The following is a 57,671-nucleotide window of genomic DNA, read 5'->3' as shown; positions in this document are numbered from 1 at the left end:
CAGCGCGCCGAACCTGTCCGTCCGGTCGCCCATCGGCAGTGATCCCGACGCGTGCTGGGATGTGCGGACCACCGGGTCCACGCGCACCGATCCGGGTTCGATGATGCCCCGGAAGTCCCCTGAATTCAGCATGTCCTGGACCTGGTCGAGTTCGGGGGCCAGGCGCGCGGGTAGGTCCGGTGCCGAACCCAGGTCGACGGTCAGGGTGGCACCGTCCCAGACCAGGGTGCCGGGAGTGCCCGGCGACATGGCGGCCACCCCGATGGCCGGTCCGAGTGGTGGGACACCGTCGATGTAGTCGGCAAAATCTCCTCCGTAACAGCGGATCTCACAACCAGATGCGGTGTGTGCCACCGTTGGGAGCAACGGTGTGGGACGCCCCGGCGAGTGCCGTAAACGGTAGTGCACCAGCATCTCCCGATGTTCGACAACGCGCAGCGGCCCGGTAGCCAGACCCGAGGCGAAAAGGATCGCCGCAGTTCCGAGTGTCCCCGCGCAGAGGACGACTTCGTCGCACCGGATCGACTCAGTGTCGCAACGCACGCCCAGCACCCGGTCGCCCTTCGACTCCAGCGCGGTCACCGTGGTCGACGTCCGGACGGTGAGGTTCGGCCGCCCGAGCGCAGGACGCAGGAATGCCTCGGCGGTGGTCACCCGGCGTCCGCCCGCCGCGTCGCGAATGCTGTTGGAGTGGATCCGATTGACCCCGACGGCCGGCCACCGCTCACCGACCGGTCGGGTGGGCAGCAGCGCGCCCCACCATTGTTCGAAAGCCCTTGCCGCGTCGGGGAGTTCGTCGTCGGCGAAAGGGCTTGCCGACATCACCGACTCGACCTCGGCGTAGGCAGCTTCGATGTCGGCGATCGGGTGCTCCCAGGACACGAAATCGTCGCGGTGCCAACGCAGAAAATACGCACCGTTCACCGCGGCCGACCCTCCGATCCCGTGACCACGCACCACCGCCAGGTCCGGCGGTGACACCGGATAGCTGACCGTTCGCCCGACCGTGGCAGCATCGGCGCCGACAGGCAGGTGGTACAGATCGGTCACCTCGGCGTAGGGCCATCCCGGCCCACGTTCGAGCAGCAGCACCGAACGGTCGGGGTCACGCGAGAGTCTTTCGGCCAGCACACATCCGGCACTGCCCGCGCCGACGACGACGACGTCGTGCATCACTTGCTCAGGACCGGCCGCAGCGCCCCCGGATCGCGGTGGGCGATCACCCCTTGCCACAGCCCGAGACCGTAGGCGAGGTCGTCGAGGCGGCGCATGATCACATAACCCACGGGACCGAGCGCGGGCCGTACGCCTGGCTCACTGATGAACCGGCGGGTCCAGTCGATGAGGCCCTCGGCGATCGCCACCTCCACGACCAGTGTCCGGTATCTGCGGGAAAACAGTGTGGGCACAAGGGCTATCGGCCAGTAGTGCCGGCAGATCGCCGCCCCGGCCTGCAGAAGTCCGAAGCCGGCGGCGCGACCGGTCATCCGGGCGGCGACCAGCGGGGCCTGCGGCAGGCCGTCGAGCCGACGGCGCAGGCGCACCGCCATCTGCCCGAGCAGCAGCATCGCAACCGCCGTACCCGTGGCGGTACGGGTGAGCAGCGCGACGACGGCGGCGGCCATGGTGACCGACATGACGATCGGCGCGGCAAGAGTCTGATGCCTGTCGGCCAGATAGGCCGCACCGGTGCCGTAGAAGCGGCGACGTCCGAGCACCTCGCGCATTCCGGTGCGGTGGTCGTGGGCCACGCGCGCCACCGGGTCGTACCGCAGCCGCCAGCCGGCCTCGTGCAGACGCCAGCACAGGTCCACATCCTCGGCCACGCGCAGCGACTCGTCGAAACCGGGAAAACTGCTGCGGCGCACCAGCATCGCGGCACTCGGCACGTACGGCATCGGGGTGGACGGCACCACCGGAGCCTCCGTCGGCCCCATATCGAGCGAGGAGTATCCGTTCTCGTAGCGGGCGGCGAGAGCGAACAGGCCTGGGCGCGTGTTCAATCCGACGATGCGGGGTGCGGCCACCGCCACCGCAGGGTCGGAGAAATGCGGCAGCAGCATCGTCAGCCAGTCGGGTTCGGGCACACAGTCCGAATCGACGAAAGCGACGAAATCTGTTGTCGCGGCTGCCGCTCCGGCGTTGCGAGCGGCGGCGGGGCCGCGATTGCGGTCTAGACGCAGCACACTCACCCCGTCGCCGTGCACGGTGATCGGAACGTCCGAACCGTCGTCGACGACGATCATCCGGGCCTCACCCCGGGTCGCGATCAACCGGTCGATGCCCTCCTGGTTGTCACGCACCGGGACCACGACGGTCACCTGATCGGCAGACGGCCCGAACATCGGCCGCGGGTGGGCGATCCCGGCATCGAGCAGGCGACGGCAGAGGGTTCGGGTTGCCTTGTCACACACAGCAATACGACCATCGGAAGACATCATTCCGAGGGCGGCGTCGGACAGCCGCAGCATCCGGGTCGGGGAACCGCCGACGAGGTAACGCAGGTCGCCCCGCTGGGCGCAGCGCAGGTCCACCTGCACCTGGAAACCATCGGGCAGGTCGGTCGGCACGGCCGCTACCTCGCCGCCGGTACTCCCGTCGCGGCTGTCGACGACGCTCACGCGGCGGCACCGCCCCGCAGCAGACCGCGGTCGTCGACATCCCACCGGGCGACCGCCGACACCAGTGCCGAGGTGAACGCGCCGACGAGGTCGGCGCCGCGCGCCGCGGTGGCGGTGGTGGGATCGCCCAGCACCCCGTTGGCACTCACCGCGGCCACCCCGCCGGCCCGCATCGGCGCCAGTAGTTCCGCGATCGGCGCGCGATTGCCGGGCGCCGCGTCTGTCAGGCGCACATCGCCGGGCGTCAGATGCAGCAGCACCGATGTCTCGGTATCTCCGGCGTGGGCATCGCCGGCCGGATGTCCGCAGGCGAACCAGGCCACGTCGCGGCCCTCGTAGCGCAGCAGCCGCACCGCTTCGACCAGAGTCCGGCCGTTGCCGCCGTGCCCGTTGACGAACACGATCCGCCGTGCCCACCGGCATGCGCTGCGCCCGTACTCGATGAGCACCAGCCGCAACGCCTCGTGACCCAGCGAGATCGTCCCGGGAAAGCCCTCGTGCTCGCCGCTGGCCCCGTACGGCAGGCCCGGTGCCACCAGGAAGGTCTGATCGGACGGATTACCGGCTAGCTGCGGCTGGGCGCGGCGGGCCACCGCATCGGCGATGCGGATGTCGGTGTCGAGGGGAAGGTGCGGTCCGTGCTGTTCGACGGCGCCCAGCGGAACGAGCAATGTCACCGCGGAGCCGTCGAGCTCAGGCCATGAGAGAGCACCGAGCCCCGAGCCACGCGTCATTCGGTCAACTCTAGCGATAGGACGGCACCGGGGTAAGGGTGACCGCAGGCAGGTTCATATATGGTTCCGGGCCCCCTTCCCGAACGTTCGCTCGGGTGTGCCAAGCTGTGGTGACCGACGACACAATCACACGATCGCGCGGCCACGAGTACCACCGGAGGCAGGCGGGGTCCCCATACCCGAGGAGATTCGGAATCCATGACATCCACACCGAACGTCACCAGTGGAAAAAGCGGTCCGCTGCACGCCATCCGGGTCATCGAATTTGCCGGAATCGGTCCCGGACCGCACGCCGCGATGCTGCTGTCGGACCTCGGTGCCGATGTGGTCCGCGTGCAGCGGCCGGGCCAGCTGCCGAAACCCGGAAAGGTCGGTGACGCCCTGCTGCGCGGCCGGAAGGTCATCGAGGCCGATCTCAAGAATCCCGCCGACCGCGAGACGGTGCTCGGGCTCATCGCCAAGGCTGACGTACTCATCGAGGGTTTCCGCCCGGGAGTGATGGAACGTCTCGGTTTCGGGCCCGACGACCTCGCCGAGGTCAATCCCGGACTGGTGTACGGGCGCATGACCGGCTGGGGCCAGGACGGCCCGCGCGCCGACCGCGCCGGACACGACATCAATTATATCTCCCTCACCGGTCTGCTGCACGCCGTCGGCCGCGCCGGTGAGCGTCCGGTGCCGCCACTCAACCTGTTCGGCGACTTCGGCGGCGGATCGATGTTCCTGGTCGTCGGTGTACTCTCGGCGCTCCTGGAACGTCAGGTGTCCGGGCGCGGGCAGGTCGTCGACGCCGCGATGGTCGACGGCGCCTCGCTGCTGGGGCAGATGATGTGGGCCTTCCGGGCCACCGGCATGTGGTCGGATGTGCGCGGAGTGAACTTCCTCGACTCCGGCGCCCCCTACTACGACGTCTACGAGACCTCCGACGGCAAGTACATGGCCGTCGGCGCCATCGAGCCGCAGTTCTACGCCGAACTCCTCAAAGGCCTCGAACTCGACGACGCCGACCTGCCCGGACAGGGCGACATCACCCGCTGGACGGAGCTGAAGAAGATCTTCACCGACACGTTCGCCTCCCGTACCCGGGAGGAGTGGACCGCGGTGTTCGACGGTACCGATGCCTGCGTCTCGCCCGTCCTCACCTTCGGCGAGGCACCCGACGAGCCGCACATGGCCGCGCGCGCCAATCTCGTCGAGATCGACGGTGTCCGGCAGGCGCAGGTAGCGCCCCGGTTCTCACGCACCTCGCCCGACACGCCGGCCGGACCGACAACGCAGGCAACCGATCCCGCAACCCTCTGGGTGTAGTCCGACGACACAGCGAGGGCCCTTCCGACCGGGAGGGCCGTCGCCGTCTGCGTGGTGGGTCAGACCTTGGAGTGACCCATATCGATCGGAAGCTGTACGCCGGTAAGAGATTTGGCGGAATCTGAACACAGGTACAGGACGGCGTCGGAGATCTCGTCGGGTTCGGCTATCGGGTTGTAGTCCATCAGTGACGGGAAGAACCGGGTGAACTTCGGATTCCCGAACACCTCGATGGCGGAGGCATCGCCGACCCCCATCGGCGTGTTGACCGCATACGGATGCAGCGAGTTGACCCGGATCCGGTAGGGCGCAACCTCTTTGGCGACCGTCTGGGCCAAGCCGGTCAGGCCGTACTTGGATGCGCTGTAGGAGGCCTGCACCGGCATCGCCTTGAGCCCGGCCACCGACGACACGATGACGATCGAGCCACCGTTGCGCGCCTCGATCATGGTGGGCAAGGTGGCGCGCAGGGTCTTCCAGGCGCCGACGAGGTTGACGTCGATGACATCGGTGAACTGTTCCTCCGACATCTCCCAGCTCAGACCCCAGGTGAGTACGCCCGCATTGACCACGACGTAGTCCAGGCCGCCGAACTGCGTGACGCCGTCGGCCACCAGTTGCTGCTGGAATGCCAGGTCGCGCACGTCGCCCTGCCGGGCCAGGATCTTGCCGCCGACCTCCTCGACGAGCCGGACCGTCTCGGTCAGATCGTCCGGCGTGGCGGGCGGATAGGTGGTGTGCTCGGCGATCGGTCCCGCGATGTCCAGACCGATGATCGACGCCCCTTCACGCGCGAAGCGGAGTGCGTGATTGCGGCCCTGACCACGGGCGATGCCGGTGATGTAGACGACCTTGCCGTCAAACTGTCCCATTCCAGAACTGTAACACGTTCTAGTTTGGGTCAGCTGTCACAAACCCCACCGCTGAGGGCCGGCATCGTAATAATCTCCTCGCCGGGGCTCAGCGGTGGGGTTTGTGACGGCTACCCCCCGTAAGACCGTTCGAAGCCTTCCGGAATGATCAGGTCCGCCCGGCTCAGCTCGTGGACCGACTTGTGACCGGTGCCCATGAGCACGCCGTCCAGACCCATGCGCAGCAGGTCGAGGACGTTCTCGACGCCCGTCTGGCCGTTGGCGGCCAGACCCCACAGGTAGGCGCGGCCGATCATGACGGCCTTGGCGCCGAGCGCCACGGCCTTGGCGACGTCGCTGCCCCGGCGGATTCCGCCGTCGAGCAGCACATCGATGTCCTTGCCGACGGCGTCGGCGATGGGGCCGAGCACGCGGATCGTGGCGGGGGTGCCGTCGAGGTTGTTGCCGCCGTGGTTGGAGACGGAGATGGCGGTGGCGCCGATGTCGACGGCGCGCTTGGCGTCATCGATGCGGGTGATGCCCTTGACCATGAACGGCCCGCCCCACTTCTCCCGCAGCCATTGCAGGTCTTCCCAGGTGGGCGAAGGGGTGTTCATCCACTCGCCGTAGGCGCCGAAGAAGGTGGGACCGGGCAGGCCCTTGCCGTGCGAGACGTTGGGGGCGGTCAGATCCGGGATGACCAGGTTGCCCTTGTTGAACCAGTCCCAGGCGTACTTCGGTTTGACCGCGACCTCGGGCGCCAGCCGGATCAGCGCCTTGAGGTCCATCTTCTCCGGGATCTCCGGGCTGCCCCAGTCGCGGCCGATGTTGAACACCCAGTCGGTCGTGACGATCAGGCCCTTGGCGCCCGCCTCACGCGCCCGCTCAGCCCGGGCCAGGATCTCTTCCTTGGTGCCGAGCCAGTAGATCTGGAAGAAGATCTTGTCGTTGACCGCGGTGACCTCCTCGATGGGATGGCTCGCGAAACTCGACAGGCCCATGGCGGTACCGCGTGCGGCGGCCGCCCGGGCCACCGCCACCTCACCGTCGATGTCGACAGCCTGCACACCGGTCGGCGAGATCATCACCGGGAACGGCAGATCCACGCCCATCACCGACGTCGACAGGTCACGGTCGTCCTGGGCGCCGATGACGTGCGGGGCGAATCCGAGTTCGGAGAACGCGTCGACGTTGTCGTTGACGGTGATGCCGCCCTGGGTGCCCGCCACCAGGGAGGAGTACACCGACTTGGGCAGGCGCCGCTTGGCGCGCCGCTGAGCCTCGGCAACGGTCTCGAACCACGGGTTACGCGCCCACGGGTTGGTCAGCTTGAAGTTCGCCATTGAATTTCGCCTCGGGATCTTTCGCTTGTTGCTGTCGGAGGGAATGCGCGTCAGCCGACGGGGCTGAAACCGGCCAGGGGGTTCTCGTCGCAACTCTTCGACGGCCGGCCGAGCGGGGTGAAGCTGCCGTCGGAGCCACGGGTCATCAGCGTCAGCGGGGTGCCGCGCGAATGGTCCTTGTTGGCGGTCGGTTTGCTGCGTTCGCCCGCCAGCAACGATTCTCCGTAGCCCTGAACACATTCGGGGTCAGGACCGTCGAGGGGCAGGCCGGTGAAGAACTTGGCGGCCATGCAGCCACCTCGGCACGAGTCGAAGTGGGTGCACTTGGCGCAGGCCCCGGCCGACTGTGGTTCGCGCAGTTCGGTGAACAGGTCCGAGCGCTGCCAGATCTCCTGGAAACCGCCGTCGGACAGGATGTTTCCGGCGAGGAAGTTCTCGTGGATCGCGAACGGGCAGGCGTACACGTCGCCCACCGGGTCGATCAGGCACACCACGCGGCCGGCTCCGCACAGGTTGAGCCCGGGCAGGCCTCCCCCGCTGCCGCCGAAGGCCGACAGGTGGAAGAACGAGTCACCGGTCAACACCCGATCACCGTGTGCGACAAGCCAGTTGTACAGGTCGAGCTGCTGCTCGGGGAGCGGGTGCAGGTCGTCCCACACGTCGGCGCCGCGCCCGGAGGGACGCATGCGGGTGATGCGCAGCGTGGCGTTGTACTTGTCGGCGAGAGCCTTGAAGTCGTCGAGCTGTGAGACGTTCTGGCGGGTCATCACCACGGAGATCTTGGCGTCCTTGAAACCGGCCTCGTGCAGGTTCTCCAGCGCCCGCACCGCCATGTCGAACGAGCCCTTGCCGCGCACGGCGTCGTTGACCTCGGCGGTGGCCCCATCGAGCGAGATCTGCACGTCGACGTAGTCCGACGCGGCCAGGCGGGCGGCGACCTTCTTGTCGATGCGCAGTCCGTTGGTGGAGAACTTGACGCCCACCTTGTGGCTTGTGGCGTAGTCGACGAGTTCCCAGAAGTCCGAACGCACCGTGGGCTCGCCGCCGCCGATGTTCACATAGAACACCTGCATACGTTCGAGCTCATCGATGATGGCCTTGCACTGCTCGGTGGACAGCTCACGCGGGTCGCGCTTGCCCGACGACGACAGGCAGTGCACGCAGGCGAGGTTGCAGGCGTAGGTCAGCTCCCAGGTGAGGCAGATGGGGGCGTCGAGGCCCTTCTCGAACTGGTCGACGAGGCGGCCGACCTTGGGCGGTGCCTGTAGGTCGAGCCTGGGCGTCGCCCGTACCCGGGCTGCCAGATCTGCTGCGCTGGGCGGCATCTCAAGTGTTGTCATCGGATCTCCCGGTGGTGGTGGGGTACGGGCAGGGGCCTGCTTGTGGGGTGAGTACGAACACGGCGCCGACGTCAGCGCCGGGTGATCATTCCCGAGTCGGCGAGCGCACCGAGCGCCTGCAGGTAGAGGGGCCGCTCGATGTCGGTGATGCCGTGTTCGGCCAGCGCGGCCTCCCCCGAGGGCTGCTCGGCGAGGGACTGCACGATACCGACGACGGTCAGGTTCTTGAGAAACGAGAGCTTGCGGGTACCGAAGTGGTACAGCAGCGCGCCGAACGGCTCGGGGCGCAGCGCGACCTTCGGGTTGAGCTCCCAGGCAGCGGCCAGATCGAAACCGCGTGCGTGAGTTTCCGCCGGCGTCCCGGCGGCCGCGTCACCGCGGCCGCCGGAATCCGGCACGGTTGCCGGGGCCGACATCAGTAGACCCCGCACATCCCATCGATCGACACCTCTTCAACGAGCGATTCGCCGACGAGTTCCGGGCTGGTCACTTCGGTCACATTGGCGCTCTGGTCTGCCATGATCCATCCTCCTGTATCAGTAGTGATGCGGATCACGACATACTATAATGGCACCCGGTGCATCAATCTAGTCATTGGGCCGAAACTAGCCGAAAAGACAGCCCGGCCCGCGCCTGTTCCACTATGCGCGGCACAGGAATACGATGATGTTCCAAGCGCGAGGGGTGCGCCGGGCAAGCGCGCCGGGCAGGGGGCATCTAGCACTGGGCATCTCAGGCAGGGCCGGGACACGGGGAGGTGATCATGGCCGTTCGGGAGACCACTCGTGCGCCGGACCCGGTCGACACGGCCCCGCAACCCGGGCGCCGACCGGTCACCTCGCACTCCCAGATCAGCACCATCGCCATCGATCTGTTCACCGCCAAAGGCTTCGACGAGACCAGCGTCGACGACATCGCCGAGGCCGCGGGCATCGCCCGGCGCACCCTGTTCCGCTACTTCCCCAGCAAGAACGCGATCGCCTGGGGGGATTTCGACGCCCATCTCGACGCGATGCGCACACGGCTCGCACTGATCCCCGACGACCTACCCATCGCGCAGGCCCTGCGGCAGGCCCTCGTGACATTCAACGAGGTGCCCGACGGCGAGCTCGGCAATCACCACCGGCGCTTGCGGCTGCTTCTGGAAGTACCTGCGCTACAAGCATATTCAATGCTGATGTATGCGGACTGGCGGCAGGTGATCGCCGGCTTCTGCGCCGCCCGGCTCGGTGTCGACGCCGACGAACATCTCCCGCAGACCATCGGCTGGCTGTGCCTGGGTACGGCGCTGGCCGCATACGAGCAGTGGCTCGCCGATCCCGACACCGACCTGATCGATCTGATCGAGGCCGGCAGCGACCTGCTCGCCGTGGGCGTCGCAGCCCTCCACTGAACACTCCACCGGGTTCACCGATAGATGCCGTCGCTCCCTGCCACACCGGCGAGTTCGGCGATGGTCTGCTCGGCGATCGACAGGACGGCGTCTACGGTCGCCACCGAGCGGGCCGCAACCCGAACCCGGTCGCCGCGCCCGGCCCATTCGGCACCGGAGTCGGCCGTGGACAGGAACACCACAGGCAGGTCCGGGTGACTCATCGTCACCGAGTCCGCGATGAGGATGTAGTCGGGCACACCGTCGATGACGTCGAGGAACCGCGCTGCCGTCCAACCGGTGTAGGCCGGATTGTCGATGAGCGTGACGTCGGGTTGGTCGCCGTCGGCGGTCGGGCTGGTGACGACACCGACGACGGCCTCCCACGAGGCGGTATCGGAGAAGTCGGTCCGCACGAGCAGCGGCGCAAATGTACCGACATACCGCTCGATGGTGTTCCCGGCGCCACGCGCCTGGCGGTAGCGGTCCTCCTCGCGCAGACCGCGTTCGGCGTCGCGGCGCACCTGCGCGATGTCGACGTAACGTCCGTGAAATCCGAAGACGGCCGGCGAGAAATGATCGGCGACCACCAGGTCCGCCAGTTCGATCGCGCCGAATCCGCCGGCGTCGCGTCCGATGACCACACCGGTTTCGTCGTCGAAAGTCCACGCGACCAGGAGTCCGCTCGCGGTCTGCACGCACGGCACCGTCCACCCGGTGCGTCCCCGGACCGTCGCCGCCTCGATCGGCCCGGCCGGCCGGTATGGGGGTTCGGGAGCGTCGGGTGTGCTGAAGGTGGCCGAGCGACCCTCGATGATCTGCAGTTCCGCGGTGCGCTGCACACGGGCGGGCCACTCGCGGTGCAGCGTCAGCAATTGTTCGGGACCACCGGAATACGAGGCGGCGGGACGGGCGAAACGGTCCGAGCGCACCATCACCTCGCCGGATCTGTCGAAGCACCAGCGCGTTCCGGCGATCCGCTCCGGATTGCCGGCGGCGTCCTCGATCCGCCACAGGTCCGGCGGCGCGTGCCAGAGGCGACGTTCACGGGTGCCGGCCGGCCCGGCGGTGTGGATGGTCGCGCTGATGGCGTCGGCTGCGGTCGCACGGTTGCGGCGAAGGAGTTCTGCCCACGTCGGGGTGACCATTCGTAGAAGATAACAGCGGAAGGACCGAGAGCACGTGGCCGGCATGTGCCGCAGGCAAGGGGACTGGCGACCAAAACTAGAACATGTTCTACTTTGTGGTGTACAGCACCCCGAAGCGGAGACATCGATGACCGACCTGACCCCCCACAGCTCCCGCAGTGCGATCCTGACTGTAGCCGATGTGGTCGACGAGACCGCCGACGCACGGTCGATCGTCTTCGACGTCCCCGCCGCGATGGCCGACAAGTTCACCGCGTACAAGCCGGGCCAGTTCCTCACCCTGCGCATCCCGAGCGAGGAGACCGGTTCGGTCGCCCGCTGCTACTCGCTGGCGTCCTCGCCCGTGTCCGGAGAGCTGCCCAAGGTCACGGTCAAACGCACCGTCGACGGCTACGGCTCCAACTGGGTGTGCGACAACCTCACCATCGGATCACAGATCGAGGCGCTACCGCCGAGCGGGGTCTTCACCCCCGCCGACCTCGACGCGCCGCTGCTCCTGATCGCCGCCGGCAGCGGCGTCACGCCGGTGATGTCGATCCTGAAAACCGCTCTGGCCGCCGGCAACGGGCCGATCGTGTTCTTCTACGCCAACCGCGGCGAGAACGACGTCATCTTCGCCGCCGAACTGCGCGAGCTGACCCACGCCCACGACGACCGGCTCACCGTCATCCACTGGCTCGAAAGCCTCTCCGGGCTGCCCACGGTGCCGACGCTGGCGCGGATCTTCTCCCCCTTCGCCGGTCACCACGCCTATCTGTGCGGCCCCGGACCCTTCATGGACGCGGTCCACAAGGGTTTGGCCACAGCGGGATTCGCGCATCACGACGTCCATTCGGAGGTGTACTCGTCATTGTCGGGCGACCCGTTCGCCGACATCGCGCACGAGGCGCCGACCGCTGAGGAAGAGGCCGACGCCGCGACCGTCGACATCGAACTCGACGGCGAAACCCACACACTGAGCTGGCCACGCGGGCGCAACCTCGTCGACGTTATGCTCGCCGCCGGACTCGACGCCCCGTACTCCTGCCTGGAAGGCGAATGCGGTTCGTGCGCTTGCACTCTCACCGAGGGTACCGTCGAGATGGGCAATCCGGGCGCGCTCGATGAAGACGACATCGCCGACGGCTACATCCTGGGCTGCCAGTCGACACCGACGTCGGACAGGCTGCGCGTCGAATTCTGATCGGCGACTGTGGTACCCACGCACCGATGAGTACGTGGGTACCACAGTTTCTCAGATCAGTTCGCTGATAGGGGTTTCGGTCATCAGCCTCGGCCGGGTCTTCATCACCGCCGCCACCTTACCGGCACCCACGACGGCAGTCAGGATCCCGTCTCGGCTGTAGTAGGCGAGGAACTTCTTGCCGTCGTCATCGACGATGTGTACGTCGTCGTCGGCGCGCGGTTCGCCGAGTACCTGGATCTTGACGTCGTACTGATCGCTCCAGAAGTAGGGCACCGCCCCCCGCACCGACTCGCCGCCGGTGATGGTCGCGGCGACGACCGAGGCCTGCTCAACGACATGGTTCCAGTGCTCCACTCGCTTCGGATTCCCCTCTCCGTCAAGCCAATTAGCTACATCACCGACGGCGTACACGTCGTCGGCGCTGGTCTTGCCCACCGCGTCGCAGGCGATGCCACCGCCGACCGAGCGGTCCGCGAGTTCGATGCCCGAGCCGTCGAGGAAGCCGGTCACCGGGATCGATCCGATACCGACCACGACGATGTCGGCGGGCAGTTCGGTACCGTCATCGAGCTTCACCGCAGTCACCCGGTCGCCGGAGCCGTAACCCCCGGATTTCTCACCCCCACTGACGATTTCGGCGACACCGACGCCGGCGCGGACGTCCACCTCGTTGTTGATGTGCAGCCGGGTCACCAGCTCACCGATCTGCTCGCCGAGCGCTGCGGCCAGCGGTGTGGGTGCCGGTTCCACCAGTGTCACCGGCACGCCGTACCCGCGCAGAGTCGCGGCCACCTCGCAGCCGATGAAGCCCGCGCCGATCACCACAGCCGAACGCGCACCGTCGATCTCGGTGCGCAGGCCAAGGGCGTCGTCGATGGTCCGCAGGGTGTGCAGACCCGCGAGGCTCTCGTCGGCGCCCGGGAAGGCGCGCGGTGTCAGGCCCGTGGCCAGCACCAGCGTGTCGTAGGCGACCGTCTCGGTGTTCCCCGGATCGTCGGTGTGGGCAACGGTCAGCGAATGTGCCTGCGGATCAACCGAAACCACGGTCCGTCCGGTACGCAGATCGATCGACGAGTCGGCGAAGAACTCCGCCGGCTTGAGGTCCGGGCGTTCCTGCTTGCCGGCGAGCACGTTCTTCGACAGCGGCGGCCGATCGTACGGTGGATGCGGCTCCGCGCCGATCAGCGTGACAGATCCCTCGTACCCGGCACTGCGTACCGACTCGGCCACCCGGATCCCGCCGAGTCCCGCTCCGACGATGACCACTCCGGCATTGTTCCCCATGTGTGGTTGTTCTCCTTGTCTGCCCGGTCGGGCCGAATGTCGTGTCCGGCTGCTTCCGGACCAGCGGTCAGCCGGATATCGCACGTCGCGAAGCTAACCCGCCGCACTGCCGACCCCCGCCACACTGCCGACGGTGGTGAGATCGGACAGAAGCCAATGTCCCCCGACATTACGCATAAAAGCCCACCGGGCGATAGAGCTTGTCTCGCCGCCCGCCACGGTCCGCCCCGGAATCGAGACCCGCTGGTCGATGAACACCAACATGCGCAGCTCGCCGCGATCGTCATGACCGGCCGCACTCACCCCTACCCCGACGACCTTCGCCGTCATCGCCACCTTCAACTGCCGTGCCCCTGCCAGCACCACGTCCGGTCCGCGGGAGCGGTATTCGGCCACCAGCCGGCCCGTGAGCCGGGCGGCGACGCGCTCCCGGTCGCGGTTCTGTGTCGTCGGGGCGAATGTCATCAGGTCCTCCACGGCGTCGCGTGTGGCGGTCTGCAGCACATCGCGGCGCTCATCGCTCATCCCGGTGCCCGACCGTGACCCGGCCATGAACGCCACCACCGCCACGGTCAGCGCTAGCACCACGATCGCCGCGCTCGCGGTCAGCCACCGCCGTTGCCGCCGCCCGGGGCCGCGTTCGCGCACGGGTGGGGTGAACGGCCGGGCGCGATAGCCGGCCGGGCGCGAGGACCGGCGCCGATCCGCTGATTCCATCACGATCCCGCCTTCACCGGTGAGGCGCCGGTGATCCGCCACCCGTCGGCGGTCCGCAGCAGACTCACCGACAGCATGATGCGGTCGCCCTGGGCCGTGCTGCCGACGAGTTCGGGGTTGGAGGCCTCGGCCACCACCAGCACGTCGGCCGTCGAACCGGCGGCGTCTCCGTCGGTCGGGTCGGTGCGCAGACCCGCGGCGACCACATGGCCCGAGCTGGCGGCGGTGAGCTTTCCCGCTTCGGTGATCAGCGTGTCGCGAGCGGCGATCAGTTGTTCGCGCCGGTCACCTGCCGACACACCGATGACGCGGTCGGCAAAACCGGCGGCGTCGGCGGGATCGGCGGTGAGCATCGTCGTGACACCGTCGGTGGCCGCGGACAGCACCTGCGAGCGACCCGCGTCGTCGTCGCCCGGAGTGCGCGTGAACAGCGCGATCGCGGTGACGCCGAGTACGAGCGCGAGCACGACCAGGGCGGCGACTGCGGACTTGAGCAGCCCGGTGCGTGACACCGCGCGAGCCCACAGGTCGTCGGCGGCGGCGATCCGGGCCAGCCGGGCCTCGCGTTCGGCGGCCCGCACCCGATCTTCGGCCGCGCCGAGGTTGCCGGCCACGGTGGTGTCGCTCATGCTGTCTCCTCGACCCGGGCCAGTTTCCAGGCATCCCCGGACCTGACCAGTCGCACCCACAGCGTGCGGGAACCTGTCACCGCCTGCCCCGACTCGGGTGTCGTGGTCACGTCGAAGACGGTCAGCATCTCGCCCCAGCCGGGTCCGTCGTCGATCACGGCCGACGCCGTGGGGCGCCACACCACGCTGCGTACCCCGGACTGCGGAGTGCCCTGCAGCAGCGCCCCGTAGGTGGCCGCGAAATCACCGGTCACCAACGAGGTGACATCCTTGCGAGCGTCCGCCTGCCCGGGTGCGTCGACGGAGAACACCGCCGCGACGATTCGTCCGGACTCGGCGCGCAGCCCGTCCCGGTCGGGTGCACTGTCGCGGCCGGTGGCCGCGACCAGCACCAGCACGGCCAGGATCGCGGCCACCAGCGCCACGATGATCAGACAGAGGGCTCCGGCGCGGACACCGACGATCGGGCGCCGTAACACCGGCGGTAGTCGGGACCAGGTATCCCCTGAAGTCGCGTTCATGGTAGGTATTGCACCGCCGCGAGTTTGGGACCACCGTCGGAGTCGGCCAGGAGCACCCGCAGCCGGAAGCTCTGGGACCGCTCGTCTTGTGCGCCGGTGAAGCGGACCGTGGCCGCCACCAGAACGGTCGCGCGTCCGGGGGTCCGCCCGCTGATCGCCGCACCGTCGACCGTGCCCTCGGCGACCGTTCCGCGGGACTTGACGAACTTGGTATAGGCATCGGCGGACTGCGCGAACTCGTCGTAGAACTCGCCGGTCGCGCCGGCCAGGATGCGCTGGGCGCGGCCGGGCTGCCGGTAGTCCGGGCTCAGCAGCATCGTCACCCGGTCCGTCGCCGCCTGCTCGTAGTCAGCGTCGGTGGTGTGGCCGGAAGCGTCGTACCAGCGCGCGATACCCCAGCCGGCCAGGGCAACCGACAGCACAACGGCCAGCGCCGCGGCCCATCGCCACCATCGGGGCGTTCCCGGGACGGCACCGGCCGCGACCCGCGCATCCCGCAGATCGTCGACGGCCTCCCGCAACGCGGTACGCGCGGCACGCTCACGTGCGAGCACCTCGCTCCGCCCCATCGCTGCCTCCCCTGGTCGTTCCCGTCCCTATTACAGTAGCCACCCCGGCATCGGTGCCCACCGCGTGCTCGTCCCAAACCCCACCGCTGACGGGCGGCACGACAATTATTGCGATGCCGCCCGTGAGCGGTGGGGTTTGGGACGGCCTACCCCCGCACCAACCGCTGTAACTCGGCCTGGGCCGCCTCCCGCTCCTGTTCGGCGGCAGCCCCGGTTGCGGCGATCTCGTCGTCGAGCGCCGTCTCCCGATCCTGCAGGGCGACCAGCGCGGTGACGGTCCGCTCCCGTACCCGGCCTTCCTCACCCGCGTCGCCGAGCACCTTGAGCTGCTCGGCCACCCGGGTCTGGCCGGCGTATACGGTTTCGCGTTCGTCCTCGAGCTCGGTGACCTTCTCGTCGCAGCGCCGGGCCAGCTCCCAGTGCTCGAGCACCGAGGACAGTTCGTCGAAGGTGGTGCGGTCGAGCAGTCGCTGCGACAGCCATTCGCCGAGGGCGTGCGACGTGAGATCCAGATAGGCGGTGTACCGCAACAGCACCCGGGATTCAGCGACCTTCACCTCGGTCTTTCCCCGGCCCGTCACCGATACCCGGAACCGGTGATGATCGGCGGTCTCCTCGAACGGCACGAGATACTCGGCCCCCGGCGTCAACACGGTGTCGTAGCCCTTGGGCAGTTCGACGATGACGTCGACCGCAGTCTCGTCGTCGTGTTCCACCCGGATGGTGTGCACCTCGTCGCGGCGCATCTCGGTGATCAGCTCACCCGGATCCAATCGCAACGCGGTATTGACGGTCTGCACCGTCGACGTGCGGCTGCAACGCACCGCGAGGTCGCGGGCGAAGCCGAGCCGCACATGGGTGCCGCGCGTGGTGTACGGCATCATCGACTCACCCGCGTAGCTGTCGTCGTCATAGACGACCGCCGGGCCTTCTTCCAGGACCACGCCGCTGGTGTTGTCGAAGCTGAGCACGATGTCGGGGTTGGGGCCCGATCCGTCCCGCCAGATACGTTCGGTGACAACGTCATCGAGCTCGGCCACCACGAGCGGGACCATTGCCGCGGTACCGCGCTTGAGCGACACCGGAGTTCCGACGCGGTACTCGAAATACTCACCGGCAGCACCGGTTTCGGCCAGCTCTTCGCGTGCGAAGGACCGGGCCATGGCTTTGGCCGCTCCCGCGGGGGCCGGCACGCCGAGCAGGACCTCCGGCAGCGCACCCGTCGGCGGCCCGGCGTCCAGGCTGTCGTATGCCTGCCCGTAGCTGGTGGGTACCGTTCCGCCACGCTCGGACTCCTCGATCACCGTCCGCTCGGCCCAGCGCGCCTGGTACAGGTCGATGTCGAACGACACCGGCTGCCCGGTGGTGAGCGTCAGTTCGATGTCGGTGAGGTCCTCGTCGACCGGATTGTGCACGATCCCCATCGCGATGAGAGTCACCGAATCACCCGACTGCACAAGGCGATACGAGATCCGCCAGACCGGGGCGGCCAGCACGTACGACACGTCGAGACGGTCGGCCCGACCGTTGACCGCCACGCGCACGGTCCGGTTCTCCCCCGCGGTCGCCGCTCGTGAGCGGTCGATGAGATAGGCCAGATCATCGCGGGAGGAGTCGTCGGCGAAGCCGAGGGAACGCACCTGCGCCAGATCGACCAGCCCGATGGCCGCGGAATCGGTGCGGATCGCGAGCAGTCGCTGCACTCCGGTGGTGCCGGTCTCGTTCTCGTCGACCCCGATCACCTCGCCGCGGTGGGTCACCCCGTCAGCGGTCCGCACTTCCACGACCCGGCCGCGCACCGCTGTGAGCAGACCGGGTAGCGCCTCGCCCGGTTCGAGGTACAGGTTGCGGCGGGCCAGTTCGTCGTCGGGATCTGTCGGTGCCTCGTACGCCAGCGCCCCCACCGTCGCATCACCGGAGACAACTCCGACGGACAGCGACTTGAGCACATCGTTCATGTCACCCTTACGGAACGACAGCTCAAAGGGCCCGTCGGCCGGACCACTGCGTTCGAGATAGGCGATCCCATGCTTGAACAACACCAGTCGCGTCACATCAGGTCGGGAGCTCATGTCGTCGATCGTATGCCCCACCCCCGACAATCCTGCCCGCCTCGGCTCCCGCTGGGTGCGCACCGCGCGAGCGCAGGTACAGCGAAGTTGCCACCGCCAGTCGATTTACCACCGTCCCGCCCTTGCAGGATCAGGTGTCCGACACGCGATCTTGCGTGTCATTGGGGAGGAGCGCCGCCCGGACGTTAGTCTTCGGGGATCACCAGTCGACAAGGAAGTGTGGATGGCCCCGCGACTCGCCCAAATTGCGCTCAGGTTGCGGGCAACCCAACCACTGCCCCGACACAACATCGCAGACCTTGGCCCATTCTTCCAAGGCGCGCTCATGGAGTTGCTCGCCCCGGAGTACGCCGAACATCTGCACGCCCTGGCCGTCAATCCCTACAGTCAGCATGTGATCGCCGATGCAACCTCAGAGCAGGCCGCTCCGCTGGTGCGGTGGGTGATCAAGACGCTCGATGACGAGGCCGCCGCGCATATCACTGCGCCATTCACCGGCGGCGCAGTCCAACGCGTGGCGTTGTCCAACCCCGGGATCGTCTTCGGAGTCGAAGATGTCTCGGCGGGTCCTTCACTGACAACAGCCGACCTCAACTCGATCTTCTACTCCGGCTCAGCGTCGAGCCGCTTCCGGGTTGTGTTCCAGACCCCCACATCTTTCCGCACCCAAGGCTCGTACACGTTCTGGCCTGAGCCACGCCTCGTGTTCCAGAGCTTGGCTCTCAAACACGCGGCCGCATTCGACGGTGATCAGCCGGACCAGGAACTGGTCGATGAACTCGGGCGGTCCATCCTCCTGACGTCGTATCGACTTGCGTCCCGACCGTTCAAGGTCGGCGCAACCCGAATCCCCGGTTTCACAGGCTCAGCAGTCTTTTCGGTCCGGGGCGCTCCCACCTTCCGGAACTATGTCGAGATGCTGCTGCGCTTCGGCGAATTCTCCGGCTGCGGCATCAAGAGCTCCATGGGCATGGGCGCGATCGCCGTCGAGGCAATTTTGCGGAAGGATCAGGCCGCGTGAGCACAGCCCTCCCCGCCGGCCTCATCGAAACCGTGCTCGGTTGCCTGCTCCACGACATCGGCAAGCCGGTCCAGCGCGCGCAGCTCGGCTACCGTGGGAAGCACAGCGCGATCGGCCGCGCGTTCTTGAAGAAGGTGTGGCTGGCCGACGCCCGGAACCCGACTGAGTTCGATGATGTAGTCGACGAGCCAGATATTGACGCCCGAGATCGGGCGATCCTGGACGCGGTCAGTTATCACCACGGCGCGGCGCTCAGCGCCGCTGCCGAGCATGGGAGGCTGGCGCCCGACGCCGTCGCCTACATCACCTATATCGCTGACAACATCGCAGCCGGCACCGATCGACGCAAGGCGGCCAGCGACAGCGACGCCGAGGGTACGAGCCAGTGGGAACGTGACACCCCCCTCTACTCAGTCTTCAACCGTTTCGGCGAAGGCACCCAGGCACTTCGGTTCCGACCCGAGTTGCTCGACGACCGTGAGCCGATCAATGTGGCGGTCGACAAGGACTTCGACTTCGACAAGTACCGCTACACCGAGATCACGGAGAAGTTGCGCGAGCAGTTGTCCGGCCTGGAGCGCAGCGAGTCCTATGTCACGAGCCTGCTCAACGTCCTGGAGGCGACGCTCTCCTTCGTGCCCTCCTCCACCGACGCCGCCGAAGTGGTCGACATCTCGCTCTTCGACCACCTGAAGCTCACGGCAGCGTTCGGGAGTTGCATCTGGCATGTGCTCCAGGAGGAGCGGGTCAGCGATTACCGTTCCGCTCTGCTGGACGGGCAGGAGAAGTTCTACGCCACCGATTCCTTCCTGCTGACGACCTTCGATCTCTCCGGCATTCAGGACTTCATCTACACGATTCACTCCGACGGCGCGGCGAAGATGCTGCGGGCACGCTCCTTCTACCTCGAGATTCTCACCGAACATCTCGTCGACGAGTTGCTCTCGCGGGTCGGGCTGACCCGAGCGAACCTCAACTACTCCGGTGGCGGCCACGCCTACCTGCTGCTGCCGAACACAGATGCGGCGCGCAACGCGTTGGCACGCTTCGAGGACGAGGCCAACGACTGGCTGCTGAGCACTTTCGGCCCGCGGCTCTTCCTCGCAACCGGCTCGGCGCCGCTGAGCGCCCAGGATCTCATGCGTCGCAAAGGCGAGTCGCGCGACGCTGCGGCCGGACGCGCAGCACGCTACGCCGACCTCTACCGCAACATGAGTGAGCAGGTGTCGGCGCGCAAGTTGGCGCGGTACGACGCGGGGCAGATCCGTCGCCTTAACGCCGCACACGGCGCGCCTGAGTCCGGCCGTCGCGAATGTAAGGTCTGTCACTCCGTCACCGCCGACATCAACAACCAAGACCTGTGCGGCCTCTGCGACGCCCTCACTTGGGCATCGCCCAAGATTCAGGATGAGCCGTTCCTCGTCATTCGCGACGGCGGGTCCGGTCTCCCGCTCCCCTTCGGCCACGTCCTCGCCTTGAAGGACGCAGCGGGAGCAGCCGCCGCTCTCCAGGACGGCTCCGCCATTCGCGTCTATGCGAAGAACAAGTTCCACACCGGCGAAGCCCAAGGGACTCGGTTATGGATCGGTGACTACTTCAAAGAGCGCGAGTTCTCGCGGTACGCCACCAACGCCGGCGGTATCGATCGCCTCGGCGTGCTGCGCCTCGACGTCGACAACCTCGGCCAGGCGTTCACGCAGGGCTTCGGCAAGCAGGGTGGCGGCGCCTACAACACGATCAGTCGCACCGCGGCCTTCTCTCGGATGCTGTCGATGTTCTTCCGCCAGCACATCAACCACCTCCTTGAACATCCGAAGCAACGCCCCATCACCGGGGGCCGCGAGCGGCCCCGCAACATCACGATCATCTACTCAGGCGGTGACGACCTCTTCGTGGTCGGCTCGTGGGACGACGTTGTCGAGTTCGCCGTCGAACTCCGCGACAGGTTCGCGGAGTATACGCAAGGCAAGCTCACCGTCTCGGCTGGGATTGGAATGTTCCCCGACAAGTACCCGATCTCGGCCATGGCCGCCGAAACGGGTGCGCTGGAGGCTGCCGCCAAGTCCTGGCGGGCGGAGAAGGACGCGGTCGCGCTCTTCGACACCGACCTGACCTTCGGCTGGGAGGAACTTCGCGATGATGTCATCGGCGTCAAGTACGCTCACGTCGCCGACTATTTCAAGGACAACCCTGAGCGCGGCAAGGCGTTCATCTACCGCATGCTCACCTTGATCGATGAGCGTGAGGACCGGATCAGCCACGCCCGATGGGTCTACCTGCTGACCCGAATGCGTGACCTGACCGATGACTCGGCGCGCTTCCAGGGCTTCGCCAATCAACTCCACCAATGGTTCCAGAGCACGAGCGACGCCAAGCAGTTGCGCCTCGCGCTCTACCTCTATGTCTATGCCACCCGCGAGAAGGAGAACGGCTGATGGCCGTCATCGAGAAGGACTATGTCAAACAGGCCGAGCAGGTCATCAGCGCCCTGCCCAAGAACCGACGCGGGGATTTCGAGCTCACCACGACCCAACTTCGGGGGCTGCTGAGTCTGACCGCGCAACTCTTCGACGAGGCGGAGCTGAGCCTCGACTCGGTCCTTCCTCAGCCCTTGCAGGACAAGGTGCAGTACCTCCGCGTCAGGTTCGTCTACCAAGCTGGGCGCGACAAGGCGGTCAAGGACTTCGTGACACGGGCGAAGCTCCTCGACGCACTTCAGGAGATCGGCGACTCCAGGGAGGACCTGTTGCGTTTCTGCCGCTACATGGAGGCCTTGGTCGCCTATAAGAAGTACCTCGACCCGAAGGACAACTGACGATGACGGACAACCAGCGGGCGACCCAGTTCGCCAAACTCGAGATCACCGGGACCTTGGAAGTGCTCACTGGTCTGCACATCGGCACCGGCGGCGGCTTCTCCGCCATCGGCGCGACAGACAAGCCGGTCGTGCGCGACCCCCTCACGAAACTGCCACTGATTCCCGGCACCAGCCTGAAGGGCAAAGTGCGCACCCTGCTTTCGCGGCAGTACGCCGCCGATGAAGGTTCCTTCGCCGACAAGCCCGCCGCTGACCACCCGACGATCAGGCGACTCTTCGGTGACACCGAGGAGTTCATGACAGGGCGGCTGATCTTCCGTGACACCCGCCTCGCCAACAAGGACGAGTTGGTCGCCAAGGGGGCCAAGACGTTGACCGAGATCAAGTTCGAGAACACCATCAACAGGATCACCGCGATCGCGAATCCCCGGCAGATGGAGCGGGTCATCCCAGGCAGTCGCTTCGACTTCTCACTCATCTACGAGGTCTCATTCGGTGCCAAGCGCCAGGGCACCGAGCCCACCCTCCCGTCGTACGAAGAGATCGGCGAGGACTTCGAGACCGTCGTACGCGGCCTGCGCCTGCTCGAGTTGGACTATCTGGGCGGCAGCGGCACCCGAGGCTACGGCCGGGTGAAGTTTCACGATCTCTCGGCCACTGTGCCTGTCGGCAAACTCGGTGACACCCTGTTGGGAAGTCTCAATGACAAGCTCGCGACTTTTTAGGCTCGACTTCGCCGCAGTCCACTTCGGCGACGACGGCCTTGACGCCTCCACCGTGACCTGCGCGGCCGACACTCTTTTTTCAGCGCTCTGCATCCAGGCGCTGCGTGCTGCTGGGTATCAGCTGCTCGATGAATTGGTCGCCGCAGTCACCAGCGGATCGCTGCGGTTCACCGACCTGCTGCCCTATGCCGACGATGTTCTCTTCGCACCGAAACCGATCCTGCGGGTCGCCGGCGATTCAGGCGCGGACGCGAGTGCCGCGAAAAAGGCCGCCAAGCGCTTGACCTTCGTCCCCGTCGGCGAACTCGATGGGTTCCTTGCCGGCCGCGCCGATCTTGATCGGCTCGCACTTCTCCAAGAACGGATCGGCGTCCACGGTCTGGCCGAGCGCGCCGCGATCCACAACGGGAAGGACGACGCCGAGCCTTATCGGGTGGGATTCTTCAGGTTCGAACCCACCGCCGGCCTGTGGTGCCTCGCGCAAGGGTCCGGCTCGGAACTCGACCTGTTCGCGGGTTTGCTGGAAAATCTCTCGGCGCTCGGCGGCGAGCGCTCGAGCGGGTACGGCGGATTCTCCTTCACGGTCACCGACGGCGTTCCGCCCGAATTGCAGACGGTCGCTGACTCCAACAGACCACTCGACGCACAGCGGTGGCTGGCACTCACCACAGCACTCCCCACCGACCCGGAGTTGGAGACCGCTCTTGCCGGTGCCACCTACCGGCTGATTCGCCGCAGCGGTTTCGTGGCTTCCGCAACCTATGCCGACTCGCCGCTGCGCAAGCGCGACATCTACAAGTTCGCCGCTGGGTCACTCTTTGCGCACCGATTCGACGGAGTCGTCGCCGACGTGGGCAACGGTGTCGCTCACCCCGTCCACTCCTACGCGAAGCCGCTGTTCCTCCCACTTCCGGAGGTAGCATGACCACTTACCTGAGGCAGTTCGATCTGACCTTCACCTGTGTCGGACCGGTCTTCATCGGTTCCGGGCAGAAGTACTCCAGCAAGGAGTACGCAGTGGTCGAGGGGAAGTCCCGGTGGGCTTACTTCCCTGACATGGAGAAGTTGTACGCACTGGTCGTCTCACGCGGCCTGGCTGCCTCGTTCGAGCAGTTCGTGCTCAACACAGGTGGTCAAGGACAGCGCGGCACCCGCCTCGGCGATTGGCTCACCCGCAACGGGATCAAGAACACACCTGGATCCCACGGCGGCTATGCGGTCGAGATCGGCCCGCTCCAGAAGAGCAAGCCCCAGCGTGGCCGCGATGGCTCGGTTCCGGCGATGAACGACATCCACGAGTTCATCAAGGATGGCTTCGGAAACCCGTATGTTCCGGGCAGCAGCGTCAAGGGCCTGCTGCGCAGTCTCGTGCTGCAGCATCAACTCCACCGAGTTGTCTCCGGGCGCCCTAACCCACGTCCTGATGAGCGCACCGAGATGGCGCGGCTACGACGAGCCAACCGGCCCGGGCCCAAGCCGGACGACGCAGTCAACGACCTCCTGCAGGCCATTCGCGTCTCGGACTCACCGTCTCTTCCGCTCGCAAGCCTCCAGATCGTCCAGAAAGTTGATCGCCCGCTTGAGGGAGCAGACTCCGGCATGCCCCTCTATCGCGAGGCGCTCAAGCCAGCAACCGCGTTCACGGTCCGCGTCGTGGTGGACACCAGTGTTGAGCAGCACGGTGGCTGGCCAGACGGAGCGCAGTTCCTGACCGACATAGAGCAGGTTGCGGCAGGCGTCAATAAGGCTCGGTACGCTGACTACGCCGCGAAGTACATGGGTGGCGATCCATTTGACGGGCCATACGTCTACCTGGGTGGCGGGGCGGGCTACCGCAGCAAGACGATCGTGACAGACCAGAATCAGATGGCCGCGATCTTGGACAAACAGTTCAACCGGGGAAGCCGTCCAGTGCCCCATAAGGCGAAGACCCAGCAACTCGACGTCTCTCCACTCGCCCTCAAGGTGGCCAAGACCGGCGACAACGAATACGAGGAGATGGGCTTGTGCGAGATCTCCGTCAAGGAGGTCACAGAATGAGCGATCGCATCCTCTTCTCCCCCGTAGGCAGTCGCGACCCGTTCTCTGGCGGCGACGATGGCGCGTTGGTCCACATCGTCCGCCACTACAGGCCGGACGTGGTCGTGCTCTACCTGTCGGAGGAGATGGCGAATAACGAGGCCAAGGACCAACGCTACTCACGCGCCGCGCAGAGCCTCAACCCTAAGGTCTCCGTGCGGAAGATCGAGTCCGCAGTGCCGGACATTCACCGCTCTGACGTCCTGATCCCTGAGTTCCGCAGTATCCTCACCGAGTTGTCGTCGAAGTACCCGCAAGCTGAGTTGCTCCTCAACACGACCTCAGGGACCCCTGCGATGCAGGCCGCTCTGATCGCGCTCAACGCATTTGGCCTGCCGCCGACTCAGGCCATTCAGGTCGCCGACCCGCTCTACGTCAGCAGCGAGAACCGCTGCCTGCCGGTCACCTCGGCAGCTCTTGGCGTACTGCTTCAGCGTGAGAACCTGCGACGTCTCGTGGAGAACTACGAGTACGAAGGCGCAAGGAGTCTCGCGTCTGCCGCGTGTATTCCTGAGTCCGCGCGGTTGCTGGTGATCGGCGCCGCGGAGCGACGCCGCCTTGACCTCAAGGGCGCACAGCCACGATTCCAGGGCAGTCCCTTCACTGTCGATCCTCGGAAGGATCTCAGCGAAGCCGTATCAGCCCTGGAGGTGCTTCGCAAGAAGGGGACCTGGCTCGACTTTGCGCGATCCATCACGCCAATCGTCGATGACTTGGTGAACAAGCGCCTCGGAGTACCGCGGCGTGACCTTCCACGCGAGTTCCCTTCCCGCTTCGGCATGTTGGACGAACGAACACGAAAGGAGTGGCAACCGTTCTTGGACTTCCACCAACGTGTGCGAAACAACGCGGCTCACGAACTCGTCACCCTCGACGACAAACGCATCAAAGACCAGTGCGGCCATTCGCCAACGAAACTCCTCAGCCTGCTTGCGGAGGCAACCCGTGCCGATCTGACTCTCTACGATCAGATCAACGCCGAAATAGTGAGCCAGGTCGATGGTGCACCTCTACATCTCTGACTCCGCGTCCCGCGTGAGTCTGTCTCGGGGCCGGATCATCGTGTGCTCCGATGAAACGGGCGAGACCTCCCATCCGGTGGATACCGTCGATTCGGTCGTCATCTTCGGGCGTCCATCGATGACGACGCCGTTCATCATCGAGATGATCGGTCGCCAGGTCGACATCCAACTCTTCACCACGGACGGCCACTACCAAGGCCGCATCTCCGGACCCGGCACGACATACGCTCCACGGCTGCGTGCACAGGTCCAACGTAGCGACGACCCCGTATTCGCGTTGACGATCGCGAAACGGCTTGTCAGCGCGAAGATCCGCAACCAAATCGCCCTTGTTGAGGCCCATGTTGCCGACAGAGACCGGGTCGACAAGCCCCTTCAAGCAATGCGTCACTCGCTGACGTGGATCGAGCAGGCTGTCTCGATCTCCGAGGCCAACGGCTTCGAAGGCAACGCTGCCAAAGCCTACTTCACCGCGTTGGCCACCCTGGTGCCCAGCGACTTCACCTTCAAGGGCCGCTCGACCCGTCCGCCAAAGGACGCCTTCAACTCGATGATCAGCCTCGGCTATTCCCTGCTCTACAAGAACATGATCGGCGCTGTCGAGAGGCATGGCCTGAACGCCTATATCGGGTTCCTTCACCAAGACAGCCGAAACCACGCGACCTTGGCGAGCGATGTGATGGAGACGTGGCGAGCACCGATCATCGATGACACCGTCCTGCGCCTGTTGTCGGAGGGCGAAGTCAGCCGAGACGACTTCACTCGACGCGATGACACCGGAGCCGTCTACGGCAACCGCGATAACATCCGTTCCATCACCCGAGCCTTCGGTAATCGCATCGCACGCCCCGCCGCCTACCTCGCTGACGACCCACGGCGCTACACATTCCAGTATGCGCTTGACCTTCAACTCCAGAGCCTTGTGCGCGCCATCGAGGAGAGCGACCCTTCTCGCCTGGCTGATGTCGACATCCCCAGAGGTACCGCTACGCCATGACCGCAGCGCGCGAGGAGTACTTCAATCTCCCTCTGGGAGTCGATGAGGCCACGGGGCAGGAGGCCAAGACCTTCGTCCTCGTCATATACGACATCTCCGACAACCGTCGCCGGACACGATTCGCCACGCTATTGTCGGGCTTCGGCTTCCGGGTCCAAGAGTCCGCGTTCGAAGCCACCCTCGCCAAGCGCCACCTGACTCGCCTGCTCGAGCGCGTCGACAGGTTCGCGCGCCCCGAGGACAACATTCGGATCTACAGGATCCGAGGAACAGGGGCAGTCACCTTCTACGGAGCAGGAGCACTGCCCAACGCCGAGGACACAGAGTTCGTATGACGAAACGGACAGCACCTAGTACCACGGCTCGACCAGGAGTACAATAGAGTCGTCAGACCCAAAACCCCGCGAGGGGACGAGAACTCGGGGACGTTGAGTTCCTTGGTGCTGATTCCGGGTCGTCAGACCCAAAACCCCGCGAGGGGACGAGAACATCCAGGCCTGATCAATGCGGTGCTCTTCCATGATTGCAGTCGTCAGACCCAAAACCCCGCGAGGGGACGAGAACTGGCCGTGACCTCGTTCGTGACCGACGACTTGTAGGTCGTCAGACCCAAAACCCCGCGAGGGGACGAGAACCTCTGGAAGTGGTCATTGATCAGGATCGGGTTCATGTCGTCAGACCCAAAACCCCGCGAGGGGACGAGAACGGAGTAGTCCCGATGACACCCTCGGGCAGCGTAGCGTCAGGTCGTCAGACCCAAAACCCCGCGAGGGGACGAGAACCCTGCTGGACGTGGTCGAGGATGTGACCGTTGTCGGGTCGTCAGACCCAAAACCCCGCGAGGGGACGAGAACTCAGGAACGTAATGACCGGTGGTGGCGGGCCTGGTCGAGTCGTCAGACCCAAAACCCCGCGAGGGGACGAGAACTTGGCCAGGTTACGCGGACCCGCGTAAATGTTGACCGCTTCGGTCGTCAGACCCAAAACCCCGCGAGGGGACGAGAACTCGCGATTTCCGCGAACGGGACGTACGAGCAGTCGCCGGTCATGTCGTCAGACCCAAAACCCCGCGAGGGGACGAGAACTGACGGCCGGGTTGCTGATCCAGGATCGTCTCGGCGCGCTGGTCGTCAGACCCAAAACCCCGCGAGGGGACGAGAACTTGCACTCCGGCGGAGTGGTTCCGCACTCGTTCTTCGGGTCGTCAGACCCAAAACCCCGCGAGGGGACGAGAACTTCCCCGTCGCCATCGTCGGACATCTCGTCGTCCTCTTCGTGTCGTCAGACCCAAAACCCCGCGAGGGGACGAGAACCTCGTGGAAGCCATCGGCTCCCGCGTGATGCACCTCGTCGTCAGACCCAAAACCCCGCGAGGGGACGAGAACTACAGAAGAACCGTCCATACCAAAGTGCCCAAGTCACTATGTCGTCAGACCCAAAACCCCGCGAGGGGACGAGAACTCGTCGGGTGCGTGGATGGTGATGTTGACCCAGTCGGTGTCGCCGAGTCGTCAGACCCAAAACCCCGCGAGGGGACGAGAACTTGACTGGGGCTTTGAACAAGCGATTCGACCTCACGTCGTCAGACCCAAAACCCCGCGAGGGGACGAGAACTCGTGACCGCGTACCCGCACAGGAATCCCAGGCCCGAGTCGTCAGACCCAAAACCCCGCGAGGGGACGAGAACCGCTTTCCACTTGAGACAAGTGGACGTACGAGAAGTCGCCGGTCATGTCGTCAGACCCAAAACCCCGCGAGGGGACGAGAACACGCCTTGCTTCTCCACTGCGCGAACGAGAAGAGCCGCCGCGTCGTCAGGACGAGAACTTTTGTCGGTGAGCGCGTCCATCCGGGTCGTGAGGTCGTCAGACCCAAAACCCCGCGAGGGGACGAGAACCGGAGAGATGAGAGAGCAGCGGGACCAGCAGAGCTGGGGTCGTCAGACCCAAAACCCCGCGAGGGGACGAGAACTCAATGCCCAGCTCGGCGGCCATGTCAATGAGGTCGGCGTGTCGTCAGACCCAAAACCCCGCGAGGGGACGAGAACCCTCGATATCGGGAACATTCGCCCACTCGCTCCGGATGTCGTCAGACCCAAAACCCCGCGAGGGGACGAGAACTTGTACTGCTCGCGGGTCAGTGTCTTCGCCGACTTCCCGAGTCGTCAGACCCAAAACCCCGCGAGGGGACGAGAACACGACCGAAGTCGCCAACCCTCAGGATGCGACCGAATAAGTCGTCAGACCCAAAACCCCGCGAGGGGACGAGAACCCCACGTCTTGGTGACGTAAGCCGGTGTCGTGGCCGGTCGTCAGACCCAAAACCCCGCGAGGGGACGAGAACTCGGCGGAGCTCAGGTCGGCGGAGCTCAGGTCGGCGTAGCGGTCGTCAGACCCAAAACCCCGCGAGCGGACGAAAACAGGTCGGGGCTGTCGACGACAGCCACCCTCGACAGCGGAAAACCACCCGCCGGCGGCCGTGAGACTTGTAATCACCGGGAACCGCTGACGGCGACGCGCGGGCTCAGCGTTCGCCGAAGGTCAGCGCGAAATCTCATGACAGGAGACCCCAGCGGCTGATCGCCTCGATCATCAGGACAGGCGCAACACCGAGCGTCTCGGAGCCTTGGACTAAGAGGGGGCCTGCGCTCTCCGCGAGCATCCCTCGTTCACGGAATCGACGGTCCTCGCGCAGAGTGCGCCCGATGTTCCGTGCGGAGACCGCGATATCGCCCGCTCGAAGTGGAAAACGTCGGCCATGGGAGACCCTCTCGAAGTCGCCACAACCTTAGCGGTCGGATACGACAGAGTCCCGGTGGACCAACACCAAGCTCCGGCTCACCGCTTTCGGTCCCGCTCAGGAGATTCGAGTCGGGTGAGCGTAACCGGAACCGATAAGCGGGAACCCTCAGGCCATGGACTGGTTGGAGGCGACGTGTCCTCGCCAGGCGTCGACGGCGTCGACCAGAGGCAGGTCGAGGGCGTCGCAGAGGCCGACGATCGTGCCGAAGCCGGGGCTGGGCATCCGACCGCCTTCTATCTTGCGCAGCGTCTCCGGCGAGATGCCTGCGGCGACGGCGACCGTCCTGGGGTCCCGGTCTCCACGGGCGGTCCGGATGACGGCTCCGAGACGGCGACCCGCCGCAACCTGCTCTGCGGTGAGGGGAACGCGAACCATGGGGCCAGCCTAGCCGGTATTTGTATACCGAACCAGTCGTAGTACAACAATACCGGTATTGTTATACCAGTATCATCGAGCCAGGAGCACGCCGTGACCGAACTGAAGACGCCGCAGGAGATCGACAAAATAGCGGTGACCGGACAGTTCGTCGCGCAGACCCTGGCCACCCTGGGTGCGCAGGCACAGCCGGGGGTGAACCTTCTCGACCTCGAACATCATGCGCGAGAACTTGTTTCGGAGCGTGGTGCCGAGTCGTGTTACTGGGATTACGCGCCGTCGTTCGGCGACGGACCGTTCCGTAACGTGATCTGCCTGTCGGTGAACGACGCTGTGCTGCATGGCAAACCACGCAGCCATGTGCTCGCCGACGGGGACGTGCTCACCCTCGACTTCGCCGTCTCCATCGACGGCTGGGTCGCCGACGCCGCGATCACCGTCATCGCCGGCGACGGCGGTCCCGACCGCGAGGCCAACCAGTGTCTGATCGACTCCACCCGGACCGCCCTCGCCGCCGGTATCGCCGCCGCCGTCCCCGGCGGGCACCTCGGCGATATCTCCGCCGCCATCGGCGCCGTCGCCATCGACTCGGGCTACACGGTGAACACCCAGTTCGGCGGGCACGGCCTGGGCCGCACCATGCACGAGGACCCGCACATCCCCAACCTCGGCGAACGCGGCAAAGGCCTGCCCCTGAAAGCGGGGATGACCCTGGCGATCGAACCGTGGTGGGCGCGCGGCACCAACCGTCTGGTCGTCGACCTCGACGGCTGGACGCTGCGTTCGGCCGACGGGTCGATGACCGCGCACACCGAACACACCATCGCCATCACCGCCGACGGCCCCCGCATCCTCACCGAACCGAACTGAACCGGGCCTACCAGACCATCGGGGCGATGAACTTGCCGACGGTGGCTCGCACCTTTTCCGGCGACCACCGGCCGGTGTCGGACGGCGGTACCTCCATGAACGAGATCACCAGCCGCACATGGATTTCCACCACGTCGTGCAGGTCGTCGGCGGGCATCTGCGCACCGGCCCGGCGCAGTGTGGCCGCGACGCGTTCGGTGGCCAGTTCGATGAACAGCGACGGCATGTGCGCGGTCAGTATCTTCACGTCGCCGTCGACGAGCAGCCGGCGCACGAGTTTGTCCTGTTCGATCAGCGTCGCACCCGCGACAAACGCTTCGACCACCGCCTCCTGCGGCGACAATCCGGCCACCGCCGTGTCGAGATCGCGCATCACCCGTTCGTACTGCCGCTGCGCCACCGCGACGAGCAGTTCCTCCTTGTTGGCGAACCGCCGGTACAGCGTGCTCCGGCTGACCCCGGCCCGTGCGGCGACGGTGTCGACGTTCGCCTTACGCACCCCGGTCTCGGCGAACTCCACCTCCGCGGCGGCCAGGATCATCGATTCCTGGTCCTGCGAACTCAGTGTGTTCCGGGTCTTGCGGCCCGCACTCACGTCCTTCTCACCCACTCCCGTGTCACCTGCACATCTTCACCCGGCCAGCACCGCATGGCACCGGGCGAGTCGGTCCCGCCACCATCGCTCACGAGACGCACCGGCGCGCACCGCATCGGGTATCACCACATCGTCGCCGGTGAACCAGCGCGGCCCGACCACACCACCTGACGGCACGAACGCCGGTGCCACATCCTCGGTGAACAACGATCCGGTCCCCAGCCCACAGGCCATATTCAGTTCGGGCAGTGCCGCGGCCGCGGCCACACCCGCCGCGATACCCACCGCCGAATCCAGGGCGCTCGACACCACCACCGGCAGCCCGATCTGTTCGGCCAGCGTCAGCACCGCCCGCATCCCGCCGAGCGGGGCGATCTTGAGAATCGCGATGTCGGCGGCGTCGGCGGCCACCACCCGCATCGGGTCGTCGGCTTTACGAATCGACTCGTCGGCCGCGATAGGCACATCGACCCGCCTGCGGACCTGCGCCAGCTCCTCGACGGTCCGGCACGGTTGTTCGACGTACTCCACGTCTCCGATCGCCGCGATCGCAGAAACGGCCTCGTCCACCGACCAGCCACCGTTGGCATCGATCCGTACCGCCGGCACCACCTCGCGGGCGGCGGCCACCCGCTCGACGTCGTCGGCCAGGGACTGACCGGGTTCGGCCACCTTCACCTTGGCGGTGGTGGCTCCGGGATAGCGTGCCAGGACCGCGGCGACGTGGTCCGCGGGCACCGCCGGAACGGTCGCGTTCACCGGGATCCGGTCACGCAGCGGCGCGGGCGGTCCGAGATAGGCGGCCTCGATACCGGCCGCCAGCCACGCCGACGACTCGGCGTCGCCGTATTCGGTGAACGGTGCGAACTCACCCCATCCGGCCGGTCCGCGCAGCAGCATCACCTCACGTGCGGTGATGCCCCGGAACCGGGTGCGCATCGGCAGACTCACCACCACCGCCCCGGCCAGGAGTTCGGCGGCCGGGGGCAGCTCGCTCGTCGTCAATCGCACCCGCCCAGTATCGCGCACGTGCCGTGCCGCCCACACTCCGCCGGTCCCCGGCACACCGGCCCATGCCCGGTCAGGACCGCCCGCAGGGCGGCGAATACTTCCGGCCCTGCATGTACTTCGCCCATTCGTCACGGCCGAGCGGATCACCGGGCCGGGCACACTGGCGGGCGATGAGGGCGTCGGGGTCGGGCAACCACGTCCGGACGGTTCCCCCGTCCCCCACCGCCACCAGCATCCGGTCGGCCAGGAAGCGCACGTCGTACACCCCGCCCGGGAACGACCGCAACACCACATCCGGCTCGCGCTTGCCAATCTGCCAGATCCAGACCTCCGAGTTGCCGCTTCCGGCGACGACCCTGGTCCCGTCCTTGCTGAAATCGACCGCGTACACCAGTTCGGCGGTCCCCGACCACTCCGTGATCGGCTTGGGACGGGACGGATCGGAGACGTCGACGACGGCGACGGTGGCCGTCTCCGAGCCCACCGCGAGTTTCCGTCCGTCGGGACTGAACCGGGCCGCCATCGCCATCCCGCCGAACCGGTAGGCCTGCGAGATGACCCTGGGCTTGGCGGGGTCGGTCAGGTCCACCAGTTTGACGGCGCCCGAGACGGTCGCGACGGCCGCCCGGCGCCCGTCCGGGCTGAGCGTCACCAGCACCGCCGGGCCTCCGATATCCACGTTCGCGATCTTGCGCGGCCTGCTGATGTCGGTGGCATCGACGATGCCCATCATCGGCGAGTCCATGCTGCCCGCGATCACCAGCCCCGATGCCTCGTTGTAGTCGATCGAAATGCTGATCGTGTCCTGGGCCTTGACCTGGCTGACGTAGTGCGGCCGGGCGGGATCGGAATAGTCGGCGAAGTTCAGCTCCCCGGACAAACCGCCGACGACCACGACACGGCCCGATCCGCCGGTTGCGAGGATCCCGGACGCTCCGCCGGTGGCGGGCACGGACAGCGGCGGGCCGCTTACCGACAACGCGCCGTCGGCCGCGCGCCACTGGTGGAGTCGGCCCGCGTCAGGTTCCACCGCGAACACCCGGCTGCCATCCGTCGAAGCCGCGACCTGCTGAACAGTTCCCGCGCCGATCCTGGTGGAGGCCCGCGCCAGCGGCCAGTCCAGTATCCGGCCCGATGGATCGACGGTGATCAGGTGCTCACCGGAGAACACCATCGAACGGGCGGGACTGCGCAGCAGCCTGGGCGCCGAATCGGGAGTGGCGACCTCGTAGATGCGCACCGTGTTGTCCGAACTCGCCACCGCCACCCGCGAGCCGTCGCCGCTGAGCCCGAACCCGCTGACGAACGCCGACGACGAACGCCACATCCGCGACTGTTTCGGTTGCCGCGGATCGGTGATGTCGTACATCGCCACACCCTGTAGCCGGAGTCTGGTCACCAGCGATCGTCCGTTGGCGGCGAACGCCAGGCCAGTGGCCAGCTGCAGGTCCGGACCCGGCAGCGTCATTGACGACACCGGGGCGAGGCCGTCGTCGGACACCGCCCACAGGTCGACGCGCTGGTAGTCGGTGCCGGTGGCCAGGAGCCGACCGTCGGGCGAGAAGGCCACCGACCGCGCGTTCTCGCGCAGGACTGCGGGTACCGCGACCTGACGCCAGCGGTTCCCGGCCCTGGCCCAGAACGCGACCGAGTTCGCCTCCGTGACCGCCGCGACATGGTTTCCGTCCGCCGCGACGGTGATCGAGGTCGGTGTACCCCGAACCCCGGGCAGCGACGTTCCCCGGACAGGCCGGCCGGAGTCGGTCAGGTCCCATCCGATGATCCGGTCCTTACCGCCGGAGAGAACCGTGCGGCTGCGCGGTAAGAAGGCGAGAGCCGACGACCTGTCGCCCGAGCCGAACGTACCGGTCCGGGGGTACGCCGCGATCCCGTGCTCGCCGAGCGGCATGATGCGGAAACGGCCGTCGGAGTACGCGGCCAGCATCATCGACCCGTCCGAGGTGGTCGCCGTCGCCATCTCGCGGGCATCGTCGGCGAGCGGTTCGATCCCCGCCGGCACCGGACCGGAGACCAGATCGATCAGCGCCGATCGCGCCTCCCGCGTGGGAGCCTGCCGGTAGGCGACCATCGACAACTGCGCCGCCAGGAACGGGTCGCGGTTGCTCAGCTGGATCGCCTCGGCCGCCAATTGCCGGCTCAGCGATTCGGTGCCGGCCCGTTCGGCGCGGTCGCGCTGGACCGCGGCGTTGATACTCGTCGCGATCGCCAGAACCGCCGCCAGCACCGCGACGAGGCCGAAGATCAGCGCGAACCTCGTCCGGTCACGAAGTTTGCGGGCGCTGCGTTCCTCGGCCTCCACCTGCGCCCTGCGCTTCGCGTCACCGGCGTCGAGGTAGGCGCGGCTGGTCTGGTCGAGAGCCGAATCACCGACCAGCTCGTCGAACATCTGTAGCCGAGCGGGCCCGGGCAGCAGATCATCGATACGGCCGTTGGCATCCCACACCTCACTGACCGAACGCAACCGGCGCACCAGCGACAGACGTTCACGGTCGGTCGCGATCCATTCGGTCAGTCGCGGCCACGCGGTCAGCAGCGCTTCGTGAGTGACCTGGACATCGTCCTGCGACACCGTCAGCAGCCGCGTGGCGGCAAACCGTTCGAGCAGGTCGGCGCGGGGTCCCTCGTCGGCGGCCAGGTCGGCGAGCGGCACCACCCGCCGGGTGACCATGTCCTCGTCGACGTTGACCATCGCCAGCAGCAGTTCCCGGGCGGCAGCCTGCTCGTCGTCGGTCAAGGACCGGTAGACGTCCTCGGCGGTCTTCTCGACGGCCCCCGCGATACGTCCGGTGGCCAGGTAGTCGCGGACCGTCATCCGCCGCCCGTCCGACTCGAGCCAGGTGGCCCGCAATGCGTGCGACAGCAGCGGCAACGCACCCGCGGCCGGTACCCCGGAAGCGGAGCTGACGTCGTCGAGCAGCATCTTCACGAGGTCGTCATCGACGGTCACGCCGGCGGCCTCGGCGGGTGCCACGATCACCTCGCGCAGGTGGTCGATCGACATCGGCATGACCAATATCTGTCCGCCCAGCGGCACGCCCATCGACTGCGCGTCGTCGGCGAAGGCAAGAAAGTCCGGGCGCACCACCGCCACGACCACCATGTCGCGGCCGAGGGTCATCTCAATCCATACCGCTCCGGCGACGATCGCCTCGTCGTAGGAATGCAGCGTGATCAGTTCCTCGTACTGGTCGATGACCAGAATCGACGGACCGGTCCGATCGGTCTGCGCGTCGAGTTCGGAGAGTGCTGCCGTCATCGCGCCGACCGGGTCGTGGCCCGGCACCATATGCGCGTACTTCCACTCCCGCAACGGACCCGGCTCGCCCGCGGTGCCGCCGAGCGCCACCTGGACCAACGACGACTTGCCCACGCCCGACCGTCCGAGTACTGCGAACGCCGGAGGCACCGCCGACCCGACACCGGACGGCGTGAGCGAATCACGCCAGGTGCGGTGGATCTCGACAACCTGCCGCACCACCATCTCGATCTCCGTGCTGCGCCCGAAATACCGCGCCTTGTCCGTGGCCCCGAACGTCGTGAAGCCCAGGTACGGCGATTCGGGCCTGCCTTTGCGCGTGCGGGCCCCCCTACGGGACAGATTGTCGACGGCCGTCCACCAGTCGGCGAGTTCCCCCGGCGCGACACCGCACACCGCGAGCACGCGTTCGAACGGTTCGCGGCTCGCCTTGGTCGGCGCGTGCTGCCCGGCGAACCAGCCGGCCACCGTACCCAGCAGCGCGTCGGCCTGCTCGGCGACCTCGCGCACACTCAGCCCGGCCGACTCACGGCGCTCGGTCAGTGCGGCTCCGAGCTCCTCGCGGGTACGGACACCCTCCGGTCCACGCAACCGCCCATCGGCCGCGGACGGTCCCGTGTCGTCCGAACGGTTCGGATCGTCGTCCGTCACGCCGCCCACCGGCCGTAGAAGTGCCGGGGACGGCCGCCCGCACGCACCGTGCACGCGTGGCCCGCACGCATCACAGATCCCCCAACGTCGTCCGTGTTTTGCCTGGTCAGTGTATCGAATCACGTATCGACTTAGCGGTTGACGCATTTTGTTGCGGTTCCCACCGGCGCCTCGCCGAATAATTCGAGTTCTCAGTATGTCGTTCGTTCCCGTCTGCGGGAACCACCCCATCGGAGGACACCATCACCATCGCGACCGCTTCAGACCAGGTTCCCACGGACAACCACGCTTCCCCGAAGCCACAGGGTCGCGCGGACTCCTATAGTCGGCCGCTACGTTCGATCCCCGATACGAGTACCGATGCCGACTCGTACTCAGGCGCCACGCCTCCCGGCCCCGACCTGACGGCCAGGGAGATCGAGGTGCTGTTGACGTGGCTGCGCGTCGGTACCAAAGCGGCCGCGGGACGGACGCTGTTCATCGGGACCGCGACCGTCAAATCGCACCTGACCCGCATCCGGCAGAAGTACATGGCTGTCGGCCGCCCGGCCGCGTCCAAGTCCGCTCTGTTCATCAGGGCGGTGCAGGACGGCTATATCGACATCACGGAGTGGGACGACGTCGGTCTGACAGACCCCGACATAACTGAGGACTAGGCGTAACCGAGGACTGGGCGTAACCGAGGACTGGGACGACCGGACCGGCCGGCAGTTATCCGGGCGCGGTCGCCGTCGCGGCGCCTTCCAGGAACCAGGTGAGCTGCTCGCCCTTGCCTTTGACCGCAATCGGTCCGCGCTCTCTGAACGCGAATTCGCCGGCGAGCCGGTCACGCACATCGGTGGTCACCTGGATACGTCCGACGACGCCCGTCGACTCCATCCGGGATGCGAGGTTGACCGCGTCCCCCCAGACGTCGTAGAAGAACTTCTTCGACCCCACCACACCCGCCACGACCGGGCCGGTGGCGATGCCGACCCGCAGCCCCAGCGCCGCCCCGTCAGCTCCGGGCACGTTGCCGGCGACCTCGAACATGTCGAGCGCGAACCGCGCCAGGTCTCGCAGGTGATCGGACCGGGGGTCGGGCACGCCGCCGACGACCATGTACGAGTCGCCGATGGTCTTGATCTTCTCCAGCCGGTACTTCTCAGCCAGTGCGTCGAGATCGGTGTAGAGATGGTCGAGGAACCGCACCACCTCGGCGGGCGGGGTATGGCTCGACATCGCCGTGAACCCGGCGATGTCGGCGAACAGGATCGACGCGTCGTCGTATCCGTCGGCGATCTCCTCGTGCGCGGGCTCCTTCAGCCGCTGCGCGACGGTACGGGGCAAGATATTGCCCAGGAGGGCTTCTGACCGATCGTAGGCATCCTCCAGGGCGGCCTCGGCACGCCGCATCTGATAGAGGCCGTACCCGACGATGCTCACCGCCAGCACAGACGCGGCCACACAGTTGGCGACGAAGCTGCCAACCATCAGCCAATCGGGTGCCCGGCCGGTATCCCCGGGGACGGTGAAATACAGTATCGGCACCGCGGCCGTGCAGATCACCACTGTCCCGGCCGACAACCGGATGCGCGTGATCCCGACGACCATCGGTGTCGCGGCGGCCAGGACGAAGAAGTAGAACAACAGACCCGTGTCGGTGCCGAGTTGGACGCACAGGGTGCTGAGCACCGCCGTACCGACGACAAGGAAGCCGATCCCCGCCACGAGCGATCCGAACCGCCCCAGCATCGGCACCAGCGCCAGCACCAAACATGAGATGAAGGTCGCCGCAGCCGCCTCCACGGGTCCCCCGAACAGAAATCCCACCGTCGCATAGGCCAGACATACCGCGGCCGAACTGTACGCCGACAACGACACCAGTTGCTGGGCCCGGGCATCGAGATCGGTGACTACAGGCGCGTCGGTGCCCTCGGCACACCAGGTGCGGTGGTCGGCGCGGCGGGACACCGTTTGAGGTTAGCCGCCCGGAGGCGTCGACGGTCACCGAACCGACACGGTCACCGAACCAGCACGAATAGAAAACACCCAGCCGGTGAACCCGGCTGGGTGTTCTCGATGACTCGAAGAGTCAGATCGTCACTTGACGATCTTGGTGACGCGACCGGCACCGACGGTGCGGCCACCTTCGCGGATGGCGAAGCGCAGGCCCTCGTCCATGGCGACCGGCTGGATGAGCACGACGCTCATCTCGGTGTTGTCGCCCGGCATGACCATTTCGGTGCCCTCGGGGAGGGTCACGACGCCGGTCACGTCGGTGGTACGGAAGTAGAACTGCGGACGGTAGTTGTTGAAGAACGGGGTGTGGCGGCCGCCCTCGTCCTTCGACAGGATGTACGCCTGGCCCTCGAACTCGGTGTGCGGGGTGGTGGTGCCCGGCTTCACGATGACCTGGCCACGCTCGACGTCCTCACGCTTGAGGCCGCGCAGCAGCAGACCCGCGTTGTCGCCGGCCTCGGCCGAGTCGAGCAGCTTGTGGAACATCTCGATGCCGGTGACGGTGGTCTTCTGCGACTTCTCGCGGATACCGACGATCTCGACTTCCTCGTTCACCTTGACCGAGCCGCGCTCCACACGACCGGTGACCACGGTGCCGCGGCCGGTGATGGTGAAGACGTCCTCGACGGGCATGAGGAACGGCTTGTCGGTCTCGCGGACCGGGTCCGGGATCGACTCGTCGACGGCAGCCATGAGCTTCTCGACCGACTTGGCCCACTCCGGGTCACCCTCGAGAGCCTTGAGCGCCGACACCCTGACGATGGGGGCGTTCTCATCGAACTCCTGAGCGGCCAGCAGTTCGCTGACCTCCATCTCGACGAGCTCGAGGATTTCCTCGTCGTCGACCATGTCGGCCTTGTTCAGCGCGACCAGGATGTACGGAACGCCGACCTGGCGGGCCAGCAGCACGTGCTCACGGGTCTGCGGCATCGGGCCGTCGGTGGCGGCGACCACGAGGATCGCGCCGTCCATCTGGGCGGCACCGGTGATCATGTTCTTGATGTAGTCGGCGTGGCCCGGGGCGTCGACGTGCGCGTAGTGACGCTTCTCGGTCTCGTACTCAACATGCGAGATGTTGATGGTGATACCGCGAGCCTTTTCCTCGGGAGCCTTGTCGATCTGATCGAACGCGAAGCTCTTGTTGAGGTCCGGGTACTTGTCGTGCAGCACCTTGGTGATGGCCGCCGTCAGGGTGGTCTTGCCGTGGTCGACGTGACCGATGGTGCCGATGTTCACGTGCGGCTTGGTCCGCTCGAACTTCGCCTTCGCCACTTGATTGTCCTCCTGGACTGTTGCACTGCTGGGCGGATCCCAGCAGAGACGTTCTTATATGGGGTTGTTTCGCGCCGTAGATCCGGATATCCGGGGACGCGCGTCGCGGTCCTCAGCTCGAGGAACGCTTCGCTGGGGCCGACGGTGGGCGGACTGTGATCCGCCCACCGTCAGCCGGCGGGTATTACTCGCCGGTGGCCTTCGCGATGATCTCCTTCGACACGTTCGCCGGAACCTCGGCGTAAGAGTCGAACACCATGGAGTAGTTAGCCCGGCCCTGGGTCTTCGACCGGAGGTCTCCGATGTAGCCGAACATCTCCGACAGCGGCACCTGCGCCTTGACGACGCGAGCACCGCTGCGCTCCTCCATGGCCTGGATCTGGCCACGGCGGGAGTTCAGGTCGCCGATCACATCGCCCATGTAATCCTCGGGCGTGGTGACCTCGACGGCCATGATCGGTTCGAGGATGACCGGGTTGGCCTGCCTCGCGGCTTCCTTGAGGGCCTGCGCGCCGGCGATCTTGAAGGCCATTTCCGACGAGTCGACGTCATGGTATTGACCGTCGAGCAGCGTCACCTTCAGGTTCACCAGCGGGTAGCCGGCGAGCACGCCGTACTGCATCGCGTCCTGTGCACCCGCATCCACCGACGGGATGTACTCGCGCGGAACGCGACCACCGGTGACGGCATTGACGAACTCGTAGGTGGCGCCGTCCTCGGCGTCGACCAGCGGTTCGAGCTTGACGATGACCTTGGCGAACTGCCCTGATCCACCGGTCTGCTTCTTGTGGGTGTACTCGTGCTTCTCGACCACGCGGCGAATGGTTTCGCGGTAGGCGACCTGGGGCTTGCCCACGTTCGCCTCGACCTTGAACTCACGACGCATGCGGTCGACCAGGATGTCGAGGTGGAGCTCGCCCATGCCGCCGATGACGGTCTGGCCGGTCTCCTCGTCGAGCTTGACCGAGAAGGTCGGATCCTCTTCGGCGAGCTTCTGGATCGCGGTGCCCAGCTTCTCCTGGTCGGACTTGGTCTTCGGCTCGATAGAGACGTTGATGACCGGGTCCGGGAAGCTCATCGACTCCAGCACGATCGGCGCGTCGGAAGCACACAGGGTGTCACCGGTGGTGGTGTCCTTGAGACCGATCATCGCGTAGATATGGCCCGCGGTGGCGTCCTCGACCGGCATTTCCTTGTTGGCGTGCATCTGGAACAGCTTCCCGATGCGCTCCTTCTTGCCCTTGGTCGAGTTCAGCACCTGCGTGCCCGCGGTGATGTGACCGGAGTACACACGCACGAACGTCAGCTTGCCGAAGAACGGGTGAGCCGCGATCTTGAACGCCAGCGCCGAGAACGGCTCGTCCTTGCTGGGCTTGCGGATCAGTTCTTCTTCCTCGTCGCCCACCTTGTGGCCGTGCACCTCGCCGATGTCCAGCGGGGTCGGCAGGAAGTCGATCACGGCGTCGAGCATCGGCTGCACACCGCGGTTCTTGAACGCGGAACCACACAGCACCGGGTACAGCTCGGAGTTGACGGTCAGCTTGCGGATCGCGCCCTTGATCTCCTCGACGGTGAGTTCCTCGCCGGAGAAGTACTTCTCCATGAGGGCCTCGTCCGACTCGGCGACCGTCTCGAGCAGCTGCTCGCGGTATTCGGCGGCCTTGTCGGCGAGATCGGCGGGGATCTCCTGCACCTCGTACGAGGCACCCATCGTCACGTCGCCCTTGGCGTCGCCCGGCCAGACCAGCGCCCGCATCTCGATGAGGTCGACGACACCGAGGAAGTCGTCCTCGGCACCGATCGGGAGCTGGATAACCAGCGGCTTGGCACCGAGGCGGTCGATGATCGTCTGCACGGTGAAGTAGAAGTCCGCACCGAGCTTGTCCATCTTGTTGACGAAGCAGATACGGGGGACGTCGTACTTGGCGGCCTGCCGCCACACCTGCTCGGACTGCGGCTCGACGCCTTCCTTGCCGTCGAACACGGCGACGGCGCCGTCGAGGACGCGCAGCGAACGCTCCACCTCGACGGTGAAGTCGACGTGACCGGGGGTGTCGATGATGTTGATCTGGTTCTTGTTCCAGAAGCACGTCACCGCGGCGGAGGTGATGGTGATACCACGCTCCTTCTCCTGCTCCATCCAGTCGGTGGTCGAGGCACCGTCGTGGGTTTCACCGATCTTGTAGTTCACACCGGTGTAGAAGAGGATTCGCTCCGTGGTGGTGGTCTTGCCGGCATCGATGTGCGCCATGATGCCGATGTTGCGAACCTTGTTGAGGTCGCTGAGCACTTCCTGTGCCATTACGTTCCCTTCGGGAATTCGAGGCCTGTAAGTCTGTCGTGGCTTTCGCCGGTTGTCGCTTCGCCCCGCCCGACGTATGCCGGGCGGGCTGACCGGGCGGCCCCGCTCGCGGCGAGGCCCTGGTGCGCGGCCAGAACTTGTCGGTACATGATCACCATCTCACCATTTAGCACCGGCAATGCGAAGCGAATAAGTCACCAGCGGTAGTGCGCGAACGCCCGGTTGGCCTCGGCCATCTTGTGCGTGTCCTCGCGGCGCTTCACCGAGGCACCGAGACCATTGGAGGCGTCGAGCAGCTCGTTGGCCAGACGCTCGACCATCGTCTTCTCGCGGCGCTGCCGACTGAAGGTGACCAGCCAGCGCAGCGCGAGGGTGTTGGCACGGCCCGGCTTGACCTCGATCGGCACCTGGTAGGTGGCACCGCCGACGCGTCGGCTCTTGACCTCGAGGGTGGGCTTGACGTTGTCGAGGGCACGCTTGAGCGTGATGACCGGGTCGGTGCCGGTCTTGTCACGGGCCTGCTCGAGGGCCTGGTACACGATGCGCTCGGCGGTCGACTTCTTGCCGTCGAGGAGGATCTTGTTGATCAGCTGGGTGACCAGCGGCGAACCGTAGACCGGGTCGTTGATCAGCGGACGCTTGGGGGCGGGTCCTTTACGTGGCATGTCGCTTATCCCTTCTTGGCGCCGTATTTGCTGCGGGCCTGCTTGCGGTCCTTGACACCCTGGGTGTCGAGCGAACCGCGGATGACCTTGTAACGAACACCGGGGAGGTCCTTCACACGACCACCGCGGACGAGCACCATCGAGTGCTCCTGCAGGTTGTGGCCTTCACCCGGGATGTAGGCGGTGACCTCGACGGCGGTGGTCAGCCGCACACGGGCGACCTTCCGCAGCGCCGAGTTCGGCTTCTTCGGGGTCGTGGTGTACACGCGGGTGCACACGCCGCGACGTTGCGGGCTCTCTTTCAGAGCCGCGGTCTTGGTCTTCGCCGGCTTGTCGTGACGGCCCTTGCGGACCAGCTGGTTAATGGTTGGCACTGAGGCCCTTCCTTGCTTGGCAATCTTCTTCGTTCGTCGCGGTTTGTGCTCCGGGCAGGATCCGCGAACTGCTGTTCGCGGTTACTCCGCAACTCGCCCCACCGGCACGTTCGTGCTGGTCAGTACATGTATCGCTACCCCGAGGTCGGGCGTGTCACCAGCCCTCGTACTCACGCCTGTCAGCGCTGCGTGCCTCCGCGGAGTCTCCTCCGAGCATGCGGGTGGGCACGCAGACTGGCCCAGCATGTGCCGGGCACCGCCGATTGACTCTACCGATCTGCTTTGCACAGGTCAAAAAGCACCCACCCAGGTCAAACAAGAGGTAGACCCACGATGAACTCAATCCGGTCCCGATACCCTCGACCCCATGCGTGTGGCGACCTGGAATGTGAACTCCGTCAAACAGCGGATCCCCCGTCTCCTGCCCTGGCTCGACCAACGACAACCGGACGTCGTCTGCCTACAGGAGACCAAACTCTCCGACGACGCCTTCCACGACGTCCTCGGCGCCGACCTGGCCGAACGCGGCTACGAGATCGCCCACAACGGCCAGGGCCAGTGGAACGGCGTCGCACTGCTGTCCCGCGTCGGCCTCGACGATGTGCAGCACGGTTTCCCCGATATCCCCGAGTACGAGGGCAGGGTGGAGGCGCGCGCGGTGTCGGCGGTGTGCGGCGACGTCCGCATCTATTCGCTGTACGTGCCCAACGGCCGCGAACCGGACTCCCCGCACTACGTCTACAAACTCGACTGGCTCGCCAAGCTCGGGGCGTCCATCGCCGACCCGGCGGCGACGATGCTGTGCGGCGACGTCAACATCGCCCCCACCGACGCCGACGTATACGACCGGGCCTCGTTCGAGGGCCACACCCACGTGACCGCCCCCGAACGCGATGCGCTGGCCGCGCTCGAAGCGCTCGGCCTGACCGATGTCGTGCGCCGCCGCTGGCCCGACGACCGAGTGTTCAGCTACTGGGACTACCGGGCCGGCATGTTCCACAAGGACCTCGGGATGCGGATCGACCTGATCCTCGCCGGCGCCTGCCCGGCCGCGCGCACCAAGGCCGCCTGGGTCGACCGCCTGGCCCGCAAGGGAACCAAACCCAGCGACCACGCACCGGTCGTCGCCGACCTGGACACCGCACCCGACGGCGATGTGGGCCCGATGGTGCCACCGCCGTCGAACCCGGCCAAGCGAGGTGGCAAGAAGGTACCCCTCCCCCACGCCAAGGAGCAGTGAATGCCGGCGAAGTTGGTAAGAAAGAATCCGGCGCTGGCCAAGGCCGTCAAGCCGGTCGCGGCGCGGATCGCCCGCGTCTACGGCGGCGCCGTCGGGCTGCTCCTCGGGGCCGCCCGCCGCACCGGTTTCCGGCGCCTGCCCGGCCCCCCGTCGACGATCGGTCTGCTGATCGGCGCGCATGTGTTCGCGGTGACGTTCTGGCTCGGCCCGATCGGCCTGTTCGCGGCGATCGCCGCCGGGTCCGTCGCAGCCGCGGCCACCGCGTGGCGGGTCCGCTCCCGCCCCCTCGACCAGTACGAACGCGACATCGCGGTACAGGTGTTCGGTGAGGTCTCCTGGCTCGACGACGTCCGCCTGACCACGATCTCCGTCCAGGGCGGCCGGGCATTCGCATTCCCCGGCGCCGACGGCCGCACCTACCTCAACCTGGGCCACCGGGGTTTCAACGCCGCACTCGACGGCACCCGCAGCTACCCGGCGATCGGCCAGATCCTCGTCCACGAACTCGTCCACGCCTGGCAGATGGCCCACTCGAAGTCGCTGGCCGCGTTCCTTTCCCACGCCGCCGAGGTCCAGATCCGCAACGAACTGGGCGAACGCGTCTACGACATCGGTTCGGCCCCGGTCGTCTGGGCCGATTGCAACCTCGAACAACAGGCCACCGCCGTCGACCGCTGGTACGCCGGCAAACGCTCCCCCACCTGCCGCCAGATGGACCCCGAAGGCACCGACGCCACCACCATCACCAATGCCCTCGGACGCAACCTCTAAACTTTGCTGCCAGTTCCGGATTCCGGAACTGGCAGCAAAGTTTGCACCCACTGTTCGACGCTGGCGACCAGCCTGCGCATCGCCGCACTTTCGTAGCGGACGATGTCGCCGGCCTCGGCAGCGGCCGCCACCGCGGCGACCACCTCACGGGCCTGGCGCGCGATCTCACCGGCCAGCCAGTCACCGTCGACGTGCAGTCGCGGCGCGACGCGCAGCCAGTCGGCTACGGACAGCCGCGATGCGCGGAACGTCCCGCCGATGCTCATCGACAGGTCGTTACCCGATCCCGTCGAGAACGCGAGGTGCGAGTTGAGGTCGTAGAGCGGCGCGAGCCTCACCGATGTGCCGCTGATCAGAAGCGAATAGTTCCGGGCATGGGCGTCGGTGCCGCACACCAGCCAGTTGAAGACCAACGCTTGAGCGAAGCGCCGGTTGTCGGCGCCGGGGTCGTCGCTGACCCGGCGGATGAGGTCGGCGACCTGGATGGCACCCGGGCCGCCCTGGCTTTCGTACTTGCGGAACGGAGCAACACGCAGCGCCTGACACATGTCCTCTTGGTGAACCCGCATCCACCCGGTACCTGGCTGCTCGACGCGGTCGTATCGTTCGATGACGATGGCGCGTTCGTCGTCGAAGTGCTCGATGCCGCACAGGGCCACGCGCAACCCCAGCGCGGAAGCCGCCCGCATCGTGACCACCTCGACGAGGTCCTGATCTGGCATCGTGGGGATCGCGGGTTTGACGATGTGTGTCGACGGGACAGCACCCGACGGATCACTCCATCCGCCTACGGTGCGGTGCAGGGCGATCTTGGCTTGTGCACCTGCGAGCGAGAACTTGCCCGTTGCGCTGTCGGTGGCGGAAGTGGGCAGGTCCGCCAGCGCGCGCCGGAGCATGTCGGCGATCTCAGGTGCGGACAGTTCAGTCAGCGCGCCGACCTCCCGCAGAACGGACTCGAGCCGTTCCGGGCGGACGAATTGCGCGGCCCCCGCGACGTCCTCGCCGACGTGACGCAGCAGCGCGAACGGGCTCGTATCAGCGGCGATGCCGAACTGGCGACGCCACTGGCGCAGTGTCTCCGGCCTGTCGGGCAGCAGTCCTTCGAGCCACGGACCGATCGCGTTCTCACGGTACCGGCCTGCCGGCCCTGGCATCGACACCGACAACGGGGTGAACCTGCCGGCGGTATCCGCGTCGTAGCGCAATCTCATCTGCTGCTTGCCGGTGCGCTGGACATCACCGATGACCTGCCCGTTCATCACCACGTACAGGACGCGTCTGAGGTCAGGGGTGGTCATTGTCGGAACCGATCGAGCAATACGTTGAGGTCAACGGGTTCGGGCAGGTTGCCCGGTGCACGACGTACCGGACGTGTGAGCAGCAGTGACACACCGAGCGCATCGGCCACCCGCATCACCATGTCGAGCGGCGCCGACGGCTTGTCGCCCATCTCGAAGGCGTTGAGCCATTGTCGGCCGACGCCGGCGATCTCGGCCAGCGCCAACTGGCTCGTCCCCTGTTCCAGGCGTTCGGCACGCAGCGCGGGGCCAAGGTCATCAGGTCGCGACGCCTCGACTGTCGTCATTCAGCGACAGTACCATTTGTCGCTGAATAGCGACAGATCCGTGCAGCGTCACTCACCCAGCGACGCTCGCACCATCTCGACATAGGTGGCGACGACCTGGGCGCGGCGTTTGGAGTCGTCGGAGAGGGTGTCGGCAAGGCCGAGACCACGGGCGAGGTCGAGAGTGAGCTGGGCGACGCGGTGGATGTTTGTCTCATCGTCCGATGGCCCGAGCGCCTGGACCGTCATTCGGTGTGCCGCGCGGGCGAACTTCGCTTCGAGCGGCAGGATTAGTTCGCGCAGCGCCGGGTCGGAGGCTGCAGCCGCCCACACCTGCAGGGCGGCTTTGAATTCTTTGCCGGTATAGATTCCGACGGCGCGGTCGACGACGGCGGCGATGCGGTCGCCGTTCGTGTCGGTGGCCTGGGCGGTGACCGCTGTCAGGTCGGCGAAGATCTGTTCCAGCGTGGCGGTGACCAGCGACTCCCTGGTCGGGAAATGATGCTGGGCGGCGCCGCGGGACACCCCGGCGCGGGCGGCGACGGTGGCGACAGTGGCAGCTGCCCAGCCCTGTTCGGCGAGAACGTCGACCGCGGCACGCAGCAACCCCTCGCGCGTTATACGTGAACGTTCTTGTTGCGGAACGCGTTCGATCACGTCAGGTCCCACGCGGGCTTGCGCCGCGACAGGAACGCGGTCATCCCTTCGCGAGCCTCGTCGGTGCCGAACAGTGCGGCCGATTCATCGGCACGGAGCGCCGCCTTGGCAGTGAATGCAGCCAGAATGCTTTCGGTGGTCAGGGCTTTCGACGCCGCCAGACCTTGCGGCGATGCCTTGCGGATGCCGTCCAACACCTCGCTCATCACTGTGTCGATACCTTCCCCGCTGTCGGCGGCCGCGGTGAGCAGGCCCATCTCGACGGCCTGCTCCGGCCCGAACTTTTCCCCGGTGAGAAAGTAGCGCGACGCCGACCGGGAGGAAAGCCGCGGTAGCACGGTCAGCGAGATGATGGCCGGTGCCAGCCCGAGACGTGACTCGGTGAGCGCGAATGTACATGCCGCACCGCCGATCGCGATGTCCGCCGCGGAGACGAGCCCGAATCCGCCTGCCCGCACGTGCCCGTCGATTCTCGCGATCACCGGCTTGGGCAGTTCAAGAATGGATCGCATCAGCTCCACCATCGCCCCCGCCCCCTGCGCCGACGCCTCCTCGGGTGTGGCGCCCGATGCCAGCGCCGCACTCAGATCGGCTCCGGCGCAGAATGTTCCACCTGCGTGGGTGAGCACCACCGCCCGGACGTCCGGATTCTCTGCGGCCTCGATGAGTCCCGAATTGAGCTGCGCCACCAGCGTCGTGCTCAGCGCATTCCGGTTCTTCGGCGAATCCAGCGTCAGCGTCAGCACTCCCGCGTCGACGTCCCGCCGCACCAGCGTCTCAGTCACCTTCTTCTCCTATCCATTTCCACCGGTTGAGAGCCCCGTCTCACCGGACCCTTCGTGACGCGTCGTCTCGCAAGCTCGCCGCCGCCCTCAGGGATCAAAAGGCCACTCGCGAAAGATCAAAACCACCTCCCACAGTTCCTTGGTCCACGGCCCGTTTACCAGGGGGATCAAGAAGCCACTCGCGAAAGATCAAAACCACAGCAACCAAACGTCGTGACCCCGAGGCGAAGCAACCACACATCCCACCCCCAAACACCGAACCAACCACACAACTCGACCCCAGACACCGAACCAACCACACAACTCACCCCCAGACGCCGAACCAACCACACAACTCACCCCCAGACGCCGAAGCAACCAAACTTCTTGATCCCTGAGGCCGAAGCGACCAAACATCTTGATCCCTGAGGCCGTTGCGACGAAGGAGCGAGGGTCACGAAGGGTCCGGCGACCTTTCGACACCTGACGCCACCACCTCAGTACGACTTCGGCAACCCAAGGCTCGCCTGGGCCACGAAATTCAAGATCATCTCGCGGCTGACCGGCGCGATGCGGGTGACCCGCGACAGGCCGATCGCCGACGCGAGACCGTATTCGACGGTCAGCCCGTTGCCGCCGAGCGAATGCACTGCCTGGTCAACCGTTTTCACACACGCCTCCCCGGCCGCGTACTTCGACATGTTGGCCGCTTCGGCGGCTCCCCAGTCGTCACCGGCGTCGTACAGCACAGCCGCCTTCTGCATCATCAGCTTGGCCATCTCGATCTCGATCTTGCACTGCGCCAACGGATGCGAGATCGCCTGATGGGTGGCGAGCGGCGCCTTCCACACGGTGCGTTCTTTGACGTAGTCGACGGCCTTGCCGAGCGCGAACCGCGCCAGCCCCACCGCCGTCGCCGAGGCCATGATGCGTTCGGGGTTGAGTCCGGCGAACAGTTGCGCGAGCCCGGCGTCCTCGTCGCCGATGAGTGCGTCGGCGGGCAGCCGCACGTCGTCGAAGAACAGCTGGAACTGCTTTTCCGGGTTGACCAGTTCCATCTCGATCATGGTGCGGGTGAATCCGGGTGCGTCGGTGGGCACCACGAACAGCGCCGGCTTGAGTTTGCCAGTCTTGGCGTCGGCGGTCCGGGCGACGATGAGCACCGAGTCAGCCTGGTCGACACCGGAGATGAAGACCTTCTGCCCGTTCAGGATCCAGTCGGAACCATCGCGGTGCGCGGTGGTGGTGATACGGTGCGAGTTGGATCCGGCATCAGGCTCGGTGATGCCGAAGGCCATCACGTAGGAGCCGTCGGCCAGTCCCGGCACCCAGCGCTGCTTCTGTTCGTCGGTGCCGAAGCGGACGATGATGTTGCCGCAGATGGCCGGTGACACCACCAACATCAGCAGTCCGGTGCCGGCGGCGGCGATCTCCTCCATCACGATCGACAGTTCGTACATGCCGGCCCCGCCGCCACCGTATTCTTCGGGCAGGTTCACCCCGATGAATCCGAGTTTGCCTGCCTCGTCCCATAGTTCGTCGGTCTTGCGGCCCTCTCGGGCGCACGCCCGGAAGTAGTCCTGCCCGTACTTGGTGGCGAGTGCGGCGACGGCGGCACGCAGTTCGCGGTGCTCGTCGGTTTCGGTGAATGCGCTCACGTGGGTTCCCCTTCGGTTGCTTCGGTGATGACGGCGAGCACGTCGCCGACGGAAAGTTGTTGTCCCTGAACCACTGCCAGTGTTTCGACGATGCCGTCGGCGGGTGCGGTGATGGTGTGTTCCATCTTCATCGCCTCCAGCCAGATCAGTGGTTGACCGGCGGCGACCGTGTCCCCTTGTGCCACAGCGACTCTGATCACGGATCCAGGCATCGGCGCCAGCAACGATCCGGGCTTCTGCACCGCGGACGGGTCAGTGAACCGCGGCACGACCCGCAGCGCCACGGCCGTTCCCGGCCCGTCGACATGAACGACATCGTCATACCGCGAGACGGCCAGCGCACGCCGCACCCCGTCGACGTCGAGCCTCACCTCATCGGGTCCGGCCCCGACGACCTGAACGTCGGAATGATCCGGCAGCTCATATCCGCCACGCCCGAGCCGATACCGAAGGACGATCTCGTCCGTATCACCCACGGCCACATACTTCTTCGTCTGATAACCGGAAGCCAGATTCCGCCACCCGCCGGGCAACCCGGCCTGCACTCCTGCCGACGCCCGGTTCGCAGCCGCATCAGCCAGCGCCGCAGCCAGAGCGGCAAGGCGCATCTGCTCCTCACCGGCCGCGGGTTCCACCAGCGCCGCATAGCCGTCGGCCGAGGCATCCAGGAATCCAGTATCGGTGTGGCCGTCGAGAAAGTCCTTGTCCCGCAGGATGTTCACCAGCAGGTCGCGGTTGGTGACCGGCCCGTGCAGCGTCGCGTCCGACAGCGCCCGCGCAAGCATCGCGGCGGCCCTGCGCCGATCGGGAGCCCAGGAGATCACCTTCGCCAGCATCGGATCGTAGAAGGTCGAGATCACCGATCCCGATTCGATTCCGGCGTCCACCCGGATCCCGGGCCGTGCCAGTCCGGCGAACTCGCTGTCGGCGGCGATCGCGACGGAGTGCACCGCACCGGACTGCGGCTGCCAGTCAGCGGCGGGATCTTCGGCGTACAACCGCACTTCGATGGCGTGCCCGGAGCTGACGGGTTCGGCAGCATCCAATGCCTCACCGTCGGCCACTCGCACCTGCCACTCCACGAGGTCGGTGCCGGTGGTCAGTTCGGTGACCGGATGTTCCACCTGCAAGCGGGTATTGGTTTCCAGGAAGTAGAACCGGCCCTGTTCGTCGGCGAGGAACTCGACGGTTCCGGCACCCACATAGTCGATGGCCTTTGCCGCATCGCGTGCGGCGGTGAACAGTCGCTCACGCAGGTCCCCGCCGACCCGCTCGACGAGCGGCGCAGGTGCCTCCTCCACCACCTTCTGATGCCGCCGCTGGATGGAGCATTCGCGTTCACCGACCGCCCACACCCCGCCGTGGGCGTCGGCGAGGATCTGCACCTCGATGTGGTGTCCGCGTTCGATGTACGGTTCGCAGAACACCGTCGGATCTCCGAACGCCGACTGCGCCTCGCGGGCGGCGGCGGCCACCTGCGATTCGAGTTCGGCCAGCTCACGCACGATCCGCATACCCCGGCCACCACCACCGGCCGACGCTTTGATCAGCAGCGGCAGGTCGGCTTCGGTGGCCGACGCCGGGTCGATGGAGCCGAGCACCGGCACCCCTGCCCGGTCCATCAGTTCTTTCGCGTTGACCTTGTCGCCCATTGCCTCGATCGCGGCGGGCGGCGGACCGATCCACACCAGTCCGGCGTCGAGCACGGCTTGCGCGAATCCTGCGTTCTCCGATAGGAATCCGTATCCGGGATGGATGGCGTCGGCACCTGCGGAGCGGGCCGCGGCGATGATCGCGTCCCCTCGTAGGTAAGTCTCGGCCGAGGTTTCTCCCGGCAGCCGCACCGCGACGTCTGCGGCACGCACATGCGGCATACCGGCGTCGGGATCGGAGAACACGGCGACCGTCGACAGTCCCATGCGTTTGCAGGTGGCAAAGACACGGCAGGCGATCTCGCCGCGGTTGGCAACCAATACTGAAGTAATTCCCATGAATTGGTCCCTCACATCCGGAAGACGCCGAAGTTGCTGGTGCCCTTGATCTCTGCCGTGTCGATCGCCGACAGACACAGGCCGAGCACCGTTCTGGTGTCGCGTGGATCGATCACGCCGTCGTCGTACAGCATTCCCGACAGGAATGCGGGTACCGATTCGAGTTCGATCTGCGCCTCGATCATGGCGCGCAGTCCGGCGTCGGCCTGTTCGTCGACCACGCCGCCGCGTGCCTCGGTGGCCGCGCGGGACACGATGGAGATCACGCCCGCCAGTTGCGCGGCGCCCATGACGGCCGATTTGGCGCTGGGCCAGGCGAACAGGAACCGCGGATCGTAGGCCCGCCCGCACATTCCGTAATGTCCGGCGCCGTAGCTGGCGCCCATCAGGACCGAGATGTGCGGCACCGTGGAGTTGGATACCGCGTTGATCATCGCCGAACCGTGTTTGATGATGCCGCCCTGTTCGTACTCCTTGCCCACCATGTAGCCGGTGGTGTTGTGCAGGAACAACAGTGGGGTGTCGCTGCGGTTGGCGAGCTGAATGAACTGGGTGGCCTTCTGTGATTCGGCGCTGAACAGCACACCCTGCGCGTTCGCCAGGATGCCGACGGGATAGCCGTGGATGCGGGCCCAGCCGGTACACAGCGACGACCCGTATTCAGCCTTGAACTCGTCGAAGTCGCTGTCGTCGACGATGCGGGCGATCACCTCCCGCGGGTTGAACGGGATCTTCAGGTCCGGCGGCACGATGCCGGTGAGTTCCTCTGCGTTGTAACGGGGTTCGAGGATCGGTGCGACCGGTCCCGGCCCCTTCTTACGCCAGTTGAGGCGGGCGACGATGCGCCGGCCGATGCGGATGCAGTCCTGTTCGTCGGCGGCGTAGTAGTCGGCCAGACCGGAGGTGCGGGCGTGCATCTGCGCGCCGCCGAGCGATTCATCGTCGCTTTCCTCACCGGTGGCCATCTTCACCAGCGGCGGACCGCCGAGAAAGACCTTCGACTGCTTCTCGATCATCACGACGTGATCGCTCAGGCCCGGTACGTACGCACCGCCGGCGGTGGAGTTACCGAACACGAGGGCGACGGTCGGGATGCCCGCCGCCGACAGCCGGGTCAGGTCACGGAACATCCGCCCACCGGGGATGAACACCTCTTTCTGCGTGGGCAGGTCGGCGCCGCCCGATTCCACCAGCGACACCACCGGCAGCCGGTTCTCCAACGCGATGTCATTGCCGCGCAGTATCTTCCGGAGTGTCCACGGGTTGGAGGTGCCGCCCTTGACGGTAGGGTCGTTGGCGACGATCAGGCATTCGACGCCCTCGACGACGCCGATACCCATCACCACCGACGCACCGACCGGGAACTGCGAGCCGTGTGCGGCCAGGGGGCACAGTTCCAGGAACGCGGTGTCGGGGTCGATGAGCATTTCGATCCGTTCGCGGGCCAGCATTTTGCCGCGTTTGCGGTGCCGTTCCACGTATTTCTCACCGCCGCCGGCGAGTACCTTGTCGAATTCGGCCGACAGTTCGCCGAGTTTCTCGGTCATCGCGGCACTGGCGCGGGTGAAGTCGTCGCCGGTGATGTCGAGCGTCGATCGCAGTGCTGTCATCGCTGATACCCCAATCGTTTTGCCGCCAGGGCGGTGAGGATTTCGGTGGTGCCGCCGCCGATGCCGATGATGCGCATGTCGCGGTACTGGCGTTCGACTTCGGTGCCGGTCATGTAGCCGAGCCCGCCGAAGAGCTGCACGGCCTGGTTCGCCACCCACTCACCGGCTTCGACGGCGGTGTTCTTGGCGAAGCACACCTCGGCGAGCAGATCGTCGGAGGCGTGGTGTCCGTCGGCCTTACCCGACTCGACGGCCACCTTTCGTTCGACGACGGCGCGGACGTAGGTGCGGGCGACGTCGACGCGGCGGGCCATGTCTGCCAGGGTGTTCTGCACGGACTGCCGCGCGATCAGTGGTTTACCGAAGGTTTCCCGGTCGCGGGCCCATTGCAGCGTCAGGTCGAGGCAGCGTTGGGCGCTGGCGTAGGCCTGCACCGCCAGCGCCGACCGTTCGGTGACGAATGCCTGCGCGATCTGCGCGAAACCCGAGTTCTCCGGTCCCACCAGGTTTCCCACCGGCACCCGCACGTCGACGTAGGACAGTTCGGCGGTATCGGAGCTGCGCCAGCCCATCTTGTCGAGCTTGCGGGTGACGCTGAATCCCGGAGTGTCGGTGTCGACGACGAGCAGCGACACCCCGGCCGCACCCGGTCCACCGGTGCGCACCGCCGTCACGACGAAATCGGCCCGCACACCGGAGGTGATGTAGGTCTTGGAACCGTTGACGATGTAGTGGTCGCCGTCGCGGACCGCGCTGGTGCGCAGATGCCCGACATCGCTGCCGCCGCCGGGTTCGGTGATCGCCAGAGAGCCGATCATCTGCCCGGCCAGGGTGGGCCGGGCCCATCGGTCGATCTGTGCCGGGTCACCGGCGACGATCATGTGCGGCAACGCGATCCCGTGCGTGAACAGCGACGCGTACACACCGCCGGCGGCCCCCGCGTAGTGCAGTTCTTCGCCGACGACGGTCACGTCGATCAGATCACCACCCGACCCGCCGACCTCCTCGGGAACACCGATCCCCAGCAACCCCAGTTCGGCCGTCGCCCGGTGCAGCGACCGCGGCAGTTCACCGTCGCGTTCCCACTGATCCTGATGCGGCAGAACATGTTTACCCACGAAATCACGCACGGTCTCCCGCAGCGCCAGCCGCTCCGGCGTGTCCCACACCGCACTACCTATCGGCACCGCATTCCTCCTGTCTGACGTTTGTCGTGGTGACGCAATGCATGCAATGTCACCGGACCCTTCGAGACCCTCGCTCGTTCCTCGCATCGGCCTCAGGGATCAAGATGATGGACCACTTCCTCCCACCCATCAGCCTCAAGCGACAAGATGATGGGTCGCAACCTCCGACCGGCACACACATCCAAAACCCCAAAACCACCACACAACCCCCGACCCGGGGGACACATCTTGAACCCCAAAACCACCACACAATCCCCAACCCGGGGACACTTCTTGATCCCTGAGGCCGTTGCGACGAAGGAGCGAGGGTCTCGAAGGGTCCGGTGAGATGAGGCTCCCACCGCTACCCCAAGAACCGTTCGGGCACATCGACATGCCGCGACCGCAACCACTCCCCGAGCCCCTTGGCCTGCGGGTCGAAACGGACGTTGTCGGCAACACCACGACCGAGGATGCCTTCGATCACGAAGTTCACCGCGAGCAGGTTGGGCAACGAATACCGATGCACGGTCAGCTCGGCGGTCTCCGGCAGCAACGTGCGCAGCAACTCCACATCGAGGGTGGAGTGCAGCCAGTCGAACTGTTCCCGGTCCCGTACCCACACACCGATATTCGCGCTACCACCTTTGTCACCCGACCGGGCACCGGCGACGATGCCGAGCGGAACCCGCCGCGTCGGACCCCAATCAGACACGGCGGCAACATAGTCGACCGGCTCATCGGCAGCCGGCCGACCCCGCAGCGGACTCGGCTCGATGAGTTCGACCACCCCCGACGCGAAAGCGACCCGATGCTCCACCTCCGCGGCGTCGACGTATCCAGGTTCGAAAACCCCGTAGGGAGAACCATTTCCAGGCGGCGCGGTCATCGTGAAACCCGGAAAGGAAGCCAGGGCGAGCTCGACGGCGGTGGACGTGAACGACCGCCCGACAAGCGCCGGATCGGTGTCCCGCACGACGCAGCGCAGCAGAGCACTGGCCTGTTCCTCGGTGGGTGCGTCGGGCTGATCGAGCCGCGACAGCGACCACTGCATCGACGCCGGACGCTTGGGCAGCGCCGCTTCGAACTGTTCGGTGAACAGTGCCGCCTTGGCGTCGACGTCGAGGCCGGTGAGCACGACATTGATCTCATTGCGCAGTCCGGCAAGGAAATTGAGCGACACCTTCACCGTCTCCGGCGGTGCCTCACCCCGAATCCCGCTCACCGACACCCGATCGGCGCCCACCTGGCTCAGCTCGATCGTGTCCAGGCGGGTGGTGACATCGGGCCCGAGATACCGCGGCCCGCCGATCTCGTACAGCAGTTGCGCGGTCACCGTTCCCACGGTCACCGCGCCGTCGGTGCCGTCGTGTTTGGTTATCACCGACGATCCGTCGGCGGCGATCTCGGCGATCGGGAAGCCGATGCGGGTCATCTTCGGGACCTCGGTGAAGAAGGCGTAATTGCCGCCGCTGGCCTGGGTACCGCATTCGATGATGTGCCCGGCGACGGTCGCCCCGGCGAGGGCGTCGAGGTCGTCGTAACCCCAGCCGTGGGCACTCGCGGCGGCGCCGATGGCCAGCGAGGCGTCGGTGACCCGACCGGTGACCACCACATCGGCACCCGAATCCAGCGCCGACTTGATGCCGAACGCACCCAGATAGGCATTGGCGGTGAGGGGGTTTCCCAGCCCGAGTTCCGCAGCGCGGGGCAGCAAGTCGTCGCCGGACACGAACGCCACCGACGCATCGACACCCACCTTCTCGGCGAGTTCACGCAACGCGACGGCCAGCCCGTGCGGATTGAGCCCGCCGGCGTTGACCACGATCTTCACCCCGCGGTCGACGGCGAGGCCCAGCGAATCCTCCATCTGCCGCAGAAACGTTTTCGCGTAACCGAGTTCGGGGTTCTTGAGTTTGTCGCGGCCGAGGATGAGCATGGTGAGTTCGGCGAGATAGTCGCCGGTGAGATAGTCGAGTTCACCACCTTCGAGCATCTCCCGGACGGCCGAGATCCTGTCACCGTAAAAGCCCGACGCGTTGCCGACTCTGATCACCGCTGCACCTTTTCGTCATTCACCGAATTCTGTTGTGGGGGACGCTTACCCCCGGGCGGGCCGGCGAAACACTGCGCGATCGACACCCAGGTGCGAGCGTCGGCACCGGAGACCTCGAGCGCGAGATCTTCGGGCGCCCGGCGCTGGGTGATGAGCATGCAGAAGTCGATCGCACTGCCGCGCAACGTGTTCGGCGCATCGTCTGGCCCCCAGATCCACAGCTGCCCCGACGGTGCGGTGAGTTCGAGCCGGAACTCGCCCGACGGCGGTTCGAGTTGGTTGACCATGTACGCGAAGTTCCGGGTGCGCACCCCAAGGTGCGCGATGGACTTGAGCCGGTCGGTCGGTTCCCGTTGCACCCCAAGCGCTTCGGCGACATCGAGACCATGTGCCCAGGTCTCCATGAGGCGGGCGGTGGCCATGGACGTGGCCGACATCGGCGGGCCGAACCACGGGATGAGTGTCCCTTTGGGCACCGCGGACAGCGCATCGGTAAGCCTCACCCGCCAGTCCCGCCACTGCGCCAGGATGTCGGCGGGCGCCAGTTGCGCCATCTTCTCGGCCTCGGAGTCGACAAAGCCGAGCGGGTCGGCCCACGCCGCCTTCAGACCCTCGGCGAACGCCTCGGTGTCGGTGGCGGCGATGGTGGCGACGTTGTCGGTCCAGCACAGATGCCCGATCTGGTGAGCGATGGTCCACCCCTGCGCCGGTGTGGACGTCGCCCACCGCTCCGCCGGCAGCTCCGCGACAAGCTCGTCCAGGCTCGCCGATTCGGCAGCCAGGTCCGCGAGCAGTTCATCGATCAGCCCCATGTAACGACCATCACACACCGCCCAGAAAAAAGCAAGCACGCACGCTTGTTTCTAGAGTGGCGTGGTTACTTGATCCCTGAGGGCGACGCGACGTAGGAGCGAGCGTCTCGAAGGGTCCGGCGACCTGAGGCTCCCGACCTACCACCCCCGGATACGACCGGGCCCGGTGGCGGGTATGTCGATCTCCCCCACCGGGCCCGGCCGCGGATCAGTTCAGCTGCCGAAGTTCATCCCCAGAATGCCGATCTCGGCGTGCCGCCCCGGCCGGGGCGGCGCGATCGCGAATGCGTTCGAGTCGAAGTTCCGGTGCAGGTTCCGTGAGCCGCCGAATCCCGTGTTGCACAGGACCAGCACCGAATAGCTGCCCACTTTGCGAGGCCGCCATGTCACGGTCCGGGTGGCACCGGGCGCGACCACCACGTGTGTACCTCGCGCGATGGGCCAGCCGAGCGAACTCTCCTTGGCTCTGGTCTCCCACTGGACGCGGTTGCCGCTTCCGTAGTCGCCGGCCTTGAACGCCGCGCGTGCTGCTCCGTAACCGCCCGAAACCTGGGCCACCGTCGCGTACTCACCCAGCGGCCACAGGTTGTATTCGCAGCTGATCGGCTGATTGATCCGGTTGGTCAGCGTGATGTTGACCTTGCCGCCGGACACCGATCCCGACCCGGTGCTGCCCGGGTAGGCATCCCATGCGCTGGCGGTCCCCGTTCCGACCAGCACCGATGCGACGAGGCCGGCCAGCACCCCCGCGATCCGTCGGCTACGTAGATTCATTGCAACTCCTTTGTCTCCCCCATTGCGGGGCCGGATGGACCGGCACCGGTCCAAGT

The 57,671-nt window shown here is 66.4% G+C and carries 51 protein-coding genes and 2 CRISPR repeat arrays (1 of these 53 running past the window's edge); of the genes, 16 read left to right on the top strand and 35 right to left on the bottom strand.

The window, feature by feature from the left end; genetic code table 11:
* The 3 genes in view from mftG to mftE are tightly spaced (each overlapping or abutting the next) and all read right to left on the bottom strand, a layout consistent with a single transcriptional unit that may run on beyond the window.
* Positions 1–1,173: the 5' portion of a mycofactocin system GMC family oxidoreductase MftG gene (gene mftG, locus KDB67_RS02075; protein WP_291011791.1), read on the bottom strand. Its footprint begins 105 nt before the window's first position; only the first 1,173 of its 1,278 coding nucleotides appear in the window; it begins with the start codon at positions 1,171–1,173; the stop codon falls past the left edge of the window.
* The gene (gene mftF / locus KDB67_RS02070) at positions 1,173–2,621 is read right to left on the bottom strand and encodes a mycofactocin biosynthesis glycosyltransferase MftF (RefSeq protein WP_291011789.1); all 1,449 of its coding nucleotides are present in this window, start codon (positions 2,619–2,621) and stop codon (positions 1,173–1,175) included. The genes mftG and mftF overlap by 1 nt, the downstream gene beginning before the upstream one ends.
* Positions 2,618–3,355, bottom strand: a complete 738-nt coding sequence (gene mftE, locus KDB67_RS02065; protein WP_291011786.1) for a mycofactocin biosynthesis peptidyl-dipeptidase MftE — start codon at positions 3,353–3,355, stop codon at positions 2,618–2,620. Before mftE ends, mftF begins: the two co-directional genes overlap by 4 nt.
* Positions 3,356–3,553: 198 nt before the next feature.
* Between mftE and KDB67_RS02060 the strand changes: the two genes are divergently transcribed.
* Positions 3,554–4,663: a CaiB/BaiF CoA-transferase family protein gene (locus KDB67_RS02060; protein WP_291011784.1), complete on the top strand. Its 1,110-nt coding sequence runs from the start codon at positions 3,554–3,556 to the stop codon at positions 4,661–4,663.
* 59 nt (positions 4,664–4,722) lie between these two features.
* Here the strand turns inward: KDB67_RS02060 and KDB67_RS02055 are convergent, their stop codons facing one another.
* The 5 genes from KDB67_RS02055 to mftA all read right to left on the bottom strand — a co-directional run bounded on the left by KDB67_RS02055 (position 4,723) and on the right by mftA (position 8,717).
* Positions 4,723–5,535, bottom strand: coding sequence for a mycofactocin-coupled SDR family oxidoreductase (locus KDB67_RS02055; protein ID WP_291011781.1), 813 nt, complete (start codon positions 5,533–5,535; stop codon positions 4,723–4,725).
* 110 nt (positions 5,536–5,645) lie between these two features.
* Positions 5,646–6,857, bottom strand: coding sequence for a pre-mycofactocin synthase MftD (gene mftD / locus KDB67_RS02050; protein WP_291011778.1), 1,212 nt, complete (start codon positions 6,855–6,857; stop codon positions 5,646–5,648).
* A gap of 50 nt (positions 6,858–6,907) precedes the next feature.
* A complete protein-coding gene (gene mftC, locus KDB67_RS02045) occupies positions 6,908–8,197 on the bottom strand; it encodes a mycofactocin radical SAM maturase (protein ID WP_291011775.1) in 1,290 nt (429 codons plus the stop codon).
* A gap of 71 nt (positions 8,198–8,268) precedes the next feature.
* Positions 8,269–8,613: a mycofactocin biosynthesis chaperone MftB gene (gene mftB / locus KDB67_RS02040; protein WP_291011773.1), complete on the bottom strand. Its 345-nt coding sequence runs from the start codon at positions 8,611–8,613 to the stop codon at positions 8,269–8,271.
* Positions 8,613–8,717 (bottom strand): mycofactocin precursor MftA, encoded by a 105-nt coding sequence (gene mftA / locus KDB67_RS02035; RefSeq protein WP_291011769.1) that lies wholly within the window; start codon positions 8,715–8,717, stop codon positions 8,613–8,615. The genes mftB and mftA overlap by 1 nt, the downstream gene beginning before the upstream one ends.
* A gap of 243 nt (positions 8,718–8,960) precedes the next feature.
* On the opposite strand from mftA, the gene mftR reads away from it, so the two are divergent.
* Entirely contained in the window at positions 8,961–9,590 is a 630-nt protein-coding gene (gene mftR, locus KDB67_RS02030) for a mycofactocin system transcriptional regulator (protein ID WP_291011766.1), read from the top strand.
* A 14-nt stretch (positions 9,591–9,604) separates the two neighbouring features.
* Here the strand turns inward: mftR and KDB67_RS02025 are convergent, their stop codons facing one another.
* Positions 9,605–10,717, bottom strand: coding sequence for a hypothetical protein (locus tag KDB67_RS02025; RefSeq protein ID WP_291011765.1), 1,113 nt, complete (start codon positions 10,715–10,717; stop codon positions 9,605–9,607).
* 127 nt (positions 10,718–10,844) lie between these two features.
* Here KDB67_RS02025 and KDB67_RS02020 point away from each other — a divergent pair, with 127 nt between their 5' ends.
* Entirely contained in the window at positions 10,845–11,900 is a 1,056-nt protein-coding gene (locus tag KDB67_RS02020; RefSeq protein WP_291011763.1) for a ferredoxin--NADP reductase, read from the top strand.
* 51 nt (positions 11,901–11,951) lie between these two features.
* Here the strand turns inward: KDB67_RS02020 and KDB67_RS02015 are convergent, their stop codons facing one another.
* From KDB67_RS02015 to KDB67_RS01990, 6 genes are all read right to left on the bottom strand, one after another.
* Complete coding sequence (locus KDB67_RS02015) at positions 11,952–13,187, bottom strand: FAD/NAD(P)-binding oxidoreductase (protein WP_291011760.1); 1,236 nt, start codon at positions 13,185–13,187, stop codon at positions 11,952–11,954.
* Positions 13,188–13,280: 93 nt separating this feature from the next.
* Positions 13,281–13,904 (bottom strand): hypothetical protein, encoded by a 624-nt coding sequence (locus tag KDB67_RS02010; RefSeq protein WP_291011758.1) that lies wholly within the window; start codon positions 13,902–13,904, stop codon positions 13,281–13,283.
* Positions 13,904–14,533, bottom strand: coding sequence for a hypothetical protein (locus KDB67_RS02005; RefSeq protein WP_291011756.1), 630 nt, complete (start codon positions 14,531–14,533; stop codon positions 13,904–13,906). The genes KDB67_RS02010 and KDB67_RS02005 overlap by 1 nt, the downstream gene beginning before the upstream one ends.
* On the bottom strand, positions 14,530–15,054 hold the full coding sequence (locus KDB67_RS02000; protein ID WP_291011753.1) for a hypothetical protein: 525 nt from the start codon (positions 15,052–15,054) through the stop codon (positions 14,530–14,532). The genes KDB67_RS02005 and KDB67_RS02000 overlap by 4 nt, the downstream gene beginning before the upstream one ends.
* Positions 15,051–15,623 carry a hypothetical protein gene (locus KDB67_RS01995; protein WP_291011750.1) on the bottom strand — a complete coding sequence of 191 codons (573 nt, stop codon included), beginning with the start codon at positions 15,621–15,623 and terminating at the stop codon, positions 15,051–15,053. Before KDB67_RS01995 ends, KDB67_RS02000 begins: the two co-directional genes overlap by 4 nt.
* 146 nt (positions 15,624–15,769) lie before the next feature.
* Positions 15,770–17,695 (bottom strand): hypothetical protein, encoded by a 1,926-nt coding sequence (locus KDB67_RS01990; protein ID WP_291011747.1) that lies wholly within the window; start codon positions 17,693–17,695, stop codon positions 15,770–15,772.
* Positions 17,696–18,020: 325 nt separating this feature from the next.
* Here KDB67_RS01990 and cas6 point away from each other — a divergent pair, with 325 nt between their 5' ends.
* The 9 genes from cas6 to cas2 are packed head-to-tail and all read left to right on the top strand — an operon-like array spanning position 18,021 to position 26,692.
* Positions 18,021–18,716, top strand: a complete 696-nt coding sequence (cas6, locus tag KDB67_RS01985) for a CRISPR-associated endoribonuclease Cas6 (RefSeq protein ID WP_291011744.1) — start codon at positions 18,021–18,023, stop codon at positions 18,714–18,716.
* Positions 18,713–21,151 (top strand): type III-A CRISPR-associated protein Cas10/Csm1, encoded by a 2,439-nt coding sequence (gene cas10 / locus KDB67_RS01980; protein WP_291011741.1) that lies wholly within the window; start codon positions 18,713–18,715, stop codon positions 21,149–21,151. The genes cas6 and cas10 overlap by 4 nt, the downstream gene beginning before the upstream one ends.
* Positions 21,151–21,531 (top strand): type III-A CRISPR-associated protein Csm2, encoded by a 381-nt coding sequence (csm2, locus tag KDB67_RS01975; protein WP_291011739.1) that lies wholly within the window; start codon positions 21,151–21,153, stop codon positions 21,529–21,531. Before cas10 ends, csm2 begins: the two co-directional genes overlap by 1 nt.
* A gap of 2 nt (positions 21,532–21,533) precedes the next feature.
* Positions 21,534–22,259, top strand: a complete 726-nt coding sequence (csm3, locus tag KDB67_RS01970; RefSeq protein ID WP_291011736.1) for a type III-A CRISPR-associated RAMP protein Csm3 — start codon at positions 21,534–21,536, stop codon at positions 22,257–22,259.
* Positions 22,237–23,184, top strand: a complete 948-nt coding sequence (gene csm4, locus KDB67_RS01965; RefSeq protein WP_291011733.1) for a type III-A CRISPR-associated RAMP protein Csm4 — start codon at positions 22,237–22,239, stop codon at positions 23,182–23,184. The genes csm3 and csm4 overlap by 23 nt, the downstream gene beginning before the upstream one ends.
* Positions 23,181–24,299: a type III-A CRISPR-associated RAMP protein Csm5 gene (csm5, locus tag KDB67_RS01960; protein WP_291011730.1), complete on the top strand. Its 1,119-nt coding sequence runs from the start codon at positions 23,181–23,183 to the stop codon at positions 24,297–24,299. The genes csm4 and csm5 overlap by 4 nt, the downstream gene beginning before the upstream one ends.
* Positions 24,296–25,360, top strand: coding sequence for a hypothetical protein (locus tag KDB67_RS01955; RefSeq protein ID WP_291011728.1), 1,065 nt, complete (start codon positions 24,296–24,298; stop codon positions 25,358–25,360). Before csm5 ends, KDB67_RS01955 begins: the two co-directional genes overlap by 4 nt.
* Complete coding sequence (cas1, locus tag KDB67_RS01950; protein WP_291011726.1) at positions 25,338–26,357, top strand: CRISPR-associated endonuclease Cas1; 1,020 nt, start codon at positions 25,338–25,340, stop codon at positions 26,355–26,357. Before KDB67_RS01955 ends, cas1 begins: the two co-directional genes overlap by 23 nt.
* Positions 26,354–26,692 carry a CRISPR-associated endonuclease Cas2 gene (gene cas2, locus KDB67_RS01945; RefSeq protein WP_291011723.1) on the top strand — a complete coding sequence of 113 codons (339 nt, stop codon included), beginning with the start codon at positions 26,354–26,356 and terminating at the stop codon, positions 26,690–26,692. The genes cas1 and cas2 overlap by 4 nt, the downstream gene beginning before the upstream one ends.
* Before the next feature lie 48 nt (positions 26,693–26,740).
* Positions 26,741–28,126: a CRISPR direct-repeat array (repeat unit 36 nt; unit sequence GTCGTCAGACCCAAAACCCCGCGAGGGGACGAGAAC).
* Positions 28,127–28,218: 92 nt separating this feature from the next.
* Positions 28,219–28,777: a CRISPR direct-repeat array (repeat unit 36 nt; unit sequence GTCGTCAGACCCAAAACCCCGCGAGGGGACGAGAAC).
* 487 nt (positions 28,778–29,264) lie between these two features.
* Here cas2 and KDB67_RS01940 read toward each other — a convergent pair.
* Positions 29,265–29,534: a helix-turn-helix transcriptional regulator gene (locus KDB67_RS01940; RefSeq protein ID WP_291011721.1), complete on the bottom strand. Its 270-nt coding sequence runs from the start codon at positions 29,532–29,534 to the stop codon at positions 29,265–29,267.
* Positions 29,535–29,627: 93 nt separating this feature from the next.
* Here KDB67_RS01940 and map point away from each other — a divergent pair, with 93 nt between their 5' ends.
* On the top strand, positions 29,628–30,404 hold the full coding sequence (gene map, locus KDB67_RS01935; protein WP_291011718.1) for a type I methionyl aminopeptidase: 777 nt from the start codon (positions 29,628–29,630) through the stop codon (positions 30,402–30,404).
* Between the two features lie 7 nt (positions 30,405–30,411).
* On the opposite strand, the gene KDB67_RS01930 is transcribed toward map, so the two are convergent.
* The 3 genes from KDB67_RS01930 to KDB67_RS01920 form a co-directional block, all read right to left on the bottom strand.
* The gene (locus tag KDB67_RS01930; RefSeq protein ID WP_291011854.1) at positions 30,412–30,945 is read right to left on the bottom strand and encodes a TetR/AcrR family transcriptional regulator; all 534 of its coding nucleotides are present in this window, start codon (positions 30,943–30,945) and stop codon (positions 30,412–30,414) included.
* A gap of 90 nt (positions 30,946–31,035) precedes the next feature.
* Positions 31,036–32,004, bottom strand: a complete 969-nt coding sequence (locus KDB67_RS01925) for an o-succinylbenzoate synthase (RefSeq protein ID WP_291011851.1) — start codon at positions 32,002–32,004, stop codon at positions 31,036–31,038.
* Between the two features lie 76 nt (positions 32,005–32,080).
* Positions 32,081–35,938 (bottom strand): hypothetical protein, encoded by a 3,858-nt coding sequence (locus KDB67_RS01920; protein ID WP_291011715.1) that lies wholly within the window; start codon positions 35,936–35,938, stop codon positions 32,081–32,083.
* 422 nt (positions 35,939–36,360) lie between these two features.
* Here KDB67_RS01920 and KDB67_RS01915 point away from each other — a divergent pair, with 422 nt between their 5' ends.
* Entirely contained in the window at positions 36,361–36,594 is a 234-nt protein-coding gene (locus tag KDB67_RS01915; RefSeq protein ID WP_291011712.1) for a LuxR family transcriptional regulator, read from the top strand.
* A gap of 55 nt (positions 36,595–36,649) precedes the next feature.
* Here KDB67_RS01915 and KDB67_RS01910 read toward each other — a convergent pair whose 3' ends face one another.
* The 5 genes from KDB67_RS01910 to rpsL form a co-directional block, all read right to left on the bottom strand.
* Complete coding sequence (locus KDB67_RS01910; RefSeq protein ID WP_291011709.1) at positions 36,650–37,891, bottom strand: adenylate/guanylate cyclase domain-containing protein; 1,242 nt, start codon at positions 37,889–37,891, stop codon at positions 36,650–36,652.
* 129 nt (positions 37,892–38,020) lie between these two features.
* Positions 38,021–39,211, bottom strand: a complete 1,191-nt coding sequence (gene tuf, locus KDB67_RS01905) for an elongation factor Tu (RefSeq protein ID WP_291011705.1) — start codon at positions 39,209–39,211, stop codon at positions 38,021–38,023.
* Between the two features lie 184 nt (positions 39,212–39,395).
* On the bottom strand, positions 39,396–41,513 hold the full coding sequence (gene fusA, locus KDB67_RS01900; RefSeq protein ID WP_291011702.1) for an elongation factor G: 2,118 nt from the start codon (positions 41,511–41,513) through the stop codon (positions 39,396–39,398).
* 194 nt (positions 41,514–41,707) lie between these two features.
* The gene (gene rpsG, locus KDB67_RS01895; protein ID WP_005193546.1) at positions 41,708–42,178 is read right to left on the bottom strand and encodes a 30S ribosomal protein S7; all 471 of its coding nucleotides are present in this window, start codon (positions 42,176–42,178) and stop codon (positions 41,708–41,710) included.
* A 5-nt stretch (positions 42,179–42,183) separates the two neighbouring features.
* Positions 42,184–42,552 (bottom strand): 30S ribosomal protein S12, encoded by a 369-nt coding sequence (rpsL, locus tag KDB67_RS01890; protein ID WP_291011698.1) that lies wholly within the window; start codon positions 42,550–42,552, stop codon positions 42,184–42,186.
* Positions 42,553–42,919: 367 nt separating this feature from the next.
* Between rpsL and KDB67_RS01885 the strand changes: the two genes are divergently transcribed.
* Both KDB67_RS01885 and KDB67_RS01880 read left to right on the top strand, forming a co-directional pair.
* Positions 42,920–43,792 carry an exodeoxyribonuclease III gene (locus KDB67_RS01885; RefSeq protein WP_291011695.1) on the top strand — a complete coding sequence of 291 codons (873 nt, stop codon included), beginning with the start codon at positions 42,920–42,922 and terminating at the stop codon, positions 43,790–43,792.
* Entirely contained in the window at positions 43,793–44,563 is a 771-nt protein-coding gene (locus tag KDB67_RS01880; protein ID WP_291011692.1) for a hypothetical protein, read from the top strand.
* On the opposite strand, the gene KDB67_RS01875 is transcribed toward KDB67_RS01880, so the two are convergent.
* From KDB67_RS01875 to KDB67_RS01825, 11 genes are all read right to left on the bottom strand, one after another.
* Positions 44,560–45,861: a type II toxin-antitoxin system HipA family toxin gene (locus KDB67_RS01875; protein ID WP_291011689.1), complete on the bottom strand. Its 1,302-nt coding sequence runs from the start codon at positions 45,859–45,861 to the stop codon at positions 44,560–44,562. The two genes, KDB67_RS01880 and KDB67_RS01875, sit on opposite strands and share 4 nt — an antisense overlap.
* A complete protein-coding gene (locus KDB67_RS01870; RefSeq protein WP_291011686.1) occupies positions 45,858–46,148 on the bottom strand; it encodes a helix-turn-helix transcriptional regulator in 291 nt (96 codons plus the stop codon). Before KDB67_RS01870 ends, KDB67_RS01875 begins: the two co-directional genes overlap by 4 nt.
* A gap of 48 nt (positions 46,149–46,196) precedes the next feature.
* Entirely contained in the window at positions 46,197–46,784 is a 588-nt protein-coding gene (locus tag KDB67_RS01865) for a TetR/AcrR family transcriptional regulator (protein ID WP_291011683.1), read from the bottom strand.
* Positions 46,781–47,569, bottom strand: coding sequence for an enoyl-CoA hydratase family protein (locus KDB67_RS01860; RefSeq protein ID WP_291011680.1), 789 nt, complete (start codon positions 47,567–47,569; stop codon positions 46,781–46,783). Before KDB67_RS01860 ends, KDB67_RS01865 begins: the two co-directional genes overlap by 4 nt.
* 476 nt (positions 47,570–48,045) lie before the next feature.
* On the bottom strand, positions 48,046–49,206 hold the full coding sequence (locus KDB67_RS01855) for an acyl-CoA dehydrogenase (RefSeq protein WP_291011677.1): 1,161 nt from the start codon (positions 49,204–49,206) through the stop codon (positions 48,046–48,048).
* Entirely contained in the window at positions 49,203–51,197 is a 1,995-nt protein-coding gene (locus KDB67_RS01850) for a biotin carboxylase N-terminal domain-containing protein (protein ID WP_291011673.1), read from the bottom strand. Before KDB67_RS01850 ends, KDB67_RS01855 begins: the two co-directional genes overlap by 4 nt.
* Before the next feature lie 11 nt (positions 51,198–51,208).
* Positions 51,209–52,807: an acyl-CoA carboxylase subunit beta gene (locus KDB67_RS01845; protein ID WP_291011669.1), complete on the bottom strand. Its 1,599-nt coding sequence runs from the start codon at positions 52,805–52,807 to the stop codon at positions 51,209–51,211.
* A complete protein-coding gene (locus KDB67_RS01840; RefSeq protein WP_291011666.1) occupies positions 52,804–53,994 on the bottom strand; it encodes an acyl-CoA dehydrogenase family protein in 1,191 nt (396 codons plus the stop codon). Before KDB67_RS01840 ends, KDB67_RS01845 begins: the two co-directional genes overlap by 4 nt.
* A 343-nt stretch (positions 53,995–54,337) precedes the next feature.
* Positions 54,338–56,029, bottom strand: a complete 1,692-nt coding sequence (locus KDB67_RS01835; protein WP_291011663.1) for an acyclic terpene utilization AtuA family protein — start codon at positions 56,027–56,029, stop codon at positions 54,338–54,340.
* A complete protein-coding gene (locus KDB67_RS01830) occupies positions 56,026–56,841 on the bottom strand; it encodes a TIGR03084 family metal-binding protein (RefSeq protein ID WP_291011659.1) in 816 nt (271 codons plus the stop codon). The genes KDB67_RS01835 and KDB67_RS01830 overlap by 4 nt, the downstream gene beginning before the upstream one ends.
* Positions 56,842–57,054: 213 nt before the next feature.
* Positions 57,055–57,615: a hypothetical protein gene (locus tag KDB67_RS01825; protein WP_291011657.1), complete on the bottom strand. Its 561-nt coding sequence runs from the start codon at positions 57,613–57,615 to the stop codon at positions 57,055–57,057.
* Positions 57,616–57,671: the final 56 nt, after the last annotated feature.

This window comes from Gordonia sp. (in: high G+C Gram-positive bacteria) (genome assembly GCF_020438995.1).
Classification (GTDB): Bacteria; Actinomycetota; Actinomycetes; order Mycobacteriales; family Mycobacteriaceae; genus Gordonia.
This window is presented reverse-complemented; position numbering and strand designations above follow the sequence as displayed.

Coding starts and splice junctions, on each gene's coding strand:
- KDB67_RS02060 (WP_291011784.1), top strand. CDS start 3,554: ATGACATCCACACCGAACGTCACCAGTGGAAAAAGCGGTCCGCTGCAC.
- mftC (WP_291011775.1), bottom strand. CDS start 8,197: ATGACAACACTTGAGATGCCGCCCAGCGCAGCAGATCTGGCAGCCCGG.
- KDB67_RS01880 (WP_291011692.1), top strand. CDS start 43,793: ATGCCGGCGAAGTTGGTAAGAAAGAATCCGGCGCTGGCCAAGGCCGTC.
- KDB67_RS02020 (WP_291011763.1), top strand. CDS start 10,845: ATGACCGACCTGACCCCCCACAGCTCCCGCAGTGCGATCCTGACTGTA.
- KDB67_RS01875 (WP_291011689.1), bottom strand. CDS start 45,861: ATGACCACCCCTGACCTCAGACGCGTCCTGTACGTGGTGATGAACGGG.
- csm2 (WP_291011739.1), top strand. CDS start 21,151: ATGGCCGTCATCGAGAAGGACTATGTCAAACAGGCCGAGCAGGTCATC.
- csm3 (WP_291011736.1), top strand. CDS start 21,534: ATGACGGACAACCAGCGGGCGACCCAGTTCGCCAAACTCGAGATCACC.
- csm4 (WP_291011733.1), top strand. CDS start 22,237: ATGACAAGCTCGCGACTTTTTAGGCTCGACTTCGCCGCAGTCCACTTC.
- KDB67_RS01995 (WP_291011750.1), bottom strand. CDS start 15,623: ATGGGGCGGAGCGAGGTGCTCGCACGTGAGCGTGCCGCGCGTACCGCG.
- mftB (WP_291011773.1), bottom strand. CDS start 8,613: ATGTCGGCCCCGGCAACCGTGCCGGATTCCGGCGGCCGCGGTGACGCG.
- csm5 (WP_291011730.1), top strand. CDS start 23,181: ATGACCACTTACCTGAGGCAGTTCGATCTGACCTTCACCTGTGTCGGA.
- KDB67_RS01825 (WP_291011657.1), bottom strand. CDS start 57,615: ATGAATCTACGTAGCCGACGGATCGCGGGGGTGCTGGCCGGCCTCGTC.
- KDB67_RS02055 (WP_291011781.1), bottom strand. CDS start 5,535: ATGGGACAGTTTGACGGCAAGGTCGTCTACATCACCGGCATCGCCCGT.
- mftE (WP_291011786.1), bottom strand. CDS start 3,355: ATGACGCGTGGCTCGGGGCTCGGTGCTCTCTCATGGCCTGAGCTCGAC.
- mftD (WP_291011778.1), bottom strand. CDS start 6,857: ATGGCGAACTTCAAGCTGACCAACCCGTGGGCGCGTAACCCGTGGTTC.
- cas1 (WP_291011726.1), top strand. CDS start 25,338: ATGGTGCACCTCTACATCTCTGACTCCGCGTCCCGCGTGAGTCTGTCT.
- mftR (WP_291011766.1), top strand. CDS start 8,961: ATGGCCGTTCGGGAGACCACTCGTGCGCCGGACCCGGTCGACACGGCC.
- KDB67_RS01830 (WP_291011659.1), bottom strand. CDS start 56,841: ATGGGGCTGATCGATGAACTGCTCGCGGACCTGGCTGCCGAATCGGCG.
- KDB67_RS01845 (WP_291011669.1), bottom strand. CDS start 52,807: ATGACAGCACTGCGATCGACGCTCGACATCACCGGCGACGACTTCACC.
- KDB67_RS02005 (WP_291011756.1), bottom strand. CDS start 14,533: ATGAGCGACACCACCGTGGCCGGCAACCTCGGCGCGGCCGAAGATCGG.
- KDB67_RS01955 (WP_291011728.1), top strand. CDS start 24,296: ATGAGCGATCGCATCCTCTTCTCCCCCGTAGGCAGTCGCGACCCGTTC.
- rpsG (WP_005193546.1), bottom strand. CDS start 42,178: ATGCCACGTAAAGGACCCGCCCCCAAGCGTCCGCTGATCAACGACCCG.
- fusA (WP_291011702.1), bottom strand. CDS start 41,513: ATGGCACAGGAAGTGCTCAGCGACCTCAACAAGGTTCGCAACATCGGC.
- cas2 (WP_291011723.1), top strand. CDS start 26,354: ATGACCGCAGCGCGCGAGGAGTACTTCAATCTCCCTCTGGGAGTCGAT.
- cas6 (WP_291011744.1), top strand. CDS start 18,021: ATGGAGTTGCTCGCCCCGGAGTACGCCGAACATCTGCACGCCCTGGCC.
- mftA (WP_291011769.1), bottom strand. CDS start 8,717: ATGGCAGACCAGAGCGCCAATGTGACCGAAGTGACCAGCCCGGAACTC.
- KDB67_RS02010 (WP_291011758.1), bottom strand. CDS start 13,904: ATGGAATCAGCGGATCGGCGCCGGTCCTCGCGCCCGGCCGGCTATCGC.
- KDB67_RS01930 (WP_291011854.1), bottom strand. CDS start 30,945: ATGATCCTGGCCGCCGCGGAGGTGGAGTTCGCCGAGACCGGGGTGCGT.
- KDB67_RS02015 (WP_291011760.1), bottom strand. CDS start 13,187: ATGGGGAACAATGCCGGAGTGGTCATCGTCGGAGCGGGACTCGGCGGG.
- KDB67_RS02025 (WP_291011765.1), bottom strand. CDS start 10,717: ATGGTCACCCCGACGTGGGCAGAACTCCTTCGCCGCAACCGTGCGACC.
- KDB67_RS01940 (WP_291011721.1), bottom strand. CDS start 29,534: ATGGTTCGCGTTCCCCTCACCGCAGAGCAGGTTGCGGCGGGTCGCCGT.
- KDB67_RS01850 (WP_291011673.1), bottom strand. CDS start 51,197: ATGGGAATTACTTCAGTATTGGTTGCCAACCGCGGCGAGATCGCCTGC.
- KDB67_RS01885 (WP_291011695.1), top strand. CDS start 42,920: ATGCGTGTGGCGACCTGGAATGTGAACTCCGTCAAACAGCGGATCCCC.
- KDB67_RS01870 (WP_291011686.1), bottom strand. CDS start 46,148: ATGACGACAGTCGAGGCGTCGCGACCTGATGACCTTGGCCCCGCGCTG.
- KDB67_RS01990 (WP_291011747.1), bottom strand. CDS start 17,695: ATGAGCTCCCGACCTGATGTGACGCGACTGGTGTTGTTCAAGCATGGG.
- KDB67_RS02000 (WP_291011753.1), bottom strand. CDS start 15,054: ATGAACGCGACTTCAGGGGATACCTGGTCCCGACTACCGCCGGTGTTA.